The organism is Allobosea sp. CS1GBMeth4 (genome assembly GCF_900185715.1).
In the GTDB taxonomy this organism is placed as follows: Bacteria; Pseudomonadota; Alphaproteobacteria; order Rhizobiales; family Beijerinckiaceae; genus Allobosea.
The window spans coordinates 112,728-167,713 of the sequence record NZ_FYAS01000031.1 but is presented as its reverse complement, the minus strand read 5'-3'; the positions used below and the strand labels follow the sequence as shown (position 1 = coordinate 167,713).

51 protein-coding genes and 2 pseudogenes (2 of these 53 cut by a window edge) are annotated in these 54,986 nt (G+C 68.7%); 22 read left to right on the top strand and 31 right to left on the bottom strand.

The features are described from left to right. The 3 genes in view from CS1GBM4_RS19435 to CS1GBM4_RS19425 are tightly spaced (at most 10 nt apart) and all read left to right on the top strand, a layout consistent with a single transcriptional unit that may run on beyond the window. On the top strand, positions 1-1,204 hold the final stretch of the coding sequence (locus CS1GBM4_RS19435) for a circularly permuted type 2 ATP-grasp protein (protein WP_186420396.1). It extends 1,316 nt beyond the left edge of the window; 1,204 of the gene's 2,520 nt are visible here — the last part of the coding sequence; the start codon falls outside the window, past its left edge; the stop codon is at positions 1,202-1,204. Between the two features lie 10 nt (positions 1,205-1,214). Further along, positions 1,215-2,093, top strand: a complete 879-nt coding sequence (locus tag CS1GBM4_RS19430) for a transglutaminase family protein (protein ID WP_186420395.1) — start codon at positions 1,215-1,217, stop codon at positions 2,091-2,093. Continuing rightward, entirely contained in the window at positions 2,093-2,806 is a 714-nt protein-coding gene (locus CS1GBM4_RS19425) for an HAD-IA family hydrolase (protein WP_186420394.1), read from the top strand. The genes CS1GBM4_RS19430 and CS1GBM4_RS19425 overlap by 1 nt, the downstream gene beginning before the upstream one ends. A 13-nt stretch (positions 2,807-2,819) precedes the next feature. On the opposite strand, the gene CS1GBM4_RS19420 is transcribed toward CS1GBM4_RS19425, so the two are convergent. The 5 genes from CS1GBM4_RS19420 to CS1GBM4_RS19400 all read right to left on the bottom strand — a co-directional run bounded on the left by CS1GBM4_RS19420 (position 2,820) and on the right by CS1GBM4_RS19400 (position 7,073). Beyond that, positions 2,820-3,152, bottom strand: a complete 333-nt coding sequence (locus CS1GBM4_RS19420; protein ID WP_186420393.1) for a four-helix bundle copper-binding protein — start codon at positions 3,150-3,152, stop codon at positions 2,820-2,822. Positions 3,153-3,232: 80 nt separating this feature from the next. Then, the gene (locus CS1GBM4_RS19415; protein ID WP_186420392.1) at positions 3,233-4,678 is read right to left on the bottom strand and encodes an aldehyde dehydrogenase family protein; all 1,446 of its coding nucleotides are present in this window, start codon (positions 4,676-4,678) and stop codon (positions 3,233-3,235) included. Between the two features lie 144 nt (positions 4,679-4,822). Next, the gene (locus tag CS1GBM4_RS19410; RefSeq protein WP_186420391.1) at positions 4,823-5,512 is read right to left on the bottom strand and encodes a phosphatase PAP2 family protein; all 690 of its coding nucleotides are present in this window, start codon (positions 5,510-5,512) and stop codon (positions 4,823-4,825) included. A 64-nt stretch (positions 5,513-5,576) separates the two neighbouring features. After that, complete coding sequence (locus CS1GBM4_RS19405) at positions 5,577-6,488, bottom strand: diacylglycerol kinase family protein (RefSeq protein WP_186420390.1); 912 nt, start codon at positions 6,486-6,488, stop codon at positions 5,577-5,579. 213 nt (positions 6,489-6,701) lie between these two features. Further along, complete coding sequence (locus CS1GBM4_RS19400) at positions 6,702-7,073, bottom strand: PRC-barrel domain-containing protein (RefSeq protein WP_244607308.1); 372 nt, start codon at positions 7,071-7,073, stop codon at positions 6,702-6,704. 302 nt (positions 7,074-7,375) lie between these two features. On the opposite strand from CS1GBM4_RS19400, the gene CS1GBM4_RS19395 reads away from it, so the two are divergent. Beyond that, positions 7,376-7,642 (top strand): glycine zipper domain-containing protein, encoded by a 267-nt coding sequence (locus CS1GBM4_RS19395; RefSeq protein ID WP_186420389.1) that lies wholly within the window; start codon positions 7,376-7,378, stop codon positions 7,640-7,642. A gap of 96 nt (positions 7,643-7,738) precedes the next feature. Here CS1GBM4_RS19395 and hutC read toward each other — a convergent pair whose 3' ends face one another. Both hutC and CS1GBM4_RS19385 read right to left on the bottom strand, forming a co-directional pair. Beyond that, positions 7,739-8,488, bottom strand: a complete 750-nt coding sequence (hutC, locus tag CS1GBM4_RS19390) for a histidine utilization repressor (RefSeq protein WP_186420388.1) — start codon at positions 8,486-8,488, stop codon at positions 7,739-7,741. Between the two features lie 13 nt (positions 8,489-8,501). After that, the gene (locus CS1GBM4_RS19385; protein ID WP_244607307.1) at positions 8,502-9,869 is read right to left on the bottom strand and encodes a formimidoylglutamate deiminase; all 1,368 of its coding nucleotides are present in this window, start codon (positions 9,867-9,869) and stop codon (positions 8,502-8,504) included. Between the two features lie 157 nt (positions 9,870-10,026). Here CS1GBM4_RS19385 and hutI point away from each other — a divergent pair, with 157 nt between their 5' ends. The 5 genes from hutI to CS1GBM4_RS19360 all read left to right on the top strand — a co-directional run bounded on the left by hutI (position 10,027) and on the right by CS1GBM4_RS19360 (position 16,003). Continuing rightward, a complete protein-coding gene (gene hutI / locus CS1GBM4_RS19380) occupies positions 10,027-11,193 on the top strand; it encodes an imidazolonepropionase (protein ID WP_244607314.1) in 1,167 nt (388 codons plus the stop codon). Further along, positions 11,190-12,716, top strand: coding sequence for a histidine ammonia-lyase (gene hutH, locus CS1GBM4_RS19375; protein WP_186420386.1), 1,527 nt, complete (start codon positions 11,190-11,192; stop codon positions 12,714-12,716). The genes hutI and hutH overlap by 4 nt, the downstream gene beginning before the upstream one ends. Positions 12,717-12,837: 121 nt before the next feature. After that, positions 12,838-13,647, top strand: a complete 810-nt coding sequence (gene hutG, locus CS1GBM4_RS19370; RefSeq protein ID WP_186420385.1) for an N-formylglutamate deformylase — start codon at positions 12,838-12,840, stop codon at positions 13,645-13,647. Beyond that, positions 13,644-15,311, top strand: a complete 1,668-nt coding sequence (gene hutU / locus CS1GBM4_RS19365; protein WP_186420384.1) for a urocanate hydratase — start codon at positions 13,644-13,646, stop codon at positions 15,309-15,311. The genes hutG and hutU overlap by 4 nt, the downstream gene beginning before the upstream one ends. Before the next feature lie 128 nt (positions 15,312-15,439). Then, positions 15,440-16,003, top strand: a complete 564-nt coding sequence (locus CS1GBM4_RS19360) for a HutD family protein (RefSeq protein WP_186420383.1) — start codon at positions 15,440-15,442, stop codon at positions 16,001-16,003. A gap of 121 nt (positions 16,004-16,124) precedes the next feature. Here the strand turns inward: CS1GBM4_RS19360 and CS1GBM4_RS19355 are convergent, their stop codons facing one another. Beyond that, positions 16,125-17,201: a citrate synthase/methylcitrate synthase gene (locus CS1GBM4_RS19355; RefSeq protein WP_186420382.1), complete on the bottom strand. Its 1,077-nt coding sequence runs from the start codon at positions 17,199-17,201 to the stop codon at positions 16,125-16,127. 97 nt (positions 17,202-17,298) lie between these two features. Here CS1GBM4_RS19355 and CS1GBM4_RS19350 point away from each other — a divergent pair, with 97 nt between their 5' ends. Continuing rightward, positions 17,299-18,456 carry a citrate synthase family protein gene (locus tag CS1GBM4_RS19350; RefSeq protein ID WP_186420381.1) on the top strand — a complete coding sequence of 386 codons (1,158 nt, stop codon included), beginning with the start codon at positions 17,299-17,301 and terminating at the stop codon, positions 18,454-18,456. Positions 18,457-18,472: 16 nt separating this feature from the next. On the opposite strand, the gene CS1GBM4_RS19345 is transcribed toward CS1GBM4_RS19350, so the two are convergent. The 8 genes from CS1GBM4_RS19345 to CS1GBM4_RS19310 all read right to left on the bottom strand — a co-directional run bounded on the left by CS1GBM4_RS19345 (position 18,473) and on the right by CS1GBM4_RS19310 (position 26,681). Next, positions 18,473-19,711 carry a cyclopropane-fatty-acyl-phospholipid synthase family protein gene (locus tag CS1GBM4_RS19345; RefSeq protein WP_280177735.1) on the bottom strand — a complete coding sequence of 413 codons (1,239 nt, stop codon included), beginning with the start codon at positions 19,709-19,711 and terminating at the stop codon, positions 18,473-18,475. A gap of 242 nt (positions 19,712-19,953) precedes the next feature. Then, positions 19,954-21,360: a TRAP transporter large permease gene (locus CS1GBM4_RS19340; protein ID WP_186420379.1), complete on the bottom strand. Its 1,407-nt coding sequence runs from the start codon at positions 21,358-21,360 to the stop codon at positions 19,954-19,956. Between the two features lie 7 nt (positions 21,361-21,367). After that, positions 21,368-21,946, bottom strand: a complete 579-nt coding sequence (locus tag CS1GBM4_RS19335; protein ID WP_186420378.1) for a TRAP transporter small permease — start codon at positions 21,944-21,946, stop codon at positions 21,368-21,370. Positions 21,947-22,097: 151 nt separating this feature from the next. Further along, positions 22,098-23,069 (bottom strand): sialic acid TRAP transporter substrate-binding protein SiaP, encoded by a 972-nt coding sequence (locus CS1GBM4_RS19330; protein ID WP_186420377.1) that lies wholly within the window; start codon positions 23,067-23,069, stop codon positions 22,098-22,100. A gap of 41 nt (positions 23,070-23,110) precedes the next feature. Further along, positions 23,111-23,863, bottom strand: a complete 753-nt coding sequence (locus CS1GBM4_RS19325) for a FadR/GntR family transcriptional regulator (protein WP_186420376.1) — start codon at positions 23,861-23,863, stop codon at positions 23,111-23,113. A gap of 133 nt (positions 23,864-23,996) precedes the next feature. Next, a complete protein-coding gene (locus tag CS1GBM4_RS19320) occupies positions 23,997-24,782 on the bottom strand; it encodes an ABC transporter ATP-binding protein (RefSeq protein ID WP_186420375.1) in 786 nt (261 codons plus the stop codon). Next, positions 24,779-25,552, bottom strand: a complete 774-nt coding sequence (locus CS1GBM4_RS19315) for an ABC transporter permease (RefSeq protein WP_186420374.1) — start codon at positions 25,550-25,552, stop codon at positions 24,779-24,781. Before CS1GBM4_RS19315 ends, CS1GBM4_RS19320 begins: the two co-directional genes overlap by 4 nt. A gap of 166 nt (positions 25,553-25,718) precedes the next feature. Then, on the bottom strand, positions 25,719-26,681 hold the full coding sequence (locus CS1GBM4_RS19310) for an ABC transporter substrate-binding protein (protein WP_186420373.1): 963 nt from the start codon (positions 26,679-26,681) through the stop codon (positions 25,719-25,721). 270 nt (positions 26,682-26,951) lie between these two features. Here CS1GBM4_RS19310 and CS1GBM4_RS19305 point away from each other — a divergent pair, with 270 nt between their 5' ends. Beyond that, complete coding sequence (locus tag CS1GBM4_RS19305; RefSeq protein ID WP_186420372.1) at positions 26,952-28,508, top strand: acetolactate synthase large subunit; 1,557 nt, start codon at positions 26,952-26,954, stop codon at positions 28,506-28,508. A gap of 105 nt (positions 28,509-28,613) precedes the next feature. Then, the gene (msrA, locus tag CS1GBM4_RS19300) at positions 28,614-29,120 is read left to right on the top strand and encodes a peptide-methionine (S)-S-oxide reductase MsrA (protein ID WP_186420371.1); all 507 of its coding nucleotides are present in this window, start codon (positions 28,614-28,616) and stop codon (positions 29,118-29,120) included. Positions 29,121-29,260: 140 nt separating this feature from the next. Here the strand turns inward: msrA and CS1GBM4_RS19295 are convergent, their stop codons facing one another. The 6 genes from CS1GBM4_RS19295 to CS1GBM4_RS19270 form a co-directional block, all read right to left on the bottom strand. Next, positions 29,261-30,304 carry a histone deacetylase family protein gene (locus CS1GBM4_RS19295; RefSeq protein WP_186420370.1) on the bottom strand — a complete coding sequence of 348 codons (1,044 nt, stop codon included), beginning with the start codon at positions 30,302-30,304 and terminating at the stop codon, positions 29,261-29,263. 71 nt (positions 30,305-30,375) lie between these two features. Then, on the bottom strand, positions 30,376-32,691 hold the full coding sequence (locus CS1GBM4_RS19290) for an EAL domain-containing protein (protein WP_186420369.1): 2,316 nt from the start codon (positions 32,689-32,691) through the stop codon (positions 30,376-30,378). Positions 32,692-32,739: 48 nt separating this feature from the next. Beyond that, a complete protein-coding gene (locus CS1GBM4_RS19285; protein ID WP_186420368.1) occupies positions 32,740-33,360 on the bottom strand; it encodes a TetR/AcrR family transcriptional regulator in 621 nt (206 codons plus the stop codon). Then, positions 33,357-34,541: an acyl-CoA dehydrogenase family protein gene (locus CS1GBM4_RS19280; protein WP_186420367.1), complete on the bottom strand. Its 1,185-nt coding sequence runs from the start codon at positions 34,539-34,541 to the stop codon at positions 33,357-33,359. Before CS1GBM4_RS19280 ends, CS1GBM4_RS19285 begins: the two co-directional genes overlap by 4 nt. Before the next feature lie 171 nt (positions 34,542-34,712). After that, positions 34,713-35,726 (bottom strand): TRAP transporter substrate-binding protein, encoded by a 1,014-nt coding sequence (locus CS1GBM4_RS19275; RefSeq protein WP_186420366.1) that lies wholly within the window; start codon positions 35,724-35,726, stop codon positions 34,713-34,715. Between the two features lie 160 nt (positions 35,727-35,886). After that, positions 35,887-37,797, bottom strand: coding sequence for a TRAP transporter large permease subunit (locus tag CS1GBM4_RS19270; RefSeq protein ID WP_186420365.1), 1,911 nt, complete (start codon positions 37,795-37,797; stop codon positions 35,887-35,889). A gap of 190 nt (positions 37,798-37,987) precedes the next feature. On the opposite strand from CS1GBM4_RS19270, the gene CS1GBM4_RS19265 reads away from it, so the two are divergent. Genes CS1GBM4_RS19265 through CS1GBM4_RS19255 form a run of 3 tightly spaced genes read left to right on the top strand, consistent with a single transcriptional unit; the run spans position 37,988 to position 41,330 of the window. After that, positions 37,988-38,839, top strand: coding sequence for an IclR family transcriptional regulator (locus CS1GBM4_RS19265; RefSeq protein ID WP_186420364.1), 852 nt, complete (start codon positions 37,988-37,990; stop codon positions 38,837-38,839). Beyond that, entirely contained in the window at positions 38,836-40,476 is a 1,641-nt protein-coding gene (locus CS1GBM4_RS19260) for an acyl-CoA synthetase (RefSeq protein ID WP_186420363.1), read from the top strand. The genes CS1GBM4_RS19265 and CS1GBM4_RS19260 overlap by 4 nt, the downstream gene beginning before the upstream one ends. Then, positions 40,473-41,330 carry a DUF296 domain-containing protein gene (locus CS1GBM4_RS19255; RefSeq protein ID WP_186420362.1) on the top strand — a complete coding sequence of 286 codons (858 nt, stop codon included), beginning with the start codon at positions 40,473-40,475 and terminating at the stop codon, positions 41,328-41,330. Before CS1GBM4_RS19260 ends, CS1GBM4_RS19255 begins: the two co-directional genes overlap by 4 nt. A 15-nt stretch (positions 41,331-41,345) precedes the next feature. Here CS1GBM4_RS19255 and CS1GBM4_RS19250 read toward each other — a convergent pair whose 3' ends face one another. Further along, the gene (locus tag CS1GBM4_RS19250) at positions 41,346-42,965 is read right to left on the bottom strand and encodes a GMC family oxidoreductase N-terminal domain-containing protein (RefSeq protein WP_186420361.1); all 1,620 of its coding nucleotides are present in this window, start codon (positions 42,963-42,965) and stop codon (positions 41,346-41,348) included. A gap of 492 nt (positions 42,966-43,457) precedes the next feature. Here CS1GBM4_RS19250 and CS1GBM4_RS19245 point away from each other — a divergent pair, with 492 nt between their 5' ends. The 4 genes from CS1GBM4_RS19245 (at position 43,458) to CS1GBM4_RS19230 (ending at position 46,279) form a co-directional block, all read left to right on the top strand. Continuing rightward, positions 43,458-43,775: a hypothetical protein gene (locus CS1GBM4_RS19245; RefSeq protein WP_186420360.1), complete on the top strand. Its 318-nt coding sequence runs from the start codon at positions 43,458-43,460 to the stop codon at positions 43,773-43,775. 90 nt (positions 43,776-43,865) lie between these two features. Then, positions 43,866-44,984: a transporter gene (locus CS1GBM4_RS19240; protein ID WP_186420359.1), complete on the top strand. Its 1,119-nt coding sequence runs from the start codon at positions 43,866-43,868 to the stop codon at positions 44,982-44,984. Between the two features lie 12 nt (positions 44,985-44,996). Beyond that, entirely contained in the window at positions 44,997-45,695 is a 699-nt protein-coding gene (locus CS1GBM4_RS19235) for a cysteine peptidase family C39 domain-containing protein (RefSeq protein ID WP_186420358.1), read from the top strand. A gap of 8 nt (positions 45,696-45,703) precedes the next feature. Continuing rightward, entirely contained in the window at positions 45,704-46,279 is a 576-nt protein-coding gene (locus tag CS1GBM4_RS19230) for a hypothetical protein (protein ID WP_186420357.1), read from the top strand. A gap of 69 nt (positions 46,280-46,348) precedes the next feature. On the opposite strand, the gene CS1GBM4_RS19225 is transcribed toward CS1GBM4_RS19230, so the two are convergent. After that, positions 46,349-47,431: a Gfo/Idh/MocA family oxidoreductase gene (locus CS1GBM4_RS19225; RefSeq protein ID WP_186420356.1), complete on the bottom strand. Its 1,083-nt coding sequence runs from the start codon at positions 47,429-47,431 to the stop codon at positions 46,349-46,351. 328 nt (positions 47,432-47,759) lie between these two features. On the opposite strand from CS1GBM4_RS19225, the pseudogene CS1GBM4_RS24685 reads away from it, so the two are divergent. Next, positions 47,760-48,157, top strand: a pseudogene (locus tag CS1GBM4_RS24685) (oligopeptide/dipeptide ABC transporter ATP-binding protein); the annotation flags it as partial. A 75-nt stretch (positions 48,158-48,232) separates the two neighbouring features. On the opposite strand, the gene CS1GBM4_RS19215 reads toward CS1GBM4_RS24685, so the two are convergent. The 7 genes and pseudogenes from CS1GBM4_RS19215 to CS1GBM4_RS19190 form a co-directional block, all read right to left on the bottom strand. Next, positions 48,233-49,456 (bottom strand): MFS transporter, encoded by a 1,224-nt coding sequence (locus tag CS1GBM4_RS19215; protein WP_186420354.1) that lies wholly within the window; start codon positions 49,454-49,456, stop codon positions 48,233-48,235. Then, a complete protein-coding gene (locus tag CS1GBM4_RS19210) occupies positions 49,453-50,853 on the bottom strand; it encodes an FAD-dependent oxidoreductase (protein WP_186420353.1) in 1,401 nt (466 codons plus the stop codon). Before CS1GBM4_RS19210 ends, CS1GBM4_RS19215 begins: the two co-directional genes overlap by 4 nt. Before the next feature lie 57 nt (positions 50,854-50,910). Beyond that, entirely contained in the window at positions 50,911-51,228 is a 318-nt protein-coding gene (locus tag CS1GBM4_RS19205; protein WP_186420352.1) for a metalloregulator ArsR/SmtB family transcription factor, read from the bottom strand. Between the two features lie 58 nt (positions 51,229-51,286). Next, a complete protein-coding gene (arsB, locus tag CS1GBM4_RS19200; RefSeq protein ID WP_186420351.1) occupies positions 51,287-52,339 on the bottom strand; it encodes an ACR3 family arsenite efflux transporter in 1,053 nt (350 codons plus the stop codon). A 7-nt stretch (positions 52,340-52,346) separates the two neighbouring features. Then, the gene (arsC, locus tag CS1GBM4_RS24480; protein ID WP_210201605.1) at positions 52,347-52,772 is read right to left on the bottom strand and encodes an arsenate reductase (glutaredoxin); all 426 of its coding nucleotides are present in this window, start codon (positions 52,770-52,772) and stop codon (positions 52,347-52,349) included. Between the two features lie 24 nt (positions 52,773-52,796). Then, positions 52,797-53,300 (bottom strand): annotated as a pseudogene (locus CS1GBM4_RS24475) (arsenate reductase ArsC); the annotation flags it as partial. Beyond that, the gene (locus tag CS1GBM4_RS19190; RefSeq protein WP_186420349.1) at positions 53,293-53,649 is read right to left on the bottom strand and encodes a helix-turn-helix domain-containing protein; all 357 of its coding nucleotides are present in this window, start codon (positions 53,647-53,649) and stop codon (positions 53,293-53,295) included. The gene CS1GBM4_RS19190 and the pseudogene CS1GBM4_RS24475, both read right to left, overlap by 8 nt. Before the next feature lie 276 nt (positions 53,650-53,925). Here CS1GBM4_RS19190 and CS1GBM4_RS19185 point away from each other — a divergent pair, with 276 nt between their 5' ends. Together CS1GBM4_RS19185 and CS1GBM4_RS19180 are read left to right on the top strand one after the other, a co-directional pair. Further along, positions 53,926-54,702, top strand: coding sequence for an ABC transporter permease (locus CS1GBM4_RS19185; protein ID WP_186420348.1), 777 nt, complete (start codon positions 53,926-53,928; stop codon positions 54,700-54,702). Then, a protein-coding gene (locus CS1GBM4_RS19180; protein ID WP_186420347.1) for an ABC transporter permease crosses the window boundary here: on the top strand, positions 54,699-54,986 show its start. 519 nt of this gene lie beyond the right edge of the window; the window shows 288 of its 807 coding nt (coding positions 1-288); its start codon is at positions 54,699-54,701; its stop codon lies off the right edge, out of view. Before CS1GBM4_RS19185 ends, CS1GBM4_RS19180 begins: the two co-directional genes overlap by 4 nt.

The window sequence follows — 54,986 nt, the reverse complement described above, 5'->3', positions numbered from 1 at the left end:
CATGCCGGTGATGCAGGGCGGCCGCCTCGAGCCCCGGCCGATGACGCTGCGCGTCTTCGCCGCCGCGACTCCGGACGGGTGGCAGGTGATGCCGGGCGGCTTCTGCCGCGTCTCGGACGAAAGCGACGCGCGCGCGGTGACGATGCGCTCGGGCGTGCGCTCCAGCGACGTCTGGGTGACCTCCGACCAGCCGGTCGAGCAGGTGACGCTGTTGCCGAGCCCGGACCGGATCGGCATCCGCCGGATCGTCGGCATCCTGCCGAGCCGCGCCGCCGACAACCTGTTCTGGCTCGGGCGCTATCTCGAGCGCAGCGAGGCGACGCTGCGGCTGGTGCGCGCTTTGCTCGGACGCCTGATCAATGCCGACGACCAGGCCCCGGGTCATGCCGAGACGATCCGGCGCCTCGCCCACCTGCTCGTCGCCTGGGGCGCCGCAGCGGCGGGAGGCAGGGGCCGCTCGGTCGCCGCGCAGGCACGCTCGGCCCTGCACGATCTCGACCAGTACGGATCGGCCGCCGCCTCGGTGCGCGAGGCGCGACGCACCGCCTCCGTCATCCGCGAGCGCCTCTCGGTCGATGCCTGGCGCCTGTTCGGCGACCTGCAGCGCCAGCTCACCGCCCCCGGCAAGATGGAGAGCGAGGGCGAAGCCTTCGAACTCGCCGACAGCGCGCTGAAGTCGCTGGCCGCCTTCTCCGGCCTCTCCCAGGAGAACATGGTGCGCGGCGCCGGCTGGCGTTTCCTCGACATCGGCCGGCGGATCGAACGCGGCATCACCACCTGCCGCTTCGCCCGGCACTTCGCCGAGACCGACGCGCCGGGCAATTGCCTCGACGCGCTGCTGGATCTGACCGACTCGCAGATCACCTATCGCTCGCGCTACATGCTCGGCCCGGCACTGCAGCCGGTGCTCGATCTCGTCATGCTCGACCCCTACAATCCGCGTTCGGTCGCGTTCCAGATCGAGCGGCTCGACGCTGAGATCGCCGCCCTGCCCTCGCTCAGCGACGACGGCATGCTGGAGGAACCGCGCCGGCTCGCCCTCAAGCTCGCCGCCGAAAGCCGCACCGCCGAGGCGGGCCGGCTCGACCGCGCCGGCATCCTGGTGCTCGAGCAATCGCTGATGGGCCTCTCCAACGCGGTGGCCGAGCGCTATTTCCTGCAGAATTCCAGGCCGGAAGGGTCGCGGATGACGCGCCTGGCGTAATGGGCACCGCGTGATCTACGATATCCGCCACCTCACGGCCTATGCCTACAGCCGGCCGGTGCCGTTCGCGCGCTGCATGCTGCGCGTGCTGCCGCGCGACGGGGCCGGCCAGCGCGTGCTGACGAGCGCGCTGAGCGTGACGCCGCGCGCGGCGGAGCGACGAGACGGCGTCTGTTTCTTCGGCAACCGGACGACGACGCTCACCATCACCAGGGCGCACCGGGAGCTGCGGATCGAGATGACCTCCAGGGTCGAGGTGACGCGGGCGGCCGCGCCCTTCCCCGCCCTGACGCGCGACTGGGAGAAAGTCACCGAGCTGGCGCTCGCCGCGCAGAGCCTCGCACCGGATTCGCCGGCGCATTACCTCTATCCCAGCCGACTCGCGCCCGTGATGCAGGAGATCACCGACTATACCCGCCGAAGCTTCGGCGCCCGGCGGCCGGTCTTCGAGGCCGCCTGCGAGCTGATGGGCCGGATCCGCAAGGAGTTCCGCTACGATCCCGAAGCGACCGAGGTCGCGACCCCGATCGGCGAGGCGTTCAGTGCCCGGCACGGCGTCTGCCAGGATTTCGCCCACATCATGATCGCCGGCCTCAGAGGCCTCGGACTGCCGGCGGCCTATGTCAGCGGCTATCTGCGCACCATCCCGCCGCCGGGCCAGCCGAGGCTGGAGGGGGCCGATGCCACCCATGCCTGGGTGATGCTCTGGTGCGGGCCGGAGACCGGCTGGATCGGGCTCGACCCGACCAACGACCTGATCGTCGCCGACGATCATATCGTCACCGCCACCGGGCGCGACTATGCCGATGTGTCGCCGCTCGACGGCGTGCTGGTCGGCCCCGGCAGCCAAAGGCTCGACGTCAAGGTCGATGTCGTCCCGGTGGCCTGATGACGACACCACCGCCGGCCGTTCGCGGCGTCCTGTTCGACAAGGATGGGACGCTGATCGACTATCAAGCGAGCTGGGCTCCGACCAATCTGCGGGCCGGCCGGCTCGCCGCCCGGGACGATGTCGAGCTGGCCGCGCGGCTGCTGACCGTCGCGGGGGTCGATCCGGCGACCGGCTACGCCCTCTCCGACGGCCTGCTCGCCTCGGGCAGCACCGAGGACGTGGCGCGAGCCTGGACCGGGGCCGGCTCGCCGTTTGGCACGGCCGAGCTGACCGAGCGCCTCGATACCCTGTTCCGCTCCGCGGTCGTCGCGGCGGTGCCGGTGTGCGATCTCGCCGCCCTGTTCGCCGGCCTCTCCGGCCGCGGCCTGACGCTCGGCATCGCCTCCAGCGACAGCGAGGCGGCGGTCTGCGCGACCGCCGAACGCTTCGGCCTGTCAGAGCATCTCGCCTTTCTCTGCGGCTATGATTCCGGCCACGGGCGCAAGCCGGAGCGCGGCATGGTCGACGGCTTCTGCCGGGCTACCGGCCTGCCCGTCGAAGCCATCGCCGTCATCGGCGATTCCAGCCATGACATGCATATGGCTGCGGCTGCCGGAGCCGGACTGCGGGTGGCGGTGCTGACCGGGGCGGGCGACGCCGAGACACTGCGCCCGCTCAGTCACCTTCTGCTGCCGAGCATCGCCACACTGGAGCAGGCGCTGTTCGGCTGAGACCTGGGCGGCCCTAATGCACCATCGCCCGACAGGCTTGCGCGCAGGAGCGGCAGGCGGCGACGCATTCGCCCATATCGCCAAGCGCCTCGCAGTCGGCGGCGCAGCGTTCGCAGACCTCCGCGCATTCGCGGCAGAGATGCGGGCCGTGCTGCGAGCGCATCAGCAGGAGATGCGCCGTCGTGCGGCAGATTTCGGCGCAGGCGACCATCTCGCGGACGTGCGCCGGTTCGGTGTGCCTGCCGCCGGTCTCCAGGCAATGGGTCATCACCATGCCATGGCAGGTCTTGTAGCAATGCAGGCAGAGATCGATGCAGGTCGCGGTCTGGGCGTCGAGCGTATGCATGAGGCGGGCTCCTCGTGCCGGTGTGCCCCCGGCCGAGGAACCCGTTCCGTCGCATTCTGTTCCGCTTCGTACGCTGGCGCTCAGGCGAGCGTGTAGGCGGTCTTCACCGTGGTGTAGAACTCGCGGGCATAGGTGCCCTGCTCGCGCGGGCCGTAGCTCGAACCCTTACGGCCGCCGAAGGGGACGTGATAATCGACGCCCGCCGTGGCGAGGTTGACCATCACCATGCCGGCCTCGGCATTCCGCCTGAAATGCGTCGCATGCTTCAGCGAGGTGGTGCAGATGCCGGAGGACAGGCCGAACTCGGTGTCGTTGGCGACAGCGAGCGCCTCCTCGTAGTCCTTGACGCGGATGACGTTGGCGACAGGGCCGAACACCTCCTCGCGCGAGATGCGCATGGCGTTGGTGGTCTCGGTGATCAGCGCCGGCTGTAGGTAGAAGCCGGGGTTCTCGCGGTTGAGCAATTCGCCGCCCCAGGCGAGCTTGCCGCCCTCGTCGCGGGCGATCTGGATGTATTTCAGGTCCTGGTCGAGCTGGCTCTGGTCGACGACCGGGCCGATATGGGTGCCCTGCTTCAGCGCATCGTCGACGGTGAGACCCTTGAGCCGCTCGATCGCCGCCTCGACGAAGCGGTCATGGATGCCGGCCTGGACGATCAGGCGCGAGGAGGCGGTGCAGCGCTGCCCCGTCGAGAAGAAGGCGCCCTGCACGGCACATTCGACCGCGACCTTGAGGTCGGCGTCGTCGAGCACGACGAGCGGGTTCTTGCCGCCCATCTCGAGCTGCACCTTCTTCATCGGATTGCCGGCGATGCAGGCGGCCGCGACCTTGCGGCCGGTCGAAACCGAGCCGGTGAAGCTGATCGCATGCACGTCCTTGTGCTCGAGCAGGGCCTGGCCGACGACCGAACCGCGGCCCATCACCAGATTGAGCACGCCCTTGGGCAGGCCGGCGCGCTGGATGATGTCGACCAGCGCCCAGGCGGAGCCGGGCACGAGATCGGCCGGCTTGATCACGACGCAATTGCCGTAAGCGAGCGCCGGGGCGATCTTCCAGGCCGGGATCGCGATCGGGAAGTTCCAGGGCGTGATCATGCCGACGATACCGACCGGCTCGCGGCTGATCTCGACGCCGACGCCGGGGCGCACGGACGGCAGGCTCTCGCCGCCGAGCCGGAGCGCCTCACCGGCGAAGAAGGCGAAGATCTGGCCGGCGCGGGTCGCCTCGCCGATGCCCTCGGGAAGGGTCTTGCCCTCCTCGCGCGAGAGCAGGCGGCCGAGCTCCTCCTTGCGGGCGAGGATCTCGTCGGAGGCCTTCTTCAGGACCTCGTAGCGCTCCTGCGGAGTGGTACGGCTCCAGGCCGGAAAAGCGGCCTTGGCGGCGGCGACCGCGTTGTTCAGATCCTCGACCGAGCCCTGCGCGTACTCGCCGACGACGTCGTTGGTGTTGGAGGGGTTGATGTTGCGCGAAGCGTTCTGCGAGCCGGCCCACTCGCCGGCGATCAGGTTCTTGAAAGGAGCATTCATCGCAAAACCTCGTGCCTAACCGAAAGAGGAGCCGGTCTTAACCGTTTTATCCCGACAAGGCCATGCGAACCGCTGCGATGAATGGCGATGCGCGCTCCGCCGTCAGCGCATGCGCAAGCGCCGGCGGCGGCCGCTCGCCCTCGTTCAGCCTACCGTCGCCGAGCCGGTGACTCTCTCCCTCTGCGCCTCGATCCTCGCCGCGAGACGGCCGATCAGGACGATCGCGAGGCTCGACCAGGCGATGCCGAGGCACCAGCCGCCGAGCACGTCGCTCGGCCAGTGCACGCCAAGATAGATCCGGCTCAGGCCGATCGCGACGATGAGGATCCAGGCGGTCCAGAGGCAGGTCCGGGCGATGTCGGCGCGGCGCGAGGCGATGCCGACGAAGCTGGCGATGCCGAGCAGCACCACCGCGGACAGGAAGGCGTGCCCGCTCGGGAAGCTCGCGGTGAAGGTCAGTGCGGCGTGCTCGACGATGTCCGGCCGTTCGCGCCCGATCGCCGTCTTCAGCAGGCTGCTCGCCGCCGTCGCCGCGAGCACGTCGACGACGAGGCCGAGCGCCAGGGCGCCATGGCCGCAGAGCCGCAATGTCAGGGCCGCGATCGCGGTGGCGGTGCCGAGGCCGACGAAGCTGCCGAGCCCGGTCACATCGCGCATCATCTCGCGCAGCCAGGCCGGGCCGATCGGCAGCGAGGGATCGGCCGCATCGCGGAACAGCAGCATCAGCTGGCTGTCGAGGGCGAAGCTGTGGCCGGACGCGATGGAGATCGCCAGGCCCAGAAAGCCGAAAGCGGCCGCGACGGGCAGAAGGAAGCGGGGGCGCAGCAGGAACATGCGGGTCGTCATCCGAACGGAAGGGAGCGGGGGCGGGACGGGAACCGCGCCGGATCGGCCATGGTCAAGCCTCCCGCGGCGGCGCGATGACACGCAGCGCGCCCGGCAGGAGGCGGTAGCCCAGCGCACCGGCACGCCGCTCCACCTCGCCGTCGAAGGTGACGTGGCCGCGGCGCTTGTCACGGCGGGTCAGGGTGACCGAGGTGCCGGTCAGCGAGATCAGATGACGCGAGCTGCGCCAGCTCCCCCTCAGCATCGAGACGGCCGCCTTGGCCCGTGAGAGCAGGCCGCCCGTATCGAGGATATGGATCTCGAACACGCCGCCATCGAGCCGGTCCCGGCGCCAGTCCGCACCGTCGAACCGGTTGACGGTGACGAGCACCGCGTCGGCCTCGACCGCGCGCCGCTCGCCGCCGATCTCCATCTCGACGCTGATCGGCCTGGTGAACAGGATCGAGCGCGAGGCGGCAAAGAGGAAGGCGACGAGGCGGCTGAACGGAAAGCGGCGCCGCGCATATTCGCGCTGGCGGGCCATCAGGCTGAAGAAACCCATGCCCGAGATCGAATGGAACAGGCGCCCGTCGACGCTGCCGACATCTATCGCGACCGCGCTGCCCCGGCAGATCGCGGCGATCTGCTGCTCGAGCGTGCCGACGAGGCCGAGGTCCCGGCCGAGCACGTTGACGGTGCCGAGCGGCAGCACCGCGACCGGCCGCCCGCCCGAGACCAGGATGGGGAGCGCGCCGTTGATCGTGCCGTCGCCGCCGGCGATGACCGGGATCATCGCCTCGTCCGCGACCGCAGCGCGCAGGTGGTCATGGAGCAAGCGCGGCGGGAGCAGCTCCACTTCGGCACGGCAGCCCGCCGCGGCGAAGGCATCGGCGATGCGGCGGGCAAAGACGTCGACGCCCGCCTCCAGCACGCTGCCGGCCCGCGCATTGGCGACGACACGGAAGCAGCGCGGCTGCGCGTCCATTTCACGCTCGAGCGACGGTTCCGACAATTGCGCCATGGCTAGGCGGCGATATGGGCGCCCCTCTTGTCGGGAACAAGGCGGATCGCCGCGAGCATGCCGGCTCCCACAAAAAAGGTGCGGGCCTTTCGGCCCGCACCACGCAATCACGACGATCCGGCTGGGGGGATAGCGACCGCCGCGAGTTGCGCCTGTGTGCGAGACGCCGCGACGCGCTCACATCATCCAGTACGGCATCGTGCCGTAGTAATCGTGCACCCGCTTGCCATACTCTCTGTCGTGCCAGTCCGGCTCGCCGTCGGCACCGTACATCGGAGCCGCTTCCAGCTTCTCGCGCGTCAAGGGCACGACATAGCCGCCTCTCTCGACATCGTAATCCAGCATGCTCCACGGAATCGGATGGTATTTCTCACCCAACCCGAGGAAGCCGCCGAAGGACATGATCGCGTAGGCGACCTTGCCCGTCGCCTTGTCGAGCATGACGTCGTAGATCGAGCCGAGATGCTCGCCGGCCGTGTTGTAGACGTCGGTACCGGCGACGCGCGCCCCGGCGATCAGCGGGTTGGCAGCGTGAGAGGCTGCGGTCATCGTAGCGCTCATCGGGTCCTCCATATATATCTGATGGCCGGCGGCGAGGCCGGCTCGCCCCATCAACCCCGCGCGGGCGCCGGGGTTCCCGTTCCGGCCGACAAAATTGCGCGCTCCGGCGGCATCGGCGGGACCCGCCGCGGCGGCGACGCGACCGGCTTTCGGAACAAACGTCCGCCGCCCCGGTTTGAGCAGCGACGCAATCGGCCCGCACGGCACGAACCGGCGATCCGAAGCAGACATCGCGGAATGGCGTCGCCCACATCGGTGCCATCGTTCCGCACACCGAGGAGGAACGCCCGATGATCAGGAAACTCATGCTCGTATCCGCCGCGGTGGCAGCGCTCGGCGCCTGCACTCCGCGCGAGCAGAACACAGCGACCGGTGCTCTGATCGGCGCTGGCGCCGGCGCGCTCGTCGGCGGAGCCGCGACCGGGCGTGCCGGCGGCGCACTGGCGGGGGCGGCGATCGGCGGCGCCGGCGGCGCGATCATCGGCTCGGCGACGACGCCTGACCGGATCTGCTACGGCCGCGACGAATGGGGCCGCCGCGTGCGCTACGCCTGCTGACGCATCGTCCAAGGCAAGCGACGAAGCAATCCAGGGGCGACAGAGCTCAACGTCCCCTGGATCGCTTCGCCGTGCTCGCCCTGTCGGGGCTCGTGCTCAGACCGCCCCATAGGGCCCGAAGCGGCCGACGAAGCGATGGCGCCCGCCCGGATAGAGCAGGCGCACGGCGGTGATCGGTTGCGCCTGGTTCCAGGTCCGGCGTTCGACGAGCAGGCAGGGCTCGCCGGTATCGATCGTCAGGAGTTCAGCCTCCTGCGGCCCCGCCGCGACGGCGCTGATCGCGTGCTCGGCCTGAGTCCAGAGGCTGTTGCGGAGCAGCCAGTCGCCCGGCGGCGTCTCGGCGAAGGTCTCGTCCACGACCTTCGGCATGGCGGCGAGATGGATTACCCGGTCTTCCAGCACATGCGGCGCCCGGTCGGCGAAATGCAGCACGGTGAGATGCGCGATCTCGGCCGAACGGGCGAGATCGAAGCGCGCCGCGATCTCGCGCGAGGCTTTGCCGTCGCGCCGCTGCAGGATGCGATAGCTGTAGATCTGGCCGTGCTCGCGGACCTCCTCCGGGATAGAGAGGATGTCGAGCATGGCGTGGCTCGCCGGCGGGCTCGCGACGATGGTGCCAGACCGGCGCCGGCGGGTGATCAGCCCTTCGCGGGCGAGCTGCGCCAGCGCCCGGTGCACGGTCATGCGCGAGGCGCCCAGCTTCTCCATCAGCGCGTGCTCGGGCGGCACCGCCGTGCCCGGCGGCCAGCTGCCGGCCAGGATCAGATCGCGGATGGCGCGGCGGATCTGGTCGTAGAGCGGCCCGGCCCCGTCCAGCGTCACGGCGTCGATCTGAGGTGGGCTCATGGCTCCCTGAGGCTCAGCTGAGGAGATTGCGGATCACCCGGCCATAGCGGGCTGCGATGCGGGCGCGGTCAATGTGCCGGCCGCCGCTGACCACAGGCTTTCCACCGACGAGCACGTCCGCTACGGGCAGCGCCGGCGCCGAGAAGATCGCGCTGTCGAGCGCCAGGTCGCCAGCCTTGCCGACCAGCGCCGGGTGCCCTGCCTCGAGGGTGACGAGGTCGGCGCGGCGGCCGACGGCGATCGCGCCGATGCTGCGGCCGCAGGCCTGGGCACCGCCGGCACAGGCGTCCTGCCAGAGCCGAAGGCCGGCCGAGACGCCCGCTTCGGCCCAGAGCGCACGCCGGCGATCGCGCAGGCGCTGCGAGTATTCGAGCATGCGCAATTCGCCGCCGGCGCCGATCTCGACATTGGAATCGCTGCCGACGCCGATGCGCCCGCCCTTCCCGCGGTAGCGCACGCCGTCGAAGATGCCGTCGCCGAGATTGGCTTCGGTGATCGGGCACAGGCCGGCGACCGCGCCGGAGAGCGCCATCGCGTCGCGCTCGGCATCGCTGAGATGGGTGGCGTGGATCAGGCACCAGCGCGCATCGACCGCGACGGTCTGCATGAGGAGTTCGACCGGCCGGCGGCCGGTGATGGCGAGGCTGTCCTCGACCTCGCGGGTCTGCTCGGCGACATGAATGTGCAGCGGCACGTTCCGGCGCAGCTGCGCGATCCAGGTCAGGTCGTCGAGCGCCACCGCGCGCAGCGAATGCGGCGCCAGCCCGACGCGGGCATCGGGGAGCCCGGCGACGGCCTTCTCGCTGCCCTCGACCAGCCGCGCATAGGCGTCGCGGTCATTGAGGAAACGGCGCTGGCCGGGTGCCGCGGCCGCGCAGCCGAAATTGCCGTAGCGATAGAGCACCGGCAGCAAGGTCAGACCGATGCCGGTCTCCGCCGCGGCGGCCGCGACCGCGGCGCCCATGGCGGCGATGTCGCCATAGGCGCGGCCGTCCTTGTCGTGATGCAGGTAGTGGAACTCGGCGAGCGCCGTGAAGCCGCCCTCCAGCATCTCGACCATGGCCTGCGCCGCGATCGCCTGGACGTCATCCGGGCTCAGGCGGTCGAGGAAGCGGTACATCACCTCGCGCCAGGTCCAGAAGGAATCCTCGGAGGCGCCGCGGCGCTCGGCGAGGCCGGCCATGCCGCGCTGGAAGGTGTGGCTGTGCAGGTTGGGCAGGCCGGGCAGGGTCAGCCCTGCGAGCTCGGTCGCCCCGGCGGGCGCCGCCTGCCCCGTCACGACCGACATGATGGTTCCATGATCGAGCGTCAGCGTGACGTTCTCGGCGAAGCCCCCGGGCAGCAGCGCCTGGGCGAGATGCAGTGTCGTGTGTCCGGTCACGCCGTCGTTTCCTTCAATTGCATATGCAAATCAAGCTTGCTATTTGCATATGCAATTGTCTAGCATAGCTGCAAAGCAGGCGAAGTCGAGAGGAGGCGACGTGGCGGCGACCCCTTCCCACAGTCAGCGAGTGTGGATCAACGCCCGGCTCGCGACCATGGTGGCCGATGCGGACGCGCCTTATGGCGCGATCGAGGACGGCATCGTCATCGCCCGCAACGGCCGCATCGTCTTCGCCGGCCCGCGTGCAGAGGTCGAGACCATCGGCCAGGCCGAGATCATCGATTGCGAGGGCCGCTGGATCACGCCGGGGCTGATCGATTGCCATACCCACCTCGTCTACGGCGGCGACCGCGCCAGTGAATTCGAATTGCGCCTCAAGGGCGCGAGCTATGAGGAGATCGCCCGCGCCGGCGGCGGCATCGCCTCCAGCGTCAAGGCGACGCGTGCGGCGAGCGAGGACGAACTCTTCGCCAGCGCCGACAAGCGCCTGTCCGCGCTGATCGCCGAGGGCGTCACCACCGTCGAGATCAAGTCGGGCTACGGGCTCGACACGGACAGCGAGGTGAAGGTCCTCGCCGTCGCCCGCCGGCTCGGGCGCGAGCGCCCGGTCAGGGTGCTGACAACCTTCCTCGGCGCCCATGCCGTGCCGGCGGAGTTCAAGGGCCGTTCCGGCGATTATGTCGACCTCGTCTGCGGCCCGATGCTCGACGCGATCACGGCGTTGAAGCTCGCCGACGCGGTCGATGTGTTCTGCGAAGGCATCGCCTTCTCGCCGGCGGAGACCGCGCGCGTCTTCACCGCGGCGAAGGCGAAGGGTCTGCCCATCAAGATTCATGCCGAGCAGCTCTCCAATCTCGGCGGCGCGGCGCTGGCGGCCAGCTTCGGCGCGCTCTCGGCCGACCATCTCGAGCATCTCGACGAGGCCGGCGTGATCGCCATGGCCAGGGCCGGCACCGTCGCGGTGGTGCTGCCGGGCGCCTTCTACTTCCTGCGCGAGACGGTGAAGCCGCCAATAGAGCTCCTGCGTCGACATGGCGTGCCGATCGCGCTCGCCACCGACGCCAATCCGGGCACCTCGCCGCTGACCTCGCCGCTTCTGACCATGAACATGGGCTGCACCCTGTTCCGGCTGACGCCGGAGGAAGCGCTCGCCGGCATGACCCGCAATGCCGCCCGGGCGCTCGGCCTGGAGAACGAGATCGGCACGCTGGAGGCGGGCAAGGCTTGCGACCTCGCCATCTGGGACATCGAACGCCCGGCCGAGCTCGCCTACCGCCTCGGCTTCAACCCGCTTCACGCCCGCATCCGGAACGGACAATGACCACGCTATCGCTCACTCCCGGCGAGGCCCGCCTCGCCGACTGGCGCCATGTCCTCGACGGCGCCGCCGTCTCTCTCGCCGAGACCGGCGCGATCGCCGGCGCGCAGGCGATCGTCGACGAGATCGTCGCGGCCGGCACCGTGACCTACGGCGTCAACACCGGCTTCGGCAAGCTCGCCAGCGTGCGCATCGCCGACACCGACCTCGCCGCCCTGCAGCGCAACCTCATCCTCTCGCATGCGGTCGGCACCGGGCCCGCCCTGCCCGATTCCGTCGTGGCGCTGATCCTGGCGATGAAGGCGGCCAGCCTGGCGCGGGGCGCTTCCGGCGTGCGGCCCGTGGTGGTCGAGGCGCTGACCGGCGCGCTCGCGGCCGGCGCGCTGCCGGTCGTACCGGCAAAGGGCTCGGTCGGCGCCTCCGGCGACCTCGCCCCGCTCGCACATCTCACCGCGGCGCTGATGGGCGTCGGCGAGATCAGGCTGAAGGGCGAGGTGCTGCCGGCAGCCGAGGCACTGAAGCGGATCGGCCAGGCGCCGCTGGCGCTCGGCGCCAAGGAAGGCCTCGCGCTGATCAACGGCACGCAGGTCTCGACCGCGCTGGCGCTGGCGGGACTCGCCAGCCTCGCCCGCGTCTTCGATGCGGCATTGATCGCCGGCGCGCTCTCGGTCGACGCCCTCAAGGGCTCCGACACGCCGTTCGACCCGCGCATCCAGGGGCTGCGCGGCCAGCCCGGCCAGATCAGGGTGGCGGCCCTGCTGCTTGATCTCATCGCGGACAGCGAAATCCGCGAGAGCCACCGCTTCGGCGACAGCAAGGTCCAGGACCCCTATTCGCTGCGCTGCCAGCCACAGGTGATGGGCGCGGTGCGCGACCTGCTCGGCAACGCCGCGGCGACGCTCGCGATCGAGGCGAATGCCGTCACCGACAACCCGCTGGTGCTCGGGCCGGGCGAGATCGTCTCGGGCGGCAATTTCCACGCCGAACCGGTCGCCTTCGCCGCCGACATGCTGGCGATGGCGGTCTGCGAGATCGGCAACCTCGCCGAGCGCCGCATCGCACTGCTGGTCGACCCGGTGATGAGCGGGCTGCCGCCCTTCCTCGCCCGCGATGCCGGCCTCAACTCGGGCTTCATGATCGCGCAGGTGACCGCCGCGGCGCTCGCCTCCGAGAACAAGCAGAAGGCGTTTCCGGCCTCCGTGGACACGATCCCCACCTCGGCCAACCAGGAAGACCATGTCTCGATGGCGACGCATGGCGCCTTCCGCCTGATCGAGATGGCGAAGAACGCGGCGAGCATCGTCGCGGTCGAACTGATGGCGGCGGCCGAGGCGATCGAGCATCACCGGCCGCTCCGGACCTCGCCGCGCCTCGAGCCGGTGCTGGCGCTGATCCGCGAGCGTATCGCGCCGCTGACCGAGGACCGCTATCTCGCGCCCGATCTCGCCGCGGCGACGGAGCTGGTGCTCTCGGGCGCGCTCGGAAAGGCGGCGGGGGTCGACAGCTATGGGGAGCTTTCGGCGTGAGAAACTCGCCCTTTCCGTCATGGTCGGGCTTGTCCCGACCATCCACGTCTTCGCTGGTCGAGCGCGGTGTTCAAGACGTGGATGCTCGGCACAAGGCCGAGCATGACGTCGGAGACAACACATGACCACCGACATCGTCTCCGTCACGCGCGGCTCGTCGCCGCTCGTCCTGTCGATGCCGCATCCGGGCACCGGCCTGCCGGCCGAGGTGGCGGCGCAGCTCAATGCGCGCGGCAAGCTGGTCGAGGACACCGACTGGCACATGCGCCGGCTCTACGGCTTCGCCGAGCGCTTCCAGCCGACCATCGTCGAAGCGCAGCTCTCGCGCTTCGTCATCGACCTCAACCGCGACCCGGCCGGCGTCTCGCTCTATCCCGGCCAGGCGACGACCGAGCTGGTGCCGACCACCACCTTCGACGGCGCGCCGATCTGGCAGACGCCGCCGGACGAGGCCGAGATCGCCCGGCGACGCGAAGCCTATTTCCAGCCCTATCACGACGCGCTCGCCGCCGAGATCGCGCATGCCAGGGCGCAGCACGGCTTCTGCCTGCTCTGGGACTGCCATTCGATCAAGTCGGTGATCCCGCGCCTGTTTCCGGGCACGCTGCCGACGCTGAACCTCGGCACGAATTCAGGCGCCAGCGCCGCGCCCGCCATTGAAGCCGCTGCGGCCGCTGCGATGGCCGGCAGCGCCTTCAGCCAGGTCGTCAACGGCCGCTTCAAGGGCGGCTGGATCACCCGGCATTACGGCCAGCCAGCCGAGCATGTCCACGCGCTCCAGATGGAGATCGCGCTCTCCGCCTATCTCGACGAGGAGGCGGCGCCCTGGGCTTTCGCTCCGGCCAAGGCCGCCAGCCTGCAGTCGACCCTCTCCAGCATGATCGCGGCCGCGCTCGCAGCCGCCACCCACATCGAACGGACGAAGCCATGACCCGCATCGACAACAGCCGCGTCATCCGCAGCCCGAAAGGCAGCGAGCGCACCGCGAAGTCCTGGCTGACGGAAGCGGCGCTGCGCATGCTGATGAACAATCTCGACCCCGACGTCGCCGAGAAGCCGGGCGAACTCGTGGTCTATGGCGGCATCGGCCGTGCCGCCCGCAGCTGGGAGGATTTCGACAGGATCGTCGGCGCCCTGCGCGGGCTCGAAGCCGACGAGACCCTGCTGGTCCAGTCCGGCAAGCCGGTCGGCGTCTTCAAGACGCATCCGGACGCGCCGCGCGTGCTGATCGCGAATTCGAACCTCGTCCCGGCCTATGCCAACTGGGAGCATTTCCACCATCTCGATAAGCTCGGGCTGATGATGTACGGCCAGATGACGGCCGGTTCCTGGATCTATATCGGCACGCAGGGCATCGTTCAGGGCACCTACGAGACCTTCGTCGAGGTCGGCCGCCAGCACTACGGCGGCAGCCTCAAGGGCAAGTGGATCCTGACCGGCGGCCTCGGCGGCATGGGTGGCGCCCAGCCGCTCGCCGCGACCATGGCCGGCGCCTCGATGATCGCGGTCGAGTGCAAGCCGTCCTCGATCGAGTTCCGCCTGCGCACCCGCTATCTCGACGAGAAGGCCGACAGCGTCGACGATGCCCTGAAGATCATCGAAGCCGCCCATGCCAGGGGCAAGGCCGTCTCGGTCGGCGTGCTCGGCAACGCCGCCGAGATCTTTCCCGACATGGTCCGCCGCGGCATCCGGCCGGACGTCGTCACCGACCAGACCTCGGCGCACGACCCGCTCAACGGCTATCTGCCCGCCGGCTGGACTCTGGAGGAATGGGACGAGCGCAAGGAGCGCGACCCCTCCGGCACGATCGAAGCCGCCAAGAGGTCCATGGCCGAGCACGTCCGGGCGATGCTCGACTTCCAGCGCATGGGCGTCCCGACGCTCGATTACGGCAACAATATCCGCCAGATGGCCAAGGATATGGGCGTCGCCGACGCCTTCGATTTCCCGGGCTTCGTGCCGGCCTATATCCGCCCGCTGTTCTGCCGCGGCATCGGCCCGTTCCGCTGGGCGGCGCTCTCCGGCGATCCGGAGGACATCTACCGCACCGACCAGCGCGTGAAGGAGCTGATGCCGGACGATCACCACCTGCACAACTGGCTCGACATGGCGCGCGAGCGCATCCAGTTCCAGGGCCTGCCGGCGCGCATCTGCTGGGTCGGCCTCGGCGACCGCCACCGGCTCGGCCTCGCCTTCAACGAAATGGTGGCGAAAGGCGAGGTCAAGGCGCCGATCGTGATCGGCCGCGACCATCTCGATTCCGGCTCGGTCGCCTCGCCCAACCGCGAAACCGAGGCGATGAAGGACGGCTCGGACGCGGTCTCCGACTGGCCGCTGCTCAACGCCCTGCTCAACACCGCCGGCGGCGCGACCTGGGTCTCGCTGCACCATGGCGGCGGCGTCGGCATGGGCTATTCGCAGCATGCCGGTGTCGTCATCGTCGCCGACGGCACGCCGGAGGCGGCCAGGCGGCTGGAGCGCGTGCTCTGGAACGACCCCGCCACCGGCGTGATGCGCCATGCCGATGCCGGCTACGAGATCGCTCTGGATTGCGCCCGCGAGAAGGGGCTGAAGCTGCCCGGGATTCTGGGCTGACGAAACCCGTCATTGCGAGCGCAGCGAAGCAATCCAGGGGCCATGGCTCTCTACGCCCTGCTGGATTGCTTCGTCGCTTCGCTCCTCGCAATGACGGTGAGAGATGCATTTTCCAGCGAGGATCTCCGATGCGCCTCATCCGCGCCGCCGACTGCCTGGTCATGCCGTGGAAGAACGGCGGCGGCACCACGACCGAGATCGCCGTCGCGCCGGAGGGCGCCTCGCTGAGCGATTTCGACTGGCGCATCAGCATGGCCCATGTCGGGCAGGACGGGCCGTTCTCGGCCTTTCCCGGCATCGACCGGACGCTGTCGGTGCTGACCGGCGTCGGCATCACCCTGGCCTTCGGCGACGGCGAGCGCGTCCAGCTCGACCGGACGAGCGCGCCCTATTCCTTCGCCGCCGACCGCGCGGTCGAGGGGCTGCTGGCCGACGGGCCGATCGACGATCTCAACGTGATGAGCCGGCGCGGCCTCTGGCGGCACCGGGTCGAACGTGTTTCCGGCGCAGGCTCGCTCAGCGCGAGCGAGGGCCTGCTGGTGCTGGTCGCCCGCAAGGGCGACTGGCAGGTGAGCGGCGCAGCGCTCGTCGCCGGCGACAGCGCGATCCTGGAGGCGCCGGGACGCGTCGAGCTGGTCAGCCATAGCGGTGAGGCGGAGCTTTATGCGGTCTGGCTGACGGCGGAGCGCTAATCCACGCGTCATTCTGGGGCGCAGCGCAGCGCAGACCCGAGAAACTCGTGACGAGACGGCGCCGGCTGGCGCCTCTTCCGGCCCCGAGATGCTCGGGTCATGCCCGAGCATGACGTGCTCTTCACGCCGCCCGCCTCGGCTGCGGGCCGACATAGACCGATTGCGGCCGGATCAGCCGGCCGGTCTCGATCTGCTCGCGGGCATGGGCGAGCCAGCCCATGGTGCGGCCGAGCGCGAAGACGCAGGTGAAGGCCTCCGGCGGGAAGCCGAGCGCCTCCAGCAGCAGCGCCGTGTAGAACTCGACATTGGTCTCGAGCGAGCGGCCGGGCTTGCGCTCGCGCAGGATCGCGAGCGCCGCCAGCTCGACCGCCTCGGCATGGCGCAGGCGGCCGGCATCGGCGCCGAGCCGAGCGATCGCCTGCTTCAGCGCATCGGCACGCGGATCGCGAACACGATAGACGCGGTGGCCGAAGCCCATCAGCCGCTCGCCGCGGTCGAGCGCGCCCTCCAGCCAGGCCCGAGCATTGGCCGGCTCGCCGATGGCGTCGAGCATCTCGATGACCGGCCCCGGCGCACCGCCATGCAGCGGGCCCTTCAAGGCGCTGATCCCGGCCAGCACGGCCGAGACCAGCCCGGCCCGGGTCGAGGCGACGACGCGCGCGGCGAAGGTCGAGGCATTGAGGCCGTGATCGGCGACGGTGACGAGATAGGCGTCGAGCGCGGCGGCCTGCGCCCCGGTCGGCGCCTCGCCGCGCAGCATGCGCAGCGTGTCCGCCGCCTGCGACAGCGTGGGATCGGGCGCAATCGGCATGAGGCCACGCCGCTTGCGCACGGCAGCGGCGCTGAAGACCGCCGGCGCGGCGAGCAGCTTCAGCGCCGTCCCCGCCTCTTCTCCATCCGACATCTGCGCCGTCCAGGCCCGCAGCGCCTCGACCGGGCCGAGATCGTCCGACAGGGAAGCACGCTCCACGATCGGGAAGAGATCGGCGCGGGCGCGGCCGAGCGCCGCCGCCAGGTCGCGGCCCTGCGGCAGGCCGGGCAGCAAGCCCTCCAGCAGCAGCGCCGCCATCTCCTCGAAGCTGGTGCGGCCGGCGAGCTCGGCGAGGCTGTGGCCGCGGATCACGAGGCGGCCGGCGGCACCGTCGACCTCCGAGAGCACGGTGTGGGCGGCGACGACGTCATCGAGACCATCGGACATGGCAAGAACTCCTCAAAAGCGATCGGCTCGAGGATCGGCGTCCGCATTGCAACGATCAATCTTGAACAATACAATCAATATTTCTAGGAGAGGAATGATGCAGGACTGGCTGACGGCACAGGAGGCGATGGCGCGGCTACGCCTGAAGCCGCAGACGCTTTACGCCTATGTCAGCCGCGGGCTGATCGAGGCCCGCAGCGATGCCGGAGATTCTCGCCGCAGCCTCTATCGCGCCGAGGACGTCGCCCGGCTGGAGCATCGCAAGGCGCGCGGCCGCCGCCCGGCTGCGATCGCCGAGGATGCGATCGCTTATGGCGAGCCGGTGCTCCCTTCCAGCATCACCACAATCGAGCGCGGCGGCCTGTGGTATCGCGGGCGGGAGGCGGCGCGCCTCGCCGAGAGCGCCAGGCTGGAGGACGTCGCCCGGCTGCTGTGGGATTGCGGGACGCAGCGCTTCCCGCCGCAGGCGACCATGGTCCCGCCCGGCGAGCCGCTCGCGCGCATCTTCGCGGTGATCGCGGGGCGCGCCGCGTCCGACCGACCGATGGCGGGCCGGGCCAAGAAGGCGCTCTATCTCGAGGCCGCGGCCGTGCTCGACGCGCTGGTCGACGCCATCGCCGGCGGCCCGGGCGAGGGACCGATCCATCAGCGGCTGGCGCGCGCCTGGGGCTGCGGGGCCGACGGCGCCGAGCCGATCCGGCGCGCGCTCGTCCTGCTCGCCGACCATGAGCTCAACGCCTCGACCTTCGCGGCGCGCGTCACCGCCTCGACCGGCGCCTCGCTCGCCGCCTGCGCCCTGGCCGGGCTCGCAGCGCTCTCCGGGCCCCTGCATGGCGGCATCGCGCCGCGCGTGCTCGCGCTGATGCGGGACATCGAGCGCGACGGGCTGGAGGCGACGCTCGCCGCGCGGCTGGAGGCGGGCACCGGCCTGCCGGGCTTCGGCCACCCGCTCTACCCCGACGGGGACCCGCGCGCGCGGGCCCTGTTCGCGGCCTTCGAACCACCGGCCGCCCATACGCGGGCGCAGGCTGCGATCGGCGCAATGACGGGCGAGGAGCCGAACATCGATTTCGCCCTCTCGGCGCTCGCGGTGCGGTTCGAGCTGCCGGAGACGGCGCCGTTCCAGATCTTCGCCGCGGCGCGCTGCACCGGCTGGCTCGCCCACGCGCTCGAGCAGAACGAGAGCGGCCGGCTGATCCGGCCGCGCGCCCGCTATGTCGGTCCGGCTCCGGCCGAGGCCGGCGGGCCGACATAGCCCGGCTCGGTTCCGCTCACCGCACGAGCGCCGGCCTCGGTTCCTCCGATGCTTGCGGCCGGGTCGCCAGCGGCGCCCTGCCCTTCTCGCTCATGTAATCGCGAGTCATCGGCAGCGTATCGAGCCGCTTGGCGAGCTGGAGCTGGAAGACGACGAGGCCGTCATAGCGGAAGCTCGCTTCCGAGGCGGCGAGGTAGAACTCCCACATCCGGGCGAAGCGCTCGTCATACATGGCGACGGCTTCCTGCCGCCGGGCGAGGAAGCGCTCGCGCCAGGCTCTCAGCGTCTCGGCATAGTGCAGGCGCAGCACCTCGACATCGGTGATGATCAGCCCCTCCTTCTCCACCGCCGCCGCGACTTCCGAGAGCGCCGGGATGTAGCCGCCGGGGAAGATGTACTTCGCGATGAAGGGGTTGGTCGCGCCCGGCGGCGTGCTGCGGCCGATCGTGTGGATCAGCGCGACGCCGTCATCCTCGAGCAGCTCCCGGATCTTGCGGAAATAGTCGCGATAATAGCCGACGCCGACATGCTCGAACATGCCGACCGAGACGACGCGGTCGAAGCGCTCGGTCACGGCACGGTAGTCCTGCAGGCGGAACTCGACGGGCAGCCCCGATTCCTCGGCCCGCTTGCTCGAGGCGGCGAGCTGCTCCTCGGAGAGGGTGATGCCGGTCACCTTCGCCCCGGTCTCGCGCGCGATCGATAGGCCGAGCCCGCCCCAGCCGGAACCAATGTCGAGCACGCGCTGGCCCGGCTTCAGGGCCAGTTTCGCCGCGATGCGGCGCTTCTTAGCCGCCTGCGCCTCCTCCAGCGTCGCGCCCGGATGCTCGAAGAAGGCACAGGAATATTGCTGGTCCTCATCGAGGAAGAGCCGGAAGAACTCGCTCTTGAGATCGTAGTGGTGATGGATGTTGCGCTTGGCCCAGGCCGGGGTGTTGTGCTGCTTCAGCCGGCGCACTGCCGTGCGCAGCCTCGTCAGCCCGCTCGCCCAGGCAGAAGGCGGCTGCCGCGACAGGCCGCGCACCAGGGCCTCGAGCAATTGGTAGAGCGTGCCGCGCTCGACGACGACGCGGCCGTCCATCACGGCCTCGCCGAGCGCAAGCTCGGGATCGAGGGCCAGCCTGAACTCGGTCTCGCGGTCGGATATCCGAAGCTTGATCGCGGGCGCCGTCCCTCGCCCGGCCGAATGGAGCGTTCCATCGGCGAACATGACATCGACACGCGGCTCGCAGATGAGCCGGGACAACATGGTCATCAACAGACTGCGCATGGCGCCACCTCACGGCAGTGCCCCTTCGCCATCGAAGATGGCGATCACCCGCGGCAGCGTAACAGAGGGTTCGGCGCAAAGCTGATCCCCGCCAGCCGCATGCCGCAGCCGTCAGCTCCATCACAGAAAACGAGAAAAGTAACAATATGTTCCGTTGCGTGGAGCCTTGGCGCCGGAGCCGCGCTACGCCGCGGAGGCGACGCGAGGCCAGCTCCGCCGTCTTGCCCTCATCGGATCATGCCCATGGTGCGCGGCAGCCAGAGCGTCACCTCTGGGATGAAGGTGATCGCCAGGAGCGCGGCGAAGAGCGGCGCCAGCCAGGGCAGGATCGCCATGGTGGTGCGCTCGACCGAGAGCCTGGCGACGCGCGAGAGCACGAACAGCACCATGCCGAGCGGCGGATGCAGCAGGCCGATCATCAGGTTCAGCGTCATGATCAGGCCGAAATGGATCGGGTCGATGCCGAGCTTGAGGGCGATCGGCAGCAGGATCGGCACCACGATGGTGATCGCCGCGATGGTGTCGAGGAAGCAGCCGATGAAGAGCAGCAGCAGGTTCACCAGGATCAGGAACACCCATTTGTTCTGGGTGAAGCCGAGGATCAGGTCGGAGAGCAGCTGCGCGGTCTGCGAGACGGTGAGCAGCCAGGCGAAGATCGAGGCGGCGGTGACGATGAACAGCACGGAGGCCGTGGTCTCGATCGTGTCGAAGGTCGCCTTGGTCAAGCTGCGCATGGTCATGGAGCGGTAGCGGACCAGTCCGAGGAAGAGCGACCAGATCACGGCCGCAGCGGCTGCCTCGGTCGGCGTAAACCAGCCCATGGTCATGCCGCCGATCAGGATGACCGGCGTCATCAGCGCCATCACGGCCGAGAAGTCGAAGTAGTAGTCCAGCGCCAGCAGCACCGCGAGCGCGATGCCGATGGCGAGATTGGGATCGAGCCCCGCGAAGACCAGCCCGTAGGCGAGAAGCGGGAAACCCATCACGACCAGCACCTCGACGCCGGCCGAGCCGAGCTGGCGCAGCGAGAACGGCGTGTCCGAGCCCCATCTGTAGATGCGGGCGAAGATCGCGACCGTCGCCATCATGAACAGGGTCATCATCACGCCGGGAAGGACGCCTCCGAGGAAGAGCGCGCCGATCGAGGTGTTCGCCATCATGCCGTAGATGACGAAGGGCAGGGATGGCGGGATGATCGGCCCGAGCGTGGCCGAGGCGGCGGTGACGCCGACCGCGACCTCGGTCGAGTAGCCATGATCCTTCATCGCCTTGATCTCGATCGTGCCGATGCCGGCGGCGTCGGCGATCGCGGTGCCGGACATGCCGGAGAAGATCACCGAGCCGATGATGTTGACCTGGGCGAGGCCGCCGCGCATCCAGCCGACGAGCGCGACGGCGAAGGAATAGATGCGGCCGGTCACGCCGGCGATGTTCATGAGGTTGCCGGCGAGGATGAAGAAGGGCACCGCCAGCAGCGGGAAGCTCTCGACGCCGGCGATCATGCGCTGGGCCATGATCACGTCCGGCACCGTGCCGGTGGCGAGGATGAAGGCGAGCGAGGCGACGGCCATCGCGACGGCGACGGGCACACCGAGCACCATCAGGCCGAGGAAGGTTCCGAGCAGGATCAGCATGTCGGTCTCAGGCCTCCGAGCCGTCGAAGGCCGAGGGACGCTCCAGCACGGAATAACCTCGCCGCCAGTTCTGCCAGGCGACCTGGATCGCGCGCAGCGTCATCAGCCCGAAGGCGATCACGACCGCATAGAACACGACCGATTTCGGGAACTGGATGGTCGTCATCATCTCGTCGGGGATGAGCTCGGCGTAGCGATGCGTCAGCACCGTGCCGTAGGCGAAGAAGCCGATCCGCACGATGTCGACCGCGGTCGCGAGCGCCCGGCCGGCGCGATGCGGCAGGTAGCGATAGAGAAAGTCGACCTGGATGTGGCGCGAGGCGCGCACGCACATCGCCGAGCCGAGGAAGACGACGACGATCAGCGCGTAGATCGCGATCTCCTCGGTCCAGGCGAAGCTGTCGTTGAGGACGTAGCGCGTGAAGAACTGGGCCACGACGCAGGCGACCATGACCCAGAAGGCGGCGAGCGTCGCCCAGTCCTCGGCCCCGTAGCCGGACAGGTCGGCCGGCGGCGGCGCCTCGTCGAAGACGTGGGCGATCTCCTCGCTGGTGACTTGCGTATGGATTTCCGGCGTCGTGGTCATGGCTGAATCCGGTCAGGGTCAGGGTCGCGGCGCTTGCCGTCATAGCGAGCGAAGCGAAGCAATCCAGGAGGGCTCGCTCGGCGGCCCCTGGATTGCTTCGTCGCTGCGCTCCTCGCAATGACGGCGAACCGTCACCGAAGGGAACGGGCGATCACTTGATCGCCTGGATCTTCTCCCAGTCGGCCTTGCGATAGCCGAACTGCTCGAAGGTGACGTTCTTCTGCACCGCGGCGAGGAAGTCGGCCTTGTCGATCTCGGTCACGGTGAGGCCGCGATCCTTGAAGACCTGCACGAGCTTGGCCTCGTCGGCCTGGATCTTCTTGGTGGCGCGCTCGGCCGCCTCCTGGGCAACGTCGGTGAAGACCTTGCGGTCCTCCGGCGAGAGCTTGTCCCAGAGCTGCTTGGCGACGACGGTGTTGAGGTGATCGACGATGTGGCCGGTGAGCACGATGTGCTTCTGGACCTCGTAGAACTTCTTCGCGTCGATGGTGTTGAGCGGGTTCTCCTGCGCCTCGACGGTGCCGTTCTGCAGCGCGAGATAGACCTCGGCGAAGGCGATCGGCGTGGTGTTGGCGCCGCAGGCGCGCGGCATGGCGAGATAGGCCGGCACGTCGGGCACGCGGATCTTCAGGCCCTTCATGTCGGCGCAGGTCTTGATCGGCTTGTTCGAGGTGGTGTGGCGGGTGCCGTAATAGGTCACGGCCAGGATCTGGTGGCCGCTCTTCTCCTGGTAGCCCTTGGCCATCTCCTTGAAGACGTCGCTCTTGGTGTAGGCGAGCAGATGGTCGGGGCCGCGGAAGGTGAACGGGTAATAGGTCACGCCGATCGGCGGGAAGCTGCGCGCGGCGAAGCTCGAACCGGAGATGATCATGTCGACAGTGCCCAGGGTCAGGCCCTGGTTGATGTCGGTCTCCTTGCCGAGCTGCGAAGCCGGATAGACCGTGATCTCGTATTTGCCGTTGGTGCGCTTCTTGATCTCCTCGGCGGCCCAGACCGACTCGGTGTGGAAGGGCTCCGGGGTCTCGTAGACATGGGCCCATTTCAGCTTGGTCTGGGCCTCGGCCGGCGTACCGGCGAAAAGCGCGCCGGCGGCGAGCGCGGCGAGGGCGTAATGCAGTTTCATCGTCTGTCCTCCCTGGAACCTGGATTGCGAGCGAGCTTGCGTCATTTGGTCCGAGCGTGCCGGCGCTGACGCTCGCCTGCCCGCTTGACGTCGACCTCACCGAAGCTCTGCGAGAAGCGCTCCTGCGAGGCCTGGAGATGAACGCGCATGGCTGCGCGCGCAGCCTCGCCGTCGCCGCCCGCGAGAGCGGCGTGGACGGCGCGATGTTCGCGCGCCGCGGCCCGCCACGATTCCTCGTTCTCGAAATATTGTGCGAGCCGCCGGAAATAAGGGCTCATGCGCTGGTCGAAGAGCTCGCCGACGCAGCGCACCAGCAGGGTGTTGCCGAGCATCGCCGCGATCTCGACATGAAAGGCGCGGTCGAGCGCGATCAGCCGTTCGGCCGGGAGGCCGGGCTGCTCCATCTGGTCGAGAAGGCCGGCGAGGCCGGCGAGCTGTTCCGGGCTCGCCCGCGTCGCCGCTTCGGCCGAGACCGCGCCTTCGACGAGCCGGCGCGCTTCCAGCACCTCGAACGGGCCCTCGGCAGGCAAGTCCGCACCGATGTGACGCGCAGCCGCATGCACGGAATCCACGACATAGACGCCGGAACCCATGCGGATGCGCACCCGGCCCTCGACCTCGAGCGCAATCAGCGCCTCGCGCACCGAGGGGCGGGAGACGCCGAGCTTCTCCGCGAGCTCGCGCTCGGCCGGCAGGCGGCTGCCGACCGGAAATTCATGCCGGTCGATGAGGTGGCGCAATTGATCGGCGATCTGCCGATAAAGACGCGGCGACTCGACGACTGCGAGCGGCATCGGCTCCCTGGATCCTTCCCTGCGCCCCCCGGTTTCGAGCGGCATCGATTTGGCCATGTGGTCAGGCCAATTTCGGCAGGAAGGAACCACCATACCGGTGTGGTGTCAACCGGCACGGCTGGGGCAAGCGTCTTCAGTGCCCCTCCGCCGCGAGCACCGCCTCGACGCGGATCTCCTCGACCAGCCGCTCCTTCAGGGCGACGAATTCCGGCGAGGTCTTGATTGTATAGGGCCTCGGATGGGGCAGTTCGACCGGGATATCGGCCTTGATCCGGCCCGGCCGCGCGCTCATCACGACGACGCGCGAGCCGACGAAGATCGCCTCCTCGATGTCGTGGGTGACGAAGAGCACGGTCTTCTGCTCGCGCTCCCAGATGCCGAGCAGCATTTCCTGCATCAGAGCGCGGGTCTGGTTGTCAAGCGCACCGAAGGGCTCGTCGAGCAGGAGGATCTTGGGATCGTTGGCGAGCGCGCGGGCGATCGCGGTGCGCTGCTGCATGCCGCCGGAGAGCTGCTTGGGGAAATGGTCGACGAAGCCGGCGAGCCCGACGCGCTCGGCCCATTTGCGGGCGATGTCGAGCCGCTCGCGCTCCGGCACACCCTTCTCGCGCAAGCCGAAGGCGATGTTCTGCACCACCGTCAGCCAAGGGAACAGCGTATAGCTCTGGAAGACGAAGCCGCGATCGGCGCCCGGCCCGGTGACGGGGGCGCCGTCGAGCAGGATCTTGCCTTCGGTGGCCGTCTCCAGCCCGCCGACGATGCGCAGCAGCGTCGACTTTCCGCAGCCGGAGGGGCCGAGGATGGTGATGAAGTCGTTGTCGGCGACGTTCAGCGAGGTCGGCATCAGCGCGCGGGTCGGCTGGCCCTTGCCGCGGGCCGGGAAGACCTTGCCGACCTGGTCGATCAGGAGCTTGCTCATGCCTGCGCCCACGGAAACAGGCGCTGGTTGACCGCCTTGAAGAGGAAATCGGAGACCAGCCCGATCAGGCCGATGACGATGATGCCGAAGATGATCTGTCCGGTGTTCAGCAGCGCCTGGCTGTCGGTGATCATGTGGCCGATGCCGGAAGAGGAGCCGATCAGCTCGGCGACGATGACATAGGTCCAGGCCCAGCCGAGGACGAGGCGGAAGATCTCGGCGATCTCCGGCGCGGCATTGGGCAGGAGCACGCGGCGCACCACGGAAGGGTCGCTGGCGCCCAGCGTATAGGCGGCGTCGACCAGGTCGCGCCTGATGCCGCCGACCGCGACGGCGATCATCAGCACGAGCTGGAAGAACGAGCCGATGAAGATGACGAGGAGCTTCTGCGTCTCGCCGATGCCCGCCCAGAGGATCAGCAGCGGAATGAAGGCCGAGGCCGGCAGATAGCGCGCAAAGGAGACGAAGGGCTCGAGGAAGGCTTCGACCGGCTTGTAGGCCCCCATCAGGATGCCGAGCGGCAGCGCCACGACGACGGCGAGGACGAAGCCGCCGAGGACCCGCCAGATCGTCATGCCGATATCGACGATGAAGCCGTGGTTGACCAGCAGGTTCCAGCCTTCGCCGACCATGGCGAGCGGATCGGCGAGGAAGAGTTTCTGCACATAGCCGCCGAAGGTCGCGACCGACCAGACCGCGACGAAGAGCGCGAAGAAGGCGACGCCGTAGCCGACACGGGCGGCGGCGGAGACCGGCTGAAGTGGTTTCATACTTCTCTCTCGTCTTTCCGGGGCGCGGCGAAGCCGCGAGCCCGGCCCCCATGAACACCGACCTCTGCGGACGAAGCGGCAGGGCCCGGAGCGCGCTGGGCAATGACGTGTTCATGGGTTCCGGGCTCGGCCGTTCGGGCCGCCCCGGAATGACGGCTGCGTCAGCTCACTTGCCGGCGACGTATTTCGTCTCGACCAGGGAGTTGATATCGGGCTTGGCCTTGATCAGGCCGATCTCGAGCAGCAGGTCGGCGGCCTTGGCGGTGAAGGCCTGCCACTCGCCGGAGAAGAACGCCTTGTTGCCCTCGGCGTCCGACCAGCGCAGGAAGCCCGCCGACTTGCCGAACTGCTCGCCCGTCTGCTTCACGTCGGCGCCCATGATGCCATAGGCCTTGTCCTTGTCGGACTTGATCATCGCGAGCGCATCGAAATAGCTCTTGGTCAGCGCCGCGGCGGCCGCGTCGTTCTCGGCGAGGAATTTCGGCGTGCAGCCGAAGGTGTCCATCACCATCGGATAATCGAGCGTCGTGGCGATGATCTTGCCGGCGTCGGGCTTCTCGCGCACCGCCGAGAGATAGGGCTCGTAGGTCATGGCGGCGTCGTTCTGGCCGGCGATGAAGGCCTGCGCGGCCGGGCCCGGCTCCATGTTGACGACACTGACGTCCTTCACCGACATGCCGTTCTCCTTGAGGATCCAGGCGAGGGCGAAATAGGGCGAGGTGCCGGGCGCCGAGGCGGCGACCGTCTTGCCCTTGAGGTCCTTGATCGAGCCGGTCGCGCTGCGCACGGCCATGCCGTCGGCGCCGTAGCTCTTGTCGAGCTGGAAGATCTGCCTGGTCTTGATGCCGGCGGCGTCCCAGACGATCCAAGTCTCGACCGTGGTCGCGGCGCACTGGATGTCGCCCGAGGCGATGGCGAGGTGGCGGTCCTTCTGCGGGATCTTCTTGATCGTCACGTCGAGGCCGTTCCTGGCGAAGATGCCGGCTTCCTTGGCGAGCACCAGCGGCGCGAAGCCGGTCCAGCCGGAGATGCCGATGCTCACCTTGGTCTGGGCTTGCGCGCCGCCCGCCGCAACGAAAGCGGCGAGGCCGATCCCGGCCGCCGCCCCGATACGCTTCACACCTGTCATGACGAACCCTTTCCCCTCTCGATTCCGCCTGCGGCGGACCCCGGCCAACGCAGCCCGATCAGGCCCGATAAAGCAAGCTTCGTTCCAGTTCAGGTTAAATGCATATGCAAATCCGTCAAGGCGGAGCGGGACCGTCCGGAGCCGGCGGAATGGCTGATCACCGCAGCTTGGGAAAGCAATGACATTCTCTTGTTTGACACTGCGATGGCGATCCCTTCCCCTCGGCGGGATCGGCGCGGAGCGCCTTTGGCTATCGAGAGGTTCTCCCGGATGAATGGCGCCGACCGCCTGTGCGACACGCTGCTGGTCAACGATGTCGATGTCTGCTTCGCCAATCCCGGCACTTCGGAAATGCACTTCGTCGCGGCGCTCGACCGCAAGCCGCAGATGCGCTGCGTGCTCGGCCTGTTCGAGGGCGTGGTCACCGGCGCGGCCGACGGCTATGCTCGCATGGCCGACAAGCCGGCGGCGACGCTGCTGCATTGCGGGCCCGGCATGGCGAACGCGCTCGCCAACATGCACAACGCCAAGCGCGCCTATACGCCGATGATCAACGTGGTCGGCGACCACGCGACCTATCATCTGCGGCACGACGCGCCCTTGACCAGCGACATCGAGGGCCTGGCCTGGCCGATGTCGCAGTTCGTGCGCCGCATCGCTTCACCCGAGGATGTCGGCCCGGCGATCGGCGAAGCCTATGCCGCCGCGCTGTCGCTGCCCGGCGTCACCACCGTGATCCTGCCTGCCGATTGCGCCTGGGGCAGCGTCGAGCCGGCGGAGCTGAAGCGCACGACCGTGCCGGCGCCGAAGCAGGTTGATCAGGCGCGAATCCGCGAGGTCGCGGGCCTGCTGCGCAAGCACGGCTCGCGCGCGGCGATCATGCTGACCGGCTCGGCGCTGCGCGAAGGGCCGATGAACATGGCAGCGCGCGTCTGCGCCGCCACCGGCGCGCAGATCTTCGCGCAGATGTCGAACGGCCGGATCGAGCGCGGCGCCGGCCGCGTCGCCATCCCGAAAGTATATTATCCGGTCGACATGGCGCTGCAGCAGCTCGCCGGCATCGACCTGCTCGTGCTGATCGGCGCCAAGGTGCCGGTCGGCTTCTTCGCCTATCCCGGCAAGCCGGGCCGCCTCGTGCACGAAGGCTGCCATGTCGAGCAGCTCGCCGTGCCGGGCGAGGATCTGCCGGCAGCGATCGAGGCGCTCGCGGACGCGCTCTCGGCCAGGGCGACGCCGCCCGCCTTCATCGCTGCGCCGCAGCGGGCTGGCGAGGCGCTGCCCGGCGGCGCGCTCGACGCCGACAAGGTCTGCGCCATCGTCGCGCGGCTGCTGCCGGAGAACGCGGTCGTCTGCGACGAATCCGTCTCTTCGGGCCGCAGCTTCTATTACGACTGCCATGGCGCGCCGCAGCACGACTATATCCAGCTCACCGGCGGCGCGATCGGCGAAGGCATCCCGCTCGCGATCGGCGCGGCGGTCGCCTGCCCTGACCGCAAGGTGATCGGGATGCAGGCCGACGGCTCCGGCATGTACACGGTGCAGGGCCTGTGGACCCAGGCGCGCGAGAACCTCGACGTCGTCACCGTGGTCTTCGCCAACCGCACCTATGCGATCCTGCACGGCGAGATGCGCAATGTCGGCGTCAACGATTTCGGCCGCAACGCCAAGCTGATGCTCAACCTCGACGAGCCGGCGCTGGACTGGGTCTCGATGGCGAAGGGCATGGGCGTCGAAGCCGCCCGCGCCACGACCGCCGAGGAGTTCACCAGGCTCTTCAAGGGCGCGCTCGGCCGCAAGGGGCCGTTCCTGATCGAGGCGGTGATCTGAAGGCCCCCGCCTCTCCCCGCGGCAAGGGATCACCCGTAACCTCGCGCGCCCAGATGGCGAATTCAGGCGTCGATGCTTATCTCGGCCGCAGCAAGGAGGTTTGACATGACGGAACGTGCTGTACTCGCAGGCGGTTGCTTCTGGGGCATGCAGGACCTGATCCGCAAGCTCCCCGGCGTCGAGACGACCCGGGTCGGCTACACCGGCGGCGACGTGAAGAATGCGACCTATCGCAATCACGGCAGCCATGCCGAGGGCATCGAGATCATCTTCGACCCCGCCAAGGTCAGCTACCGGCAGCTGGTCGAGTTCTTCTTCCAGATCCATGATCCGACGACGCTGAACCGTCAGGGCAACGACCTCGGCACCAGCTATCGCTCGGGCATCTACTATGTCGACGAGACGCAGAAGAGGACCGCCGAGGAGGTGATCGCCGAGGTGAACGCCTCCGGCCGCTGGCCGGGCAAGGTGGTCACGGAGGTGAAGCCCGCGGGCGATTTCTGGGAAGCGGAGCCGGAGCACCAGGATTATCTGGAGCGCTATCCGGCCGGCTACACCTGTCACTGGGTCCGGCCGGACTGGGTGCTGCCGCGCCGCGAGGCGGCGGAGTAGTTGCCACTGCTAAGAAAGAGTGGGCTCGCGCCCGCTCTTCGATCAAACGCCGTCATGCTCGGGCTTGACCCGAGCATCTCTGGCAGAACAACCCTCTGGTCCCGAGATGGTCGGCTCAAGGCCGACCATGGCGCCAGACACTACCCGTTGAACCCGCCCAGGAACGCGTCCAGGCAGCCGCCGATCGCCTCGACGGCATAGCCGCCCTCCTGCACCACGAGTGTCGGGAGGCCGAGCGCCCTCACCTTCGCGCCGATCGTGCCGAAATCGGCGGCTTCGAGCTTGAGCACACCGATCGGGTCGTCCTTGTGCGCGTCGTAGCCGAGCGCAACGACCAGCGCCTGCGCGCCGAACTCGCGGATGGCGCGGCCGGCGCGGTCGACCGCCGCCTCCATCTCGGCACCGCCGGCGCCATGGGCGAGCGGCAGGTTGAGGTTGAAGCCCTCCCCTGCCCCGTTGCCGCGCTCGTCGTCATAGCCGGTGAAGAAGGGATAGTAGTTCACCGGGTCGGCATGAACCGAGATCGTCAGCACGTCGTTGCGGCGATAGAAGATCTGCTGGGTGCCGTCGCCGTGATGAGCGTCGACATCCAGGATCGCGACCTTGCCGAATCTGCTGCGCAGGCGCTGCGCCGCGATCGCCGTGTTGTTGAGATAGCAGAAGCCCGAGGCGCGGTCGGCGCGGGCATGGTGACCCGACGGGCGGCAGAGCGAATAGACCGCGGGCTCGCCGGCGAGGACAGCGTCCGCGCCCGAGACCGCCGTCTCGGCCGAGCGCAGGGTCGAGAGCCAGCAATGCTCGCCGACCGGGACCGACATGTCGCCGAGATACCAGCCCATCTGGCCGACGATGCCGGTCGGCCGGCAGGGCGGGCGGACATCCTCGTCGGTGCGGCCGCTCCAATAGGGAAAGGTGTTGGGCCAGGCCTCCGGCCCGCGCTCGGGCAGAGCGAGCCAGCGCTGCCACAGCCCCTCCAGGAAGCGCACGAAGCCTTCGTCATGGACAGAGAGGATCGGGCCGATGCCATGCTCGGCCGGACGCTCGGGCGTGACGCCGTGCCTGGCCAGTGCGCCGAGCAGCCGCTCGGTCCGCTCCGGCAGGTCCTTCGGCGCCACGATCTGGCCGAAGCGCATATATTGCAGCGGATCGTGCTTGGACTGGTCGGGGTGATAGAAGGCACGCATGCAAGGCTCGTCTGTGTGATCGGAAGACCGGCATAGCGCCACGAAAATCCCTGTCCGGGAAGTGCGCCAGCTCAGGCGGCGGCACTATCCCCGTGCATGGCGTCGCCTTTCGGCAGCAGGTCCGGCAGTTGCAGCAGCACGGGCACGCGGCTGGCGGGGGCGGGCCTCGCATAGCGATAGCCCTGGGCGAATCGGCCCCCCTGCTCGCGCAGGAAGCGTTCCTGCTCCGCGGTCTCGACCCCCTCGGCGATGACGTCGAGGCCGAGATCGGCGGCGAGCCGGATCAGGGCCCGCACGATCGCCGCGTCGCCGCCCCCCTCGGCGACATGGCTGACGAAGCTGCGGTCGATCTTGAGGGCGTCGACCGGAAAGCGCCTGAGGTGGGTGAGCGAAGCGTAGCCGGTGCCGAAATCGTCGAGCGCGACGCGCAGGCCGGCCGCACGCAGCGTCGTCAGCGTGCGCTCGGCCTCGTCCGCATTGCGGGTGAGCAGCACCGTCTCGGTGACCTCGACGCCGAAACGGCTCGCCGGTACGCCGGCCGCGGCCAGCTGGGCCAGCAGACGCTCCGGCAAGGCCGGGTCGCGAAAGACGCTGGCGGCGAGATTGACGCAGACATGGCCGATGTCGAGACCGGCATCGAGCCAGCGCCGGAGATCGCCGATCACGGCCGCGATGATCGCGTCGCTGATGCCCGCGGCGATCTCGGCGTCGTGAAAACCCTCCTGGAAGGCCGCCGCCGGGATGATGCCGCGCTCGGGATGGCGCCAGCGCGCCAGCGCCTCGAAGCCGACGATCCGGCCGGTGTCGAGCGCGACCTGCGGCTGGTAGAAGGGCAGGATGCGTTCCTGCTTCAGCGCGCCGGCCAGCCCCTGGCACACGGCGACGCGGCGCATCATGGCCGCCCGCATCGCCGGCTCGTAGAGCACGGCGATGTTGCGACCGTTGGCCTTGGCCCGGTAGAGCGCCAGATCGGCATCCTTCATCAGCTCGACGCCGTCGCGGTCGTGCTCGGGCGCGAGCGCGATGCCGAGGCTGGCGCGGGTGGCGATGCTCTGTCCGGCATGCTCGCAGGGCTGGCGCAGCACCTCGATCAATCCCCTGCCCTTCGCCAGCGCCTCCGCCGCCGTCAACCGTTCGCCGGAGAGCACGACGAACTCGTCGCCGCCGAGGCGGGCGACGAAATCGCGAGCTCCGACCGCGGCCGCGAGCCGAGCCGCCGCCTGGATCAGCAGGACGTCGCCGGCATCGTGACCGAGCGTGTCGTTGATCGACTTGAAGTCGTCGAGGTCGATGAGGAAGAGGCCGACCGTGCCGCCGCGGCTCGCCATCGCCGCCAGCGCCTGTTGCAGGCGCTCGTTGAAGAGCAGGCGGTTCGGCAGCCCGGTCAACGTGTCGTGGGTGGCCTGGTGGCGGGTGCGCGCCTCGGCCGCCTTGCGATCGGTGATGTCGACGATGCCGGCGACGACGGCCGGCGTCTCGCCGAGCGGCAGCGTCGTCGCGGTGATCAGGACGTCTCGGACGGCGCCGGCGCCGTCGCGCACCTGGGCCTCATGGCTCTGGATCTGGTCGTTGTCGTGGAGCAGGCGCGCGATGACGCGGCGATTGTCGCCATCGAGCAGGACGTCCTGAACATGCGCCTGCGTGACCTGGTCGCCGAAATAGCGCTTGGCCGCGTCGTTGCCGCGCAGGAAGCGGCCCTCGCCGCGCGAGGTGACGACCAGCGGAATCGGCACCGCCATGAAGACACGCTCGATCAGCGCCTGGCTGGCCCCGAGCTCGTCCTTGGCCTGGCGCTCGGCCTGCGTCGCGGCCCATTCGAGCCGGCGCAGCCGATTGCCGTGAACGACCACGAGCCCGAGCGCGAAATTGAGCATGGTCAGCACGAGGATGAGGCCGGGCAGCGTCGCCGGCAGCGCCCCACGGCCGAGATAGCCGACGAGCATCAGGGCGCTGCATCCCACTCCCAGCGTCACCGTCCAGCGAAAGGAAGTCGGCGCGACGAGATAGTAGATCGACGGCAGCATCAGCACGACGAAGAGGGCGAGATCGCTGCGCGACGAGACCAGCAGCGCAACCATGAGCGCGGTCGCAACCTCCCAGCCGATCAGCACGCCCTGGGCCTGCGAGAAGCGCATCGCCTTGCGCACCAGGACGAAGCACAGCAGCGAGGCGAAGACGACCACGAGCCGGGCCGGCACCGCGACGAAGAAATGCGGCGTGCCGTGGAAGCGCCAGTCGCTGGCGAGGAAGAGCGTGTTGAGAATCGCCGAGATCAGGAAGATCAGCCGGCACTGCCGCAGCGTCTCGCCGAAGCGCGCGGCGCGGAACGTCGCCTCCCGGCCGGGATCGCGGAATTCGCCACCAAATCGAAACACATCGCGCGCCATGCCGTACCGTCACCCGGCGCTGGTCAAAGTCAGGTTAAGGCAAAACGGCTAGCTGTCCGGTTCGGGATCGGCCGGCGCGACCAGCGCGGTGAGCTCGCCCGCGAGCGCCGCGAGGTCGAAACGCCCCTCGCGATACCAGTCGACCGAGCCGTTCATGGCGCCGAGCAGGAAGAGCCTCAGCCGCTCCGGCGCCGCGCCGGGCGCGAGGCCGCCTGCGCCGGCGAGGTCCTCGATCAGCGCCCGCCAGAGATCGTCATAGGCGCGGCGCGTCCGGCGCACGCTCTCGGGCGTCGGATTGTCGCCGAAGCTGAAGACTTTGATGCTGGCGCAGGTGTAGTCGGAATGGCCGTGGAGCGCCGACAGGTGAGCGGCGATCGCCGCCTCGAGGCGGCGGCGCGGATCGGCCTCGCCTGCGGCCTCCAACGCCGCGCGCACCGCGTCATGCACAAAACGGACACCGTCGTTGACGACCGCCTCGACGATCTCCTCCTTGGAACGGAAATGGTGGTAGAGGCTCGCCTTGCGGATGCCGACCGCCTCGGCGAGCTCGCGCAGCGTGGTCTGGTGGTAGCCGCTGCTGCGCAGCAGACGCGCCGCATGGTCGAGGATCAGGCGGCGGGCGCCGCCCTCCAGTTCCGCCCGCTCGGCGCGCCCCGACACTACCGTCACAGCCGCTTCGCCACCTCTTCGAGCATGACCTCGGTGGCGCCGCCGCCGATCGCCTGGACGCGCGCATCGCGGGCCATGCGCTCGATCGCGCTCTCGCGCATGAACCCCATGCCGCCATGGAACTGGACGCAGGAATACATGACCTCGTTGACCAGCTCGCCGCAATAGGCCTTGGCCATCGAGACCTCGCGCGTGGCGTCGAGGCCTTTCGCGTCGAGCCAGGCGGCGTGATGGACCAGCTGTCGGCCGGCCTCGACCCTGGCGGAGAGCATGGCGAGCTTCTGGCGGATCGCCTGCTTCTCCCAGAGCGGTGCGCCGAAGGCCCTGCGGGTGCGCACATGCTCGAGCGTCAACTCGATCGCGACCTGCGCCTCGCCCATCGCCATAGCGCCGATCACGGTGCGCTCGTTCTGGAAATTGCGCATGATGGCGTAGAAGCCGCGGCCCTCGCCGCCGAGCAGATTCTCCGCCGGGATCCGGCAGTCCTCGAAGATCAGCTCCGCGGTATCGGAGGAGCGCCAGCCATGCTTGTCGAGGGCGCGGCCGACGCGGAAGCCCGGCGTGCCCTTCTCGACCAGGAACATCGAGACCGCCTGCGACGGCCTGGCCGAGGGATCGGTCCTGGCCGCGACGCAATAGAGGTCGGCGTGGACGCCGTTGGTGATGAACATCTTGGCGCCGTTCAGCACATAGGAATCGCCGTCGCGGCGCGCTGTGGTGCGGATGCCCTTCACGTCCGAGCCGGCGTCGGGCTCGGTGACGGCAACGGCGCAGATCGCCCTCCCGGCGACGATGTCCGGCATCCAGCGGTCGCGCTGCGCCTTGCTGCCGGCGTTGAAGACATGGACCGAGGCCATGTCGGTGTGGACGAGCGCCGTGATGGCGAAGCCGGAGAAGGTCGAGCGGCCGAGCTCCTCGGCGAGGACGACGGTCGCGAGCGTGTCGAGCTCGGAGCCGCCATATTCGGCCGGGTAGCGGATGCCTAAGAAGCCGAGCTCGCCCATGCGGCGCAGCACCTCCCGCGGCACCATGCCCGCCTCCTCCCAGGCGAGGCCGTGCGGCTTGACCTCGCTGGCGACGAAGCGGCGCAGCTGGTCGCGCAGTGCCTCGTGCTCCTCGCCGAAATAGGGCGAGCGGAGCGGCGATGCGCCGTCATGGGCGAGAGGTTCGGCCAGGGTCATCGCGCGCTCCGGGACTTGTCCAAGTTACCTACCTACCGAACGGTAGGAGCTTTGGAGACCAGGCGCAAGCGAGGTCGGGATCGCCGGACGCGACAAGGGCGCGGCGCCGGAGCGCCACGCCCCCATGATGCGAAGCCGGCGATGCCGGCCGCGAAGGGATGACCGGCGAGATCAGGCCAGCTTGCCGCCGACCGCCTTCTCGAGGATCGACCAGGCCTCGTCGCCGTACTTGCCCTTCCACTCGGCGTAGAAGCCGGCCTTCTGCAGGGTGGCGCGGAAATCGTCGGCCTTGGTCTCGTTGATGACCATGCCCTTCGCGGTCAGTTCCGCCTGCAGGCCGGCATTGAGCTTGGCGACGTCGGCGCGCTCCAGCATGGCGGCGGCGTCGATGTTCCTGGCGACAATCGCCCGCAGATCCTGCGGCAGCCGCTCGAAGGCGCGGCGGTTGGCCAGGAACCAGAAGCCGTCCCACATATGGTTGGTCAGCGAGAGGTACTTCTGCACCTCGTAGAGCTTGGCCGTCGCGATGATCGCGAGCGGGTTCTCCTGGCCGTCGACGATCTTGGTCTGCAGGGCGGTGTAGACCTCGGCGAAGTTGATGCTGGCCGGAGCCGAGTCGAAGGCCTTGAACATCGAGGTCCAGAGCGGCGACACCGGCACGCGGATCTTGAACCCCTTGAGGTCGGCGGGGCTGGCGATCGGGCCCTTGGACGAGGTCATCTGGCGGAAGCCGTTGTCCCAGATCTTGTCCATGACGTGCAGGTTCGCCTTGGCGATCTGGCCGCGCACATAGGCGCCGAGTTCGCCGTCCATCGCCTTCCAGACCGCGTCATAGTTCGGGAAGGCGAAGCCGATGCCGCTGACCGAGGCGTTCGGCACCAAGGTCGACAGGATCAGCGGCGACAGCGTGAAGAACTCGACGCCGCCGGAGCGGACCTGGTTCAGCATGTCGGTGTCGGAGCCGAGCTGGTTGTTCGGGAAGATCTGGATGACGACGCGGCCATTGGTCTCGGCCTTGATCTTCTCCATCGCCTCGCTGGCGCGGAGGTTCATCGGGTGCGAGACGGGCAGGTTGTTGGCGTATTTGTAGCTGAATTCCGGCGTCTGGGCGCGGGCGACCTGGAAGGTGCCGATCGTGGCGGCGGCGGTCGCGCCCTGCAGGATCGTGCGGCGTGAGATGGACATGGTCTTTCCTCCAGACGTTCGTTGTTGTCAGCGATGAAGTTTCGGCGTCATTGCGAGCGAAGCGAAGCAATCCAGAAGATTGCACGCAATCCTTCTGGATTGCTTCGTCGGCAAAGCCTCCTCGCAATGACGGCATGACGAGACATGGGCGCCATCGCGTTCACAGGAACATGGTCGAGAAGGACGGAACGTAGGCGATGATGGCGAGGCCGGCGAGCAGCGCCACCAGATAGGGCCAGATCGCGCCCATCGCCTCGTCCGGTTCGACATTGCCGATCTTGCAGGCGATGTAGAAGCCGATGCCGATCGGCGGGGTCATCAGGCCGATGTTCATCGCGGTGACGACCACCATCGCATAGTGCACGTCGTTGATGCCGAGGCTCTTGGCGATCGGGAACATCAGCGGCGCCATCAGCACGATCGCCGGCAGGCCTTCGAGCACGCAGCCGAGAATCATGAAGACCACGACGGTCACCGCCATGAAGCTGATCCAGCCGCCGGGCAGATGCGACATCGCCGTGGCGAGGTCGCGGGCGAAGCCGGTCTGGGTCAGCGCCCAGGCCATGGCCGAGGCGGTGCCTAGGATCATCAGGATCGCTCCGGAGAGCGCCGCGGTCTCGACCAGCATGCCGTAGAACTGGCGCAAGCTGATGCCGCCATAGAGGACGATGCCGACGATCAGCGCGTAGAGAACCGCGATGGTCGAGACCTCGGTCGCGGTGGCGACGCCGCCGCCGACGGCGCTGCGGATCAGGAAAGGCAGGACAAGCGCAGGCGCGGCGATCAGCGCCGTCTTCCAGATCGTCGCGAACGGCGCGCGGCGCACGCCCTTGAGCATCTCGCCGCGCGCTTTCCAGCGCGCCAGAACGGCGAGCACGAGCAGCAGCACGGTCGCAACGACGAGGCCGTTGGTGAAGAGCCCGGCGATAGAGACGCCGGCGACCGAGCCGAGCACGATCAGCACGATGGACGGCGGCACGGTCTCGGCCATGGCCGCGCCGGTCGAGAGCAGCGCGATCAGCTCCTTCGGCTGGTAGCCGCGCCGCTTCATCTCCGGGAACAGCGCCGGCGCCACCGTCGCCATGTCCGAGACCTTCGATCCCGAGATACCGGAGACCAGGAAGAGCGAGCCGAGCAGCACATAGGACATGCCGGCGCGGACATGGCCGAGCAGCGAGGCGAGGAAGTCGACGATCGCCTTGCCCATGCCGGTGCAGTCGAGCACGCAGCCGAGCAGAACGAAGATCGGGACGGAGAGCAGGATCAGGCTCGACATGCCCTCGTCCATGCGCCCGATCATCACGAAGATCGGCACGCTGGTGCTGAAGGAGAGGAAGCAGAGCGCGCCGAGCCCGAAGCAGAAGGCGATCGGCACGCCGGCGACGAGGCAGAGCCCGACGACGCCGAGCAGGAAGATGACGATGTTGAGGTAGCCGAGGGTCTTGAACACCGGCGTCAGCAGGAAGAAGGCCGCGGCGACGCAGCCGATCACCGCGGCCGCGACCAGCAGGTCGCGCAGCGTGCAGGTCCTGACCGCATAGGTCAGCACCAGGGCCAGCATGGCGATGATGCCGAAGGCGATGGCCGAGACACGGTAGCTCGACGGGATGTTGAGCGCCGCCGAGGTGACATAGGATTCCTCGATGACATAGTCGATCGCCGGCCAGGTCATCACCGCGAGGAAGGTCGCGATCGCGAGCAGGCCGAAGGCATGGGCGAGCCCGCGCAGGCGCTCCGGCAGCATGCCGACGAACAGGGTCAGGCGCAGATGCTCGTTGCGGTCGATCGCGATGGCGGCACCGAGCATGGCGAGCCAGAGGAAGCAGATCGACGCGGCCTCGTCGATCCAGACCACCGGGATCGACAGCACATAGCGCGAGGTGACGCCGGCGAGCAGCAACGTGACGATGGCGACGAGCAGGATCGCGGCGACGACCTCGAGCGGACGCACCAGAGCCGAACCGACCCGCTTCGGCGCGTGGTCGAGACTCTCCAGAACCGCGGCGACGCCATCGCTGGAATTTGCGCTGGCATGCGCGCTGGCGGCCGCGCTCGTGCTCGCTTCGGCCATCAGGGCCGCTCCTCCCATCCACCCGCCATGTCGGCGACGCCGATCCAGCAGGTCCATATTATGGCGAAATTCATCGCGCTTTCTGGCTGGACCATACACAGATCAACTGCGGTTGCAATCACTGCCGCGGCCATCTACAGATTTCAAACAGGCGAGAGGTCCGCATCATGGACCCAATTCGGCAGAGGAAATGCGGCCCGAGGCCCTATCGACGCCCGATCTGTCAGGCTCGCAGAGCGTCGACCGCGCTTTGCGGCTGCTGGCGCTCGTCGGCCGCGAGACGGCCACCGGCCTGCCGCTCAGCGAGATCGTCGAGGAGAGCGGGCTGAACAAGCCGACGGTCCGGCGCCTGCTGCTGGCGCTGATGCGGGCCGGCCTCGTCGAGCAGGAGGCGCGCACGCGGCGCTATCATCTCGGCGAGGAAGCCTTCGTGCTCGGCCTGCTCTCCGGCCAGCGCCACGGTCTGCTCGACCTCGCCATGGAAAGCCTGCGCACGCTCTCCGACACGACGCAGGACACCAGCTTCTTCTCGATCCGGCGCGACCGCTTCGCCATCTGCCTGCACCGCGAGGAAGGCACCTGGCCGGTGCGCACCCACGCCCTGCAGGCGGGCGATCAGCACCCGCTCGGGGTCGGAGCCGGCTCGCTCGCCATGCTGGCGCTGATGCCGGACGCCGAAGCCGCGGCGGTGATCGAGGCCAACCGCGCCGTCCTCGCCGCGCGCTATCCGGCCTATGCGCCGGCCCAGCTCGTCGCCGATATCGCGCTGGCCCGCGCGCAGGGCTTCGCCCTCAATCCGGGACGGATCGTCGCCAGCTCATGGGGCGTCGGCGTCGGCGTGCGCTATCCGGATGGGCGCGTCGCCGGGGCGCTCAGCATTGCCGCGATCGATTCGCGCATGCAGCCGCAGCGGCAGGAGGAACTCGGCGCATTGCTGCGCCGGGAGGCGCGCCGGGTCGAGGCCAGGATCGCCGCCATGCTCGACCGGCGGCAGGCGAAGCCGGCACAGGACGAGACCAGGACAGCGGAGACGACGCCATGACGACGAGCGCAGCGGGCGCGGACCCGGTGGGCGGCCAGAAGCCCGTCACGACGCGGGTCATGAACCTCGCGCATTTCCTGACGCGCAATGCCCGCCGCTTCGGCGGCCGGCCGGGGCTGATCTGGGGCGAGCGGCAATGGAGCTGGGGCGAGCTCGACGCGGCGACACACGCGCTCTGCGCCGCGCTGGCGGCACGCGGCATCGGCAAGGGCGACCGCATCCTGGTGCATTCCAAGAACTGCGACGAGATGTTCATCTCGATGTTCGCCGCCTTCCGGCTCGGGGCCGTCTGGGTGCCGACCAATTTCCGCCTGATGCCGGACGAGGTCGCCTGGCTCGCAACATCCTCGGGCGCCAGGGCCTTCCTCTGCCATGGCGATTTCCCCGACCACGCGGCAGCCGTCGCGGCGGAGAGCAAGGCGCTGGAGTTCACCTGGCGCATCGGCGCGGGCGCCTTCGGCGAGACGTCGCTGGCGGAGGCGATCGCCAGGCATCAGGGCGCGCGCGTGCCGGATGCGGCCGTCGACCGTGACGATCCCTGCTGGTTCTTCTTCACCTCCGGCACGACCGGCCGCTCCAAGGCCGCCGTGCTGACCCATGGCCAGATGGGCTTCGTCGTCACCAACCATCTCGCCGACCTGGTGCCGGGCTCGACCGAACAGGACGCCTCGCTCGTCGTCGCGCCGCTCTCGCATGGCGCCGGCGTGCACCAGCTCGTGCTGTCGGCGCGCGGCGCACCGACGATCCTCCTGCCGACCGAGCGCTTCGACATCGACGAGGCCTTCCGGCTGATCGAGAAGCACCGGGTCACCAACATCTTCACCGTGCCGACGATCCTGAAGATGCTGGTCGAGCATCCGGCCGTCGACCAGCACGACCATTCCTCGCTGCGCCATGTCATCTATGCCGGGGCGCCGATGTATCGCGAGGACCAGAAGACGGCGCTGAAGAAGCTCGGCAAGGTGCTGGTGCAGTATTTCGGCCTCGGCGAGGTCACCGGCAACATCACGGTGCTGCCGCCCCATCTGCACGAGATCGAGGACGGGCCGGCGGCGCGCATCGGCAGCTGCGGCGTCGAGCGCACCGGCATCCAGGTCCAGGTCCAGAACGAGGAGGGCGAGGAACTAAAGCCCTTGGAGACCGGCGAGATCTGCGTCATCGGGCCGGCCGTCTTCGCCGGCTACTACCAGAACCCCGAGGCCAACGCGAAATCCTTCCGCAATGGCTGGTTCCGCACCGGCGATCTCGGCCATATGGACGAGGAGGGCTTCGTCTATATCACCGGCCGCGCCTCGGACATGTACATTTCCGGCGGCTCGAACATCTATCCGCGCGAGATCGAGGAGAAGATTCTGACCCACCCGGCCATCGCCGAGGCGGCCGTGCTCGGCGTGCCCGACGCGGTCTGGGGCGAGATCGGCGTCGCGGTCTGCGTCGCGCGCGGTCCTGTCACCGAGAGCGAGCTGGCGAGCTATCTCGCCGAGAAGATCCCGCGCTACAAGATGCCGAAGCGCTTCTTCTTCTTCGAGGAATTGCCCAAATCCGGCTATGGCAAGGTTCCGAAGCGCCTGGTGCGCGACGAGCTGGAGAAGCGCGGCCTGCTCGATTTCGTCCGCGCCCCAGGACCGGCGGCATGAGGCGGATCGAGCAGCCGGGACCGGCCGAGCCCGAGCGGGTCCAATGGGCCGAGGCGCGCGGCCGCAAGCTCACTCTGCACCTGAAGCCCGGGCTGCTGCTCGACGCGATCGCCAAGGCCTTCGCGGCAGAGGGCTTCTCCAGCGGCGTTCTGCGCCTGCCTGCCGGCCTGTCGCTCGCGCCCTTCGCCTATGTGATGCCGGCGCTGTCGCAGACGCCGGAGCACGCCGCCTTCTACAGCGAGACCTTCCGGCCGGACGGCGTGACCCGGATCGAGACGGGAGCGCTGACCTTCGGCGAGCGTGACGGCGCCCCCTTCTTCCACGGCCACGCCCTCTGGCGTGAAGCCGACGGCAGGCGCAATGGCGGCCATATCCTGCCGGACCAGAGCGTCCTCGCCGAACCGATCAGCGTCGACGCGACCGGGCTGGATGGTGCCGGCTTCGTCGCCGGCCATGATCCCGAAACCAATTTCAAGCTGTTCATGCCCGCCGAGCGGCCAGGCATTGGCGCGGAGGCCGGCGGTCGCTTCTTCGTGCTGCGATTGCGGCCGAACCGCGACGTCTTCACCGCGCTGGAGGATTTCTGCGCCGAGCGCGGAATCGCCTCGGCCGTGATCCATGGCGGCGTCGGCTCGACCATCGGCGCGCGCTTTTCCGACGGCCGCGTGATCGAACCCTTCGCCACCGAGATCGCGATCAGCGCCGGCCATGTCGCGCCCGGGGCCGATGGAAGGCCGGAAGCGTCGCTGGCGATCGCGCTGGTCGATTACACCGGCGGCATGGCGCAGGGTGCGCTGAAGCGCGGCGAGAACCCGGTGCTGATGACGCTGGAGCTGGTGCTCGAGGCGCCATGACTGCCGTCGGCGTCGCTAGCGCGCGTCCTCACGCACCATCTGCGCGCCCTTCTCGCCGATCATCATGCTCGGCGCGGCCGTGTTGCCGGAGGTGATCGCCGGCATCACCGAGGCGTCGACGACCCGCAGGCCGGCGACGCCGCGCAGGCGCAGGCGTGCATCGAGCACGGCCGCCGGATCATCGTCGCGCCCCATCTTCACCGTGCCGACCGGATGGAAGATCGTGGTGCCGATGCGGCCCGCCGCCTCGGCCAGCGCCTCGTCGCTGTCATGGCCCGGCCCCGGCAGGTATTCCTGCGGCCTGAACCGGGCGAGCGGCGGCTGCGCCACGATGTGGCGGGCGAGCTTCAGGGCGTCGACCGCGACCTGCCGGTCCTCCTGCGTGGAGAGGTAGTTCGGCGCGATCGCCGGTGCGGCCGCCGGATCCGGCGACTTGATGTGGACGCGGCCCCGGCTGCTCGGGCGCAGATTGCAGACGCTGGCGGTGAAGGCTCCGAAGGGGTGGAGCCCGTCGCCCCATTTGTCGAGCGAGAGCGGCTGGAAGTGGAATTCGAGATTGGCGGTGGCGTAATGCGGCGCCGACTTGGCGAAGGCACCCATCTGCGATGGCGCCATGGTCAGGGGCCCGGTGCGGCGCACCGCATATTCCAGCGCCATCAGCGGCCGGCGCCAGAGCCTGGCATAGTCCGTGTTGAGCGTCTTCACGCCCTCGACCTTGTAGATCGGCCTGAGTTGCAGATGGTCCTGCAGATTCTCGCCGACGCCGGGCGCATGGTGGACAACGTCGATGCCGAGCCCGCGCAGGCGCTCGCCGTCGCCGATGCCAGAACGCTCGAGGATGGCAGGCGAGCCGACGGCACCGGCGCTGAGCAGGACCTCGCCGGATGCGCGGGCGACATAGCGCTCGCCGCCGCGCGACAGGACGACCCCGACGGCCCGCCCGTCCTCGACGAGGATGCGCTCGACCAGGCAGCCGAGCTCGACCCGCAGGTTGTCCCGGTCCAGCGCCGGCTCGAGGAAGGCGCGCGCGGCGCTGAAACGCCGGCCGCGCTTCTGGGTGACCTGGAAATAGGAGGAGCCTTCGTTGTCGCCGGTGTTGAAGTCGTCGATCTTGCGGATGCCCGCCGTCTCGGCCGCGTCGCGCACCGCATCGAGGATGTCCCAGCGGACGCGCGGATGCTCGACGCGCAATTCGCCGCCGGCGCGATGGAAGCGGCCGTCCGGGGCGATGTGGTCCTCGTGCTTGAGGAAGAACGGCAGGACGTCGTCCCAGCCCCAGCCCTCGAGACCTCGCTGGCGCCAGCCGTCATAGTCGGCGGCCTGGCCGCGCATGTAGATCATCGCGTTGATCGCCGAGCAGCCGCCGACCACCTTGCCGCGCGGATAGGCGAGCGAGCGCCCGCCGAGCCCGGCCTCGACCTCGGTCTGGAACAGCCAGTCGGCACGTGGATTGCCGATGGCGTAGAGATAGCCGACCGGGATGTGGAACCAGATCCAGTCGTCCTTGCCGCCGGCCTCGACGATCAGGACCTTGCGGCGCGAATCGGCCGAGAGCCGGTTGGCGAGCACACAGCCGGCCGAGCCGGCGCCGATGACGACATAATCGAAGGTGCCGATGCTGATCTCGTCGGCCATGGCCACTCCGCCTCGCTTCTCTCCCGGGCCCCAGGGATAGGGCGCAGCCGCGACCGCCGCAATCCGGCCTCGGTGCGCAAAGGCGCGCCGGCACGTGCGACTTTACGCGGCAGCGGAGACGCTCCGACAGCACAGCGCGTCAACCGTCCGCCATCGACGCGGCCATGGTCAGATCGGTAAAAGAAAGCGAAAGTCGAGAAACTGAATGAGATAATTGATCAAGGTATCCATACTTTATCCCGGCGTAGAGGCCCACTCGATGGAATCCGTTCCGCCCCCTGCAAGCGGCGACGATTATTCAGCTTTAAACATTTTATCCTGACATCTTGCTTGAATTAAAAATTTAGAACGATTTAGCTAGAGCCGCCCGACAGATCTTCCTCTAATGCTTTTTAGTCAGGATTTATTGCTTGACGCCGCAACGTCACGGGCGTATTCCATAAACGCAAGTTGGGCTTATTCTCGCCTGCCGCGACATCAAGGGGATTTCTCATGAAGAAGCTGTTGCTCGCCTCGGCTGCAGCGCTTGCGCTCAGCGCCATTCCGGCCGCCGCCGACACGGCGAAGATCTTCGGCGACGCCAGCGCCAAGGTGCTGACGCCGGACGCCAACAAGAAAGTTGTCGGCAAGGGTTACTATGCCGATTACTACGGCTACTACGGCTATGTCTATTCGTACTATGCGTATTATTACGCTTATTACGGTTATGCATATTCGAATGCCAACTACTATTATGCGGCGTATTACTATTCCTATTACGCCACCCAGTACCTTTACAACGCCTACTACTATCAGTACTACAACGCCTGATAACCCCACCGACAGGCTGGATCGCCGCCTCGTCTGATCCGGCTTGTTGCGATCGGTTCCGGCCTGCCCGGTGGATAGGGATTGGGATTGTTGCGTAGGACGTCCGTTGTGATGGCGCGCCATGCGGCGCGTGTGACCGGGGTGTCGCTGGCGGCTTTGCTGGCCGCCAGCGCTTCGGCTTCTGGTCAATCGAAAGAAGAGCTGCTCGAGCGGCGCATTCAGCAACTCGAAGCGCGCCTGAAATCGCTCGAGAGCGAGATCACCAAGCGCGACAAGGCCCAGCCGGCTCCCGCACGCCGCGGAGCCGAGCGGCCGCAGGCGGCAGGTGCCAACAGCCAGACGGCGCAGGGGCCGCGGGATGCGCCCCAGCAACCTCCCGGCCAGCAGAAGAGCGCGGTCGCACAGGAAGCCTTCCTGGCCCGCGACAACATCCCGACGTTGCAGAGCAACAAGTTCGAGATGTCGCAGAGCTTCGACTATGGCCGCGGGACCAGTTTCGTCCAGAACGATCGCAGTTTCCGCGCCACCACCACGTTCCGATACGGCGTCAGCAACGATATCGAGCTGGCGCTGTCGGTGCCCTATTTCGCGTCGCAACGCCGGACCAACGCCTTCAACCAGACCATCGTCCGCAATCGATCCGGTCTGGCCGACATCTCCTTCCAGGCCTCCACCAATCTCTGGCGGGAGGACGAGTGGTACCCCGGCGCAGCGCTGACTCTCGGTGTGTCGATCCCGACCGGAGACACCCCTTACGATCTGATGAACCTGCGCGCGGGGGTGATCCCGACCGACCCGCTGGCCCTGAACCAGTCCAGCGGCCATTGGGTGCCGCGTGGCGCGATCCAGTTCTTCAAGACGGTGGATCCGCTGATCCTGTTCTTCGGTGTCGGCGCCGATTACGCCATTCCGAAGAGCTTCGCCGGGATCAAGGTCGAGCCGGGATACCGCATCACCTACAATATGGGTTTCGGTTTCGCCCTCTCGGAGCGCTCCACGCTCGGCGTCTCGTTCAACGGCGCCCTTTCGGAGCGGTTCAAGGTCGGCGGCGTGCCCGTCGCCAATTCGGTCAACGAGCTCCTGACCGCCCGCTTCACGCTGATCCAGCGGGTCGGGCAGGATTTCTGGTTCGAGCCCTCGGTTACGCTCGGCCTGACCGACGACGCTCCGGACGCCGCCTTCTCGCTTTCCCTGCGCAAGCGCTTCTGAGGACCGGCAGCCATGCCGCGAGCCGTTCCGACACGACGTCATGTCATCGGCTCCGGCGCAGCCCTGTGCCTGTCGCTCGCCGGGGGGGGCCTGGCGCGAGCCGAGGATGCCCCGGCCCAGGAAGGTTCGGTGCGCCGGCCGAAATCCTTCATCGACCGCAAGTTCGACGGGGTCATCGGCCAGACCGCCGACTTCACCTGCGGCGCCGCCTCCGTCGCGACCATCCTGACGTTCTACTGGAACCGGCCGACCGGCGAGATCGAGGTGCTCGAGCTCATCCGGTCGCGCTACACCGCCGAACAGTGGAAGAACCGCGAAGGCAACGGCGTTTCCTTCGACGACCTCATTTTCGCGGCGAAGAAGCTGGGTTATGAGGCTGCCGGCGCAGAGATCAGCCTGGAAGACCTGCCCAAGCTGGCCGCTCCGGTGATCCTGCACCTCGACAAGGGCAAGTTCCAGCACTTCAGCGTGCTGCGTCGGGCGGCCTCGGACGTCTATTACATGGCCGATTCGATCGTCGGCCAGACGGTGATGACGCGGGCCGACCTGCGGCCGCAATATACAGGCAAGGCATTGGCGATCGCGAAGCGGAAGGCCGACCTCCCCAAGGGATCCGCGCTGTCGGCGGTGAAGGACGGCACCTCGGTCTCCCGTATCGTCGGAGACGTCATGCTGAACGGCTTCGAACGTCTGCCACCGTCCCTGCGATGAGGACCGCCATGACCGCGCGACATAGTCCCGCTCTCCCCGCCGCCTTCCTGCTCTGCGCCGCATCCGCCCTCGCGCCGGCCGCGAGCGCGAACGAGTGCGTCAAGGTCGCGCCCGGCTCCTATAGCGCAGACCGCACCGTTTCCGGGCCGGAAGGGTCTCAGCGCGTCAAGATCTATGTTTCCGGGGCGAAGAAGCGCGAAGAGGGGCCGGGTCAGGCCGGACCGGAGGTGAAGATCACCGCGGGCCCCACCAGCGGCACCATCGTCTTCAATCCCGAGAGCAAGGCGGGTATCCGCCTCCCTGCCCCGCCCAACCAGCGCCGGCGCGACATCAAGGTCAACTCCCAGGATCGCGGTGACGGCACGGTCACCGTCACGATCACGGCCGACGTCAACGGCGAGCAGCAGCAGATCTCGCAGCTGACCTGCCGCAAGGACGGCGTCCTGATCGAGGCGCGCCACACGATCCCGGACGAGCAGGGCAATTCGAAAGGCACGCTGGTGATCCGCGACAGCAATGTCGTCGTCGGGCCGCAGCCGGCTTCGCTGTTCGCCGTGCCCAGCGGGATCAAGTTCGTCCGCTGATCGCGCGAGACGGCTCGATCTCGTGCTATCGCGTCTGGATCGGGCCGTGTTCCCGGCCATTCCCCGCGCTCAGGACGTCTTGCGCTGCCGAGCCGCGCCGCCGAGCAGGGCGTAACGGTCGCGGAGGTCGACGCGGCGGCCGCTTGCCGCGGCCTCCGTCACCGCCAGCGTGGCGACGAGCGTGCGTGCCCCGTCCTCCACGGTCTGCAGGGACGGCGCGGCGCCGCGAATCACATCGCGGAAATGGTCGAGCTGGGCCCGGTAAGGGTCGATCGTCGCCGCAAGCAGGCGCTGCGCCCGGATCGGATGATTCCAGCCCCGCGCACCCTCGTCCTGCGACCAGTGCACCAAGCCGGGGAATTCGAGCGCGCCCAGGCTGCCCATGAAGCGGTAGTTGCTCTCGCCGCTGAACGGGAGCTCGGCGGACTCGCCGACGCCCTGTTCGGTGGTCCAGGGCGAGACCGCGCTGTCGCTGATGAAGATGGAGCCGAGGGCGCCGGTCTCGAACTCGATCAGCACCGCGGCGGTGTCCTCCACCCTGAAGCCGCGCCGATGATTGGAGGTGACGGCGCCGACCGCGGCGATCTCGCCGACCGCGAAGCGCAGCAGGTCGATCTCGTGGATCAGGTTGATCAGGACCGGCCCGCCGCCGGCCTGCGTCCGCCAGGGCGCGGCCGCGAAATAGCTCTCGGGCTTGCAGGCCGCCCAGACGGCGGAAACGCCGACGAGATCGCCGATCCGGCGCTCGCGCAGCAGGTCGCGCAATGTCCCGGCCTGCCGGTGATGGCGCCGATGGTGGCCGACCAGCGACCGGACCCCGGTGCGGTCGACCTCGGCGATCAGCGCAGCCGCCGCCTCGAGCGTATCGGTGACCGGCTTCTCGACCAGGATGTGAATGCCGCGCCGCGCGCATTCGATGCCGTTCTCGCCATGGAGCTGATTGGGCGAAGCGACGATCACGGCTTCGGGGCGGGCTTCGTCGAGAAGCCGGCGATAATCGGCGAAGATGCGCGCGCCGGGATTTTGCGCTGCGACCGCCTCTGCGTTCAGGTCGGCGATGCCCGCCAGCGCGAAGTCGGGATGGTCGGCGATCGTCCGCAGATGCCGGCGGCCGATCAGCCCGGCGCCGATGACTCCGATGGAGATGGTCATATCGCCGATCAGTCCGATGGGGGTACCACGTCATTATCCAGATCGCCGGCGTGCTGGAAAGGGCCGGCGGCCCCAGCCTCTCCCCTCCGTCCGAGGCCTCGTCGCCCGGAAACCGCCGACACCAGCGGCCGGCGGGGCGAAGAGGCGGGCCCGAACGATAGGACTTCGCCCGAAGCAGCCGCTTTCCGCGCCGTTTCGCCCATCGATCGCGCGCGCACTGCGATCCGGAGATGGACAAGCTCTTCGATCACGTCCGCATCACCTTCGACCCGAAGGAGCAGACCGCGATCCTCCAGAAGATCCACGAGAAATATGTCGACGACGCGCTCTTCCGCTGCTGCTGCGCGAGCTCCAGCGCGAGTTCGGCCTCGCCATCGTCTTCGTGACGCACGATATCGGCGTCGCCGTCGAGATCGCCGACCGGATCGCCGTGATGTATGGCGGGCGCATCGTCGAGAGCGGCTCCTGCCGCAACGTCACCAGCAACGCCGCGCATCCCTATACGCAGGGTCTGCTCGCCTCGCGCGCCCATGGCACGCTGGGCCCTGGCGAGCGCCTCAAGGCGATCCCGGCGCGCCGCCGGACCTCGCCGCGCTACCGCCCGGCTGCGCCTTCGGCCCGCCCTGCGAACGCTTCGTCGAGGCCTGCGCTGGGGCCGTGCCGCAACCGGTCCCGGTCGCGAGCGGGCACGAGGCCCGCTGCCACCGGCTCACGCCACGCAGCTGACCGCCGATGGCGCCAGCCGGGGCATGACGTCCCCGGCCCGGCAAGCCGACGACTCCGGCCCCCAGCCTCAGCCCGCTATCGCGGCACCCCGCGGGCGAGCAGGAGCAGCGCCAGCGCCGCCGCACCGGACAGCCCGATCAGCACCGCCGTGCTCGCGAAAAGCCCGGCGCGCTCCATCATCACCGCGAAGGCGAGCGGCGCGGCGGCGCGAATGGCGAGGCCGGGCGCGGACAGCTTGCCGAGCATGGCGCCATAGCCGGCCGGACCGAAGAGCTGGAGCGGCACCGTGCCGCGGACGATCGAGCTCAACCCCATGCTGACGCCATAGGCGACGGCGAACAGCCCGGCGAGCGCAGCCATGCCACCGCCGGCAGCGAGCAGGGCGAAGCCGAGCGGCATGAGGGCGCCCGACACCCAGGCGGTCGTCACCGGAGACACGTTTGCGCCGAACAGCATCTCGACGAGGCGTCCGGCTACCTGCGAGGGACCGACCATGGCTCCCAGCGTGACCGCCAGCGCCGCACTGAAGCCGAACCCCTGCAGCAGCGTCAGCATGTGGACCGACATGGCCGAGACGACGAATCCCTGCAGCGAAAACGCGATCGCGAGCAGGGCAAAGGCCCGCCGGCGGGCCGTGCCGGCGAGATAGCCCCCGGGGCTCGGCGTCCCGGACGGCGGGGCCGCTCTCGCGGCCAGCGTGGCCCGGCCGCGCGGCAGGAGGAACGCATGCAAGGGCAAGGCCAGGACGCCGTAGCCCAGCGCGTAGATCTGGTAGATGGTCCGCCAGTCGGTATGCGCCTGCAGCGCGGTGGTCAGCGGCCAGAACAGGGTCGAGGCGAAGCCGCCGATCAGCGTCAGCTTGCTGATCGCGCGTCTGGCGCGCGCGCCATGCGCCTGGGTGAGAGCCGTGAACGCGGCGTCGTACAGCACCAGCGTCGACACGACCTCGAGAGCGATCATCGCCGCGTAATAGCCGACAGCTCCCTCGGCCCTCGACAAGGCGAGGAGCGACAGGCTCGCCAGCACGCTGCCGATGCTCATCATGCGGCGCGTGCCATGGCGGTCGATCAGGCGCCCGGCGAAGGGAGCGGCCAGACCGCCGGCGAGCAGGCCGAGGGCAAAGCCGCCATAGGTCCATTCGGGCGCCCAGCCCAGGCTTCTGGTGATGCCGGGCGCCAGCACCGCGAAGGCATAATAGAGCGCGCCGTAGCCGGCGACCTGCGTCACCCCCAGCGCCAGGATGAGCGAGGCTCCGGCCTCGACGGCCGGCTCGGCTTGCGGGGTCGGCTGCCTCGTCATCGCGCCGGGGCGGCCTCGCCTGCCCTCGCCGAGCCGCCGCAGCCGCAGCCCGGCTTGCCCTGCGCTTTCGCGGCGGCATCGTCGACGCAGCAGGCGTCCGGTTCGGCCGGAGCCGGGCCGCCGCAGCACCCGCCGCCGACGCTGTCGCGCGTCGTCGTGCAGACCCCGGTCTCCGGCAGGACGAGCTGGACGTCGTCGGCGGCCGCCCTGTCGCCGGCGATCGCGGCGACCACAGAGCGGACCTGCTCGTAGCCGGTCGCCATCAGGAAGGTCGGGGCGCGCCCATAGCTCTTGATGCCGACGGTGTAGAAGCCAGGCTCCGGATGGGCCAATTCGCGATGCCCATGCGGCGGCACCGATCCGCAGGAATGCAGGTTCGGGTCGATCAGCGGGCCCAACGCCCTGACGCTCTCCAGCCAGGGGTCGAGCTCGAGACGCAGTTCGCGGGTCAGCGAGAGGTCCGGGCGCTGGCCGGTGCAGGCCACGATGCGGTCGACCGGGCCGATCGTGCGCGGGCCCGTGGACGTCTCGCCCTCGACCGCGACGCCCCCGCTCGCCTGGCGCAGCGCCGTGACGGCGAGGCCGGTGACGAGCCCGATGGCATTGCTCTCGACCAGCTGCCTGAGCCTCTGGCCGAGTTCGCCCCGCGCGGCGAGCTGGTCGTCCGCCCCGCCGCCATAGACGCGGGACAGATCGGTGCCGCGCGTCGCCCATATCGCCCTGGTCGCGGGCTCCTCCAGCGCGAGCTCGGCGAGATCGAGCAGCACATTCGCGGCAGAATGGCCGGCGCCGATCACCAGGGTCGTGCTCCCCGCGTACTTGGCGCGATCGCGCCCGAGCACGTCCGGAATGCCGTAGTCGATGCGCCCGGCCAGTGCCTCCTCGCCTTCGGCAGGGACGCCGCCGGCTCCGAGCGGGTTGGGCGACCGCCAGGTCCCGGAAGCGTCGATCACGGCACGGGCGAGTTCACGGCGGGTGCGGCCGGCCGCGTCGACGATCGTAAGCTGGAACGGGTGCAATTCACGATCATGGCTGACGACCTTGTCGATGCCGTGGCGGCCGATCGCCGTGACCCGCGTGCCGTATTCAATCACGGCCGCCAGCTCGGGGGTCTGCGCCAGGGGAACGAGATATCGCCGGACCAGCTCCGCGCCGGTCGGCAGGCTTTCCGGCTCCGGCGCGCGCCAGCCCGAGCGTTCGAGAAGGGCGCGCGAGGCGCGGTCGATATCGTATTCCCAAGGCGAGAACAGGCGCACATGGCCCCAATCCGCCACGTTGGCGCCGGCGCTGGCGCCGGCCTCGTAGACCTTCACCGCGAGACCGCGAGCGAGGAGGTTGGCAGCGGCGGCGAGCCCGACCGGCCCCGCTCCGATGACGGCGACGGGAAGTTCTCTCATTTCTCTCTCCTTCAGTGATACTAGAATGATCGAATTAAATGGCAAATAAAAAGCCGCTCAGGCGGCCTGTCCCGGCGCGGCCGGGCAGCCCTCCTCGATGCAGCATTCGTCGGCCAGGAAGCCGAGCAGCGCCGCCATCGCGGGATAGACGGCCCGGCAGATCAACGTCGTGGCCTGACGTTCCTGCGAGACCAGGCCGTTCTGCACGAGGCGCTGAAGGTGGTGCGAGAGCGTCGAGGCCGGGATGCCGAGACGCTCCTGCACCTGATTGACCGGCAGGCCGGCATGCCCGGCCCTGACCAGGATCCTGTAGAGCTGCAGCCGCGTCGGATTGCCGAGCGCTTCCAGCTGCCGTGCCGCTTCTTCGAAGTTCATGGAAATAGCTTGCCCCGCCTCGTCGGTTTGGTCAAGCGATATTTCGACAATAATCGAATTAATCGGCGACGCGAACCTCTCGGACGGCGGCTCCGCGCTCGTACCAGGCTTTCGACCGGTTCACGATCGAGACGACTGTCAGCATGACCGGGACCTCGATCAGCACGCCGACGACGGTGGCGAGAGCCGCTCCGGAATTGAAGCCGAACAGGCTGATCGCAGCCGCAACGGCGAGCTCGAAGAAATTGGAGGCGCCGATCAGCGCGGACGGCCCGGCGACGCAATGCTGTTCCCCGGCGATGCGGTTGAGGAAATAGGCGAGCCCGGCATTGAGGTAGACCTGAATCAGGATCGGCACCGCCAGCAGCGCGATCACCATGGGCTGAGCGAGGATCTGCTCGCCCTGGAAGCCGAAGAGGAGGACGAGCGTGGTGAGCAGCGCGAGCAGCGAAGCCGGCCCCAGACGGCCGAGCAGGCGCTCCAGCGCCGCCTCACCGCCGCGCGCCAGCACGCGGCGGCGAACGAACTGCGCCACGACGACCGGAATGACGATGTAGAGGACGACGGAGAGGAGGAGCGTGCCCCAGGGCACGGTGATCGCCGACAGGCCGAGGAGAAGACCGACGATCGGCGCGAAGGCGACGACCATGATCGCGTCGTTCAACGCGACCTGGCTCAGCGTGAAATGCGGCTCGCCCCTGGTGAGATTCGACCAGACGAAGACCATCGCCGTGCAGGGGGCCGCGGCGAGAATGATCAGCCCGGCGATGTAGCTGTCGATCTGGTCGGCCGGGAGCCAGGGGCGGAACAGCCAGGCGATGAAGATCCAGCCGAGGGCGGCCATCGAGAACGGCTTGACCGCCCAGTTGACGAAGAGCGTCACGCCGATGCCGCGCCAGTGCCGGCCGACCTCGCCGAGCGCGGCGAAGTCGATCCTCAGCAGCATCGGGATGACCATCAGCCAGATCAGCACCGCGACCGGCAGGTTGACCTTGGCGATCTCGGCCATGCCGATCGCCTGGAAGACGCCGGGCATGAGGTGGCCGAGCGCGACACCGGCGACGATGCACAGCGCGACCCATACCGTGAGATAACGTTCGAAGGTGGACATGGCGACCTCAGGCGAGAGCGACGGGACGGCCGGCCGCATCGACGACGAGCTCGCCGTCCTCCTTGCGGAACTCGCCGAGCTGCGGCGGCAGCAGCGAGAGAACGGCCTCGGACGGACGGCACAGCCGCACGCCCTTGGGCGAGACCACGAGCGGCCGGTTGATCAGGATGGGATGAGCCTCGATGGCGTCGAGCAGCGCGTCGTCGGCAAGGTCCGGGTTGCCCAGCCCGAGCTCAGCGAAGGGCGTGCCCTTCTCGCGCAGGATCTCGCGCACGCTCAGCCCGGCGCGGGCCAGAAGCCGCTGCAGCAGCGCACGTGTCGGCGGCGTCTTCAGGTATTCGACGACGTGAGGCTCGACCCCGGCATTGCGGATCAGGCCGAGCACGTTGCGGGACGTGCCGCAGTCGGGATTGTGGTAGATGACGACGTCCATCATGTCGGCTCCGGACGCCTGCCGGGTCGCGCCGTCGAGCGCACCGATCTGCCGGAGCTGCTGCGCCAGCGCCATCTGGCCGAGGCTGGCGACAGGCAGCGAGAGCAGCACGCCGATGCGGTTGCGCAGATACCGGAGCGCGGTCACGAAGGCGCGCTCGCGCTCGATCTCGCTGCCTTCCACATGCGAGGGATCCTCGATCCCCCAATGGGCGGTGATCGGCTGACCGGGCCAGTAGGGGCACGTCTCGCCGGCCGCCTGATCGCAGACGGTGACGACCATATCCATGACCGGGGCGCCGGGCGCCGCGAACACGTCCCAGGTCTTCGACGACAGCCCGGCGGTCGGGATGCCCTCGGCCTCGAGCACCTTGAGCGCCATCGGCTTCGGGCCGGGGCCACCTTCGCTGCCGGCCGAGAAAGCGCGAAAGCGGCCTGCCCCGAGATGGTTGAGCAGCGCCTCGGCCATGATCGAGCGGGCGGAGTTGTGGGTGCAGAGGAACAGTACGTTGTAGACGCGATCAGGCATCGGTCGTCACCTTCGGCGGGCAGCAAGGGGTCAGTTCGGCAAGCAGGGGCGCGCAGATCTCGGGATGGCCGCCGCAACAATCCTTGAGGAGAAAGGCGAGCACCGAGCGCAGGGCATCGAGATCGGCCCGGTAGACGATCGAGCGGCTGAAGCGCTCCGAACGGATCAGGCCGGCGCGGCTGAGGATGCCGAGATGCGACGACATGGTGTTGTGCGGCACCTCCAACCGCCGCGCGACCTCACCCGCCGGCAGCCCCTCGGGCTCCGCCGCCACCAGCAGGCGGAACACGTCGAGGCGGGTGCCCTGCGCCAGCGCGGCCAAAGCGAGGATGACAAGCTCGTTTTCCATATGTCGAGACTTATCGACATATCAGCGGTGACGCAAGCGGCCCGTGGAGGTCGCCATGTGAGGCCCGACCCCGCCGGGCGTAACGAGGGCATGCGCCGGATGCGGGTTGTCGGCCGAAAAGGCGCCCTGTACTCCTTTGAACGCGCGATGCGACAGTCTCCAGGCCCGCTCGACCGGACCGCGACAGGGGACGCGCATTCCTGACCCGGCACGCACCGCCATGGCGCAGCCGGGCCGAGTGCTTCGTGGCCTGTCGGCACACGAAAGGGAGGATGCATGGGAGCCGGCAACCGCCTCGCGGGGGCGCTGACCTTTGTCATGCCTCTGGCCGCGCTGGTCCTGATCTGGGCGGTGGTCGTTCCGGCTTTCCAGGTCAGACCGCAGATCTTCCCGAGCGTCGCGGCCGTGATCGGAGCGGGTCTTGCCGGCCTGCGCGACGGCAGCTTGCTGACACATGCCGCGACGAGCCTCGCGCGGGTCGCGATCGGCACCGTCCTCGCCGTCCTGGTGGCAGTTCCGCTCGGCATCCTGATGGGGATCAGCAGGGGCCTCTCCGCCTTCCTGACCCCGCTCCTGCGCTTCTTCTCCGTGCTCGCCGGCATCGCCTGGATCCCGATCGCCACGCTCTGGTTCGGCTATGGCTTCGGCGCGATCGTCTTCGTCATCTTCAACGCCGTCTTCTTCGTCGTCGTCTACAACACGCTGCTCGGGGTCTCGACGATCCCGATGCCGCTTCGCCACGCCGCCGCCTCGCTCGGCGCCGGGCGGCGGGCCATGCTCAGCGACGTGCTGCTGCCAGGCGCCCTGCCGAACATCGTCACCGGGATCCGCACCGGGCTCGGTTTCGCCTGGCGCGGGCTGATCGCGGCCGAAATGATCGCGACCAATGTCGGGCTCGGCTACATGCTGTTCGTCGCCCGCGACTTCTACCAGACCGAGGTGATCGTCCTCGGCATGATCGTCATCGGCGCACTCTGGCTGTCGATCGACCGGCTGCTTCTGGCCCCGCTCGAGCGGGCCACGATCGAACGCTGGGGGCTGGTGCGCGCATGAACGCAGCCCTCGTCCTGTGGAGCTGGTGCCTTCGCACCTCCGCGAAATGGCCGGTGCTGCAGACGCTCGCGCCCTTCGTACCCGTGGTCGCGCTGTGGTGGGCGGTCGCGGCCTGGGGACCGTTCCCACCCGCCTTCTTTCCCTCGCCGATGGATGTGGTGCGCGCCTTCGGCTCGCTGGTCTACAGGGGCATCCTGCCCGAGTATCTCGGCGACAGCATCGCCCGCCTCGCGGCCGGAGCGGCTGTCGGCATGGCGCTCGGAATCCCGCTCGGCCTGCTGATC

Excerpts from the sequence above, each read along its gene's own strand:
- CS1GBM4_RS19420 (WP_186420393.1), bottom strand. The coding sequence starts at position 3,152 with ATGCATACGCTCGACGCCCAGACCGCGACCTGCATCGATCTCTGCCTG.
- CS1GBM4_RS19185 (WP_186420348.1), top strand. The coding sequence starts at position 53,926 with ATGGGAGCCGGCAACCGCCTCGCGGGGGCGCTGACCTTTGTCATGCCT.
- CS1GBM4_RS19315 (WP_186420374.1), bottom strand. The coding sequence starts at position 25,552 with ATGAAACCACTTCAGCCGGTCTCCGCCGCCGCCCGTGTCGGCTACGGC.
- hutH (WP_186420386.1), top strand. The coding sequence starts at position 11,190 with ATGACCACGCTATCGCTCACTCCCGGCGAGGCCCGCCTCGCCGACTGG.
- CS1GBM4_RS19400 (WP_244607308.1), bottom strand. The coding sequence starts at position 7,073 with ATGACCGCAGCCTCTCACGCTGCCAACCCGCTGATCGCCGGGGCGCGC.
- CS1GBM4_RS19215 (WP_186420354.1), bottom strand. The coding sequence starts at position 49,456 with ATGACGAGGCAGCCGACCCCGCAAGCCGAGCCGGCCGTCGAGGCCGGA.
- CS1GBM4_RS19325 (WP_186420376.1), bottom strand. The coding sequence starts at position 23,863 with ATGCCGCTCGCAGTCGTCGAGTCGCCGCGTCTTTATCGGCAGATCGCC.
- CS1GBM4_RS19250 (WP_186420361.1), bottom strand. The coding sequence starts at position 42,965 with ATGGCCGACGAGATCAGCATCGGCACCTTCGATTATGTCGTCATCGGC.
- CS1GBM4_RS19410 (WP_186420391.1), bottom strand. The coding sequence starts at position 5,512 with ATGTTCCTGCTGCGCCCCCGCTTCCTTCTGCCCGTCGCGGCCGCTTTC.
- CS1GBM4_RS19205 (WP_186420352.1), bottom strand. The coding sequence starts at position 51,228 with ATGAACTTCGAAGAAGCGGCACGGCAGCTGGAAGCGCTCGGCAATCCG.
- CS1GBM4_RS19350 (WP_186420381.1), top strand. The coding sequence starts at position 17,299 with ATGCAGGACTGGCTGACGGCACAGGAGGCGATGGCGCGGCTACGCCTG.
- CS1GBM4_RS19425 (WP_186420394.1), top strand. The coding sequence starts at position 2,093 with ATGACGACACCACCGCCGGCCGTTCGCGGCGTCCTGTTCGACAAGGAT.
- CS1GBM4_RS19330 (WP_186420377.1), bottom strand. The coding sequence starts at position 23,069 with ATGAAACTGCATTACGCCCTCGCCGCGCTCGCCGCCGGCGCGCTTTTC.
- CS1GBM4_RS19360 (WP_186420383.1), top strand. The coding sequence starts at position 15,440 with ATGCGCCTCATCCGCGCCGCCGACTGCCTGGTCATGCCGTGGAAGAAC.
- arsC (WP_210201605.1), bottom strand. The coding sequence starts at position 52,772 with ATGGACGTCGTCATCTACCACAATCCCGACTGCGGCACGTCCCGCAAC.
- CS1GBM4_RS19280 (WP_186420367.1), bottom strand. The coding sequence starts at position 34,541 with ATGACCCTGGCCGAACCTCTCGCCCATGACGGCGCATCGCCGCTCCGC.
- CS1GBM4_RS19290 (WP_186420369.1), bottom strand. The coding sequence starts at position 32,691 with ATGGCGCGCGATGTGTTTCGATTTGGTGGCGAATTCCGCGATCCCGGC.
- CS1GBM4_RS19345 (WP_280177735.1), bottom strand. The coding sequence starts at position 19,711 with ATGACCATGTTGTCCCGGCTCATCTGCGAGCCGCGTGTCGATGTCATG.
- CS1GBM4_RS19275 (WP_186420366.1), bottom strand. The coding sequence starts at position 35,726 with ATGTCCATCTCACGCCGCACGATCCTGCAGGGCGCGACCGCCGCCGCC.
- CS1GBM4_RS19225 (WP_186420356.1), bottom strand. The coding sequence starts at position 47,431 with ATGACCATCTCCATCGGAGTCATCGGCGCCGGGCTGATCGGCCGCCGG.
- CS1GBM4_RS19260 (WP_186420363.1), top strand. The coding sequence starts at position 38,836 with ATGACGACGAGCGCAGCGGGCGCGGACCCGGTGGGCGGCCAGAAGCCC.
- CS1GBM4_RS19255 (WP_186420362.1), top strand. The coding sequence starts at position 40,473 with ATGAGGCGGATCGAGCAGCCGGGACCGGCCGAGCCCGAGCGGGTCCAA.
- CS1GBM4_RS19190 (WP_186420349.1), bottom strand. The coding sequence starts at position 53,649 with ATGGAAAACGAGCTTGTCATCCTCGCTTTGGCCGCGCTGGCGCAGGGC.
- CS1GBM4_RS19270 (WP_186420365.1), bottom strand. The coding sequence starts at position 37,797 with ATGGCCGAAGCGAGCACGAGCGCGGCCGCCAGCGCGCATGCCAGCGCA.
- CS1GBM4_RS19210 (WP_186420353.1), bottom strand. The coding sequence starts at position 50,853 with ATGAGAGAACTTCCCGTCGCCGTCATCGGAGCGGGGCCGGTCGGGCTC.
- arsB (WP_186420351.1), bottom strand. The coding sequence starts at position 52,339 with ATGTCCACCTTCGAACGTTATCTCACGGTATGGGTCGCGCTGTGCATC.
- CS1GBM4_RS19395 (WP_186420389.1), top strand. The coding sequence starts at position 7,376 with ATGATCAGGAAACTCATGCTCGTATCCGCCGCGGTGGCAGCGCTCGGC.
- CS1GBM4_RS19355 (WP_186420382.1), bottom strand. The coding sequence starts at position 17,201 with ATGTCCGATGGTCTCGATGACGTCGTCGCCGCCCACACCGTGCTCTCG.
- CS1GBM4_RS19415 (WP_186420392.1), bottom strand. The coding sequence starts at position 4,678 with ATGAATGCTCCTTTCAAGAACCTGATCGCCGGCGAGTGGGCCGGCTCG.
- CS1GBM4_RS19310 (WP_186420373.1), bottom strand. The coding sequence starts at position 26,681 with ATGACAGGTGTGAAGCGTATCGGGGCGGCGGCCGGGATCGGCCTCGCC.
- CS1GBM4_RS19305 (WP_186420372.1), top strand. The coding sequence starts at position 26,952 with ATGAATGGCGCCGACCGCCTGTGCGACACGCTGCTGGTCAACGATGTC.
- CS1GBM4_RS19320 (WP_186420375.1), bottom strand. The coding sequence starts at position 24,782 with ATGAGCAAGCTCCTGATCGACCAGGTCGGCAAGGTCTTCCCGGCCCGC.
- CS1GBM4_RS19335 (WP_186420378.1), bottom strand. The coding sequence starts at position 21,946 with ATGACCACGACGCCGGAAATCCATACGCAAGTCACCAGCGAGGAGATC.
- CS1GBM4_RS19235 (WP_186420358.1), top strand. The coding sequence starts at position 44,997 with ATGCCGCGAGCCGTTCCGACACGACGTCATGTCATCGGCTCCGGCGCA.
- CS1GBM4_RS19295 (WP_186420370.1), bottom strand. The coding sequence starts at position 30,304 with ATGCGTGCCTTCTATCACCCCGACCAGTCCAAGCACGATCCGCTGCAA.
- CS1GBM4_RS19405 (WP_186420390.1), bottom strand. The coding sequence starts at position 6,488 with ATGGACGCGCAGCCGCGCTGCTTCCGTGTCGTCGCCAATGCGCGGGCC.
- msrA (WP_186420371.1), top strand. The coding sequence starts at position 28,614 with ATGACGGAACGTGCTGTACTCGCAGGCGGTTGCTTCTGGGGCATGCAG.
- CS1GBM4_RS19265 (WP_186420364.1), top strand. The coding sequence starts at position 37,988 with ATGCGGCCCGAGGCCCTATCGACGCCCGATCTGTCAGGCTCGCAGAGC.
- hutU (WP_186420384.1), top strand. The coding sequence starts at position 13,644 with ATGACCCGCATCGACAACAGCCGCGTCATCCGCAGCCCGAAAGGCAGC.
- CS1GBM4_RS19245 (WP_186420360.1), top strand. The coding sequence starts at position 43,458 with ATGAAGAAGCTGTTGCTCGCCTCGGCTGCAGCGCTTGCGCTCAGCGCC.
- CS1GBM4_RS19230 (WP_186420357.1), top strand. The coding sequence starts at position 45,704 with ATGACCGCGCGACATAGTCCCGCTCTCCCCGCCGCCTTCCTGCTCTGC.
- hutI (WP_244607314.1), top strand. The coding sequence starts at position 10,027 with ATGGTGGCCGATGCGGACGCGCCTTATGGCGCGATCGAGGACGGCATC.
- hutG (WP_186420385.1), top strand. The coding sequence starts at position 12,838 with ATGACCACCGACATCGTCTCCGTCACGCGCGGCTCGTCGCCGCTCGTC.
- hutC (WP_186420388.1), bottom strand. The coding sequence starts at position 8,488 with ATGAGCCCACCTCAGATCGACGCCGTGACGCTGGACGGGGCCGGGCCG.
- CS1GBM4_RS19340 (WP_186420379.1), bottom strand. The coding sequence starts at position 21,360 with ATGCTGATCCTGCTCGGAACCTTCCTCGGCCTGATGGTGCTCGGTGTG.